The following is a 55531-nucleotide window of genomic DNA, read 5'->3' on the forward strand; positions in this document are numbered from 1 at the left end:
TACGCCACCGCGCCCTTGTTGCAACTGCGCTACCTGCGCCAGGGCTTGGCGGCGCTGGAGGCCCATCCTGAAAAGTCCTTCGCCTTTTCCGTGTGCAGCTTCGCTTTTCCGGTGCAGCGCGCCCTGACCCTGGACGAGCAGGGCGCGTTGACTTCGCTTTATCCGGAGTTTCGCAACACGCGCTCCCAGGACCTGCCGCCGGCCTATCAGGACGCCGGGCAGTTCTATTGGGGGCGCAGCGAGGCCTGGTTGCGCGGCGACCTGGTGTTTTCCCCGCTCAGCCTGCCGGTGATCCTGCCACGCCATCTGGTCCAGGACATCGACACCGAGGAGGACTGGCTGCGTGCGGAGTATCTGTACGCGGCGCTGAAAGCCGGTGGAGAACTGGAGTGAGAGTGCTGATCCGGGCCGACGCCTCGCCGGCCATTGGCAGCGGCCATATCGCCCGCTGCCTGACCCTGGCCAGGGCCTTGCGCGAGCAGGGCGCCACAGTGGCGTTCGCCTGCCGAAGCTTGCCCGGGCAGCCATTGGACCGCCTGGCCGGACTGGGTTTCCAGACGTTCGTCCTGCCGGCGAGTTATCCGGGTGAATGCGCGCAGGACATCGAGGCGCCGCTGCCCTGGCAGGCGGATATCGCCGCCTTGCGGGCAGCGTTGCAGGATCAGCCGCGATTCGATTGGGTGCTGGTCGATCACTATGGCCTCGACCGGCAGTGGCAGCAGGCGGCGCGGCAATGGGCGCCGCGGATTGCCGCCATCGATGACCTGGCCAACCGGCGGCACGGGGTCGATCTGTTGCTCGACCAGAACTTCAGCGGCACGCCCCAGGCCTATGCCGGCCTGATCGACGCCGAGTGCCGGACGCTGCTGGGGCCGCACTTCGCCTTGCTGCGCGAGGAGTTCCGTTGTCCGCCGATCGCCATTCGCGAGCGAGCGAGTAGGGTGCTGGTGAATTTCGGCGGCTTCGATGCGGCCAGCCAGACCCACAAGGCGATGCTGGCCTTGAGTGCGTTCGACGACCTGCAGGTGGATTTTGTCGCCGGGGCCGGTAACCCGGCCTGGGCGCAGATGCAGGAACTGGCGGCTGGTCGTGGGCATTGGCGTTTGCACGCTTATGTCAGCGACTTTTCCCGCTTGATGGCCGAGGCCGACCTGTTTATCGGTGCCGGCGGCGGCACCAGCTGGGAGCGCGCCGCCCTGGGCCTGCCGACCCTGTGCATCAGCGTGGCCGGCAATCAAGAGGCCAATGCCCGGCTGCTGGCCGAGGCGGGCATGCATGTCTATCTAGGGGCCAGCGAGCAGGTGAGTATCGAACAGATCCGCCAGGCGGTCGCGGCGCTCGTTGGCGATTACCCGTTGCGCCAGAGCCTGGCGCAGCGCTCCCGGCAGCTGGTGGACGGGCAGGGTGCATCGCGGGTGGCGGCGGCCCTGTTCGAGATGACCGGCAATCCATTGCGCCGTGCCGGAGATGATCTGGGCACTGATGAATTTACGCGTGAATCGAAGGAAAACCCCAATGACTAGTTTCAAGATCGGCTCGCGCTCGATCGGCGCCGGCTCACCGCCATTCATCATTGCCGAGATGAGCGGCAACCATAACCAGTCGCTGGACGTTGCCCTGCAGATAGTCGAGGCCGCGGCCAAGGCCGGCGCCCATGCCCTGAAGTTGCAGACCTATACCGCCGACACCATGACCCTGGACCTGGAGCATGGCGAGTTCTTCATCAAGGATCCGGCCAGTCTCTGGGCCGGCTCTTCGCTGTATGCCCTGTATGAAAAGGCCCACACCCCCTGGCAGTGGCACGCGCCGATCTTCGCCCGCGCCAGGGAACTGGGGATGCTGGCGTTCTCCACGCCGTTCGATGAGAGCGCGGTGGACTTTCTCGAAAGCCTCGACGTGCCGGCCTACAAGATCGCCAGTTTCGAAAACACTGACCTGCCGCTGATCCGTCGGGTGGCGGCCACCGGCAAGCCGCTGATCATCTCCACCGGCATGGCCAGCATCGCCGAGCTGGACGAAAGCGTGCGCGCCGCCCGGGAGGCCGGCTGCAAGGATCTGGTGCTGCTCAAGTGCACCAGCACCTACCCGGCTTCGCCGGAAAACAGCAATATCCTGACCATTCCCCATCTGCGCGAGCTGTTCGGCTGCGAGGTCGGTTTGTCCGACCACTCCATGGGCGTCGGGGTTTCCGTGGCCGCCGTGGCGCTGGGCGCCACTGTGGTGGAGAAACACTTCACCCTCGACCGCGCCGCCGGCGGGGTGGATGCGAGTTTTTCCCTGGAACCGGCGGAGCTGCACAGCCTGGTGGTGGAAACCGAACGTGCCTGGCAGGCCCTGGGCCAGGTGCGTTACGGCGCGACCGAGGCCGAGCGGCAGTCGGTGTTGTACCGCCGTTCCCTCTATGTCACCCGCGATATGGCGGCGGGGGAGGTGTTCAGCCGCGATAACGTCAGGGCCATTCGTCCGGGCCTGGGGCTGGCCCCCAAGCACATCGACGCGGTCCTCGGGCGTTGCGCGCGCCAGGCCCTCAAGCGCGGGACCGCACTGGATTGGGCATTTGTCGAATAGCCGTTTGTATGGCTGATTCGGCAAAATAGCGTGACCTGCGAGTCATAACGCGCATCTTCACTGTATTGTATTGACCGGGGAGATGGCGCCTGGCCGGTAAACGGCGCAGTGATAGCCTTTTATTCTTCCCGCTGTCGCCTGTCAGGGGCGCCAGGATGTCTGTTTGTCGGCAGCCCCGGTCCGGTGGTCGGGGTATTCAGCTGTTTATTATTGGGAAGCCGTAATGATTGGCATAAAGAGCATTGCGAGCTACGTGCCTGTAGCCGGCGTAGACAATTACGCACAAGGTGCAAAATTCGAGAAGGATGAAGAGTTCATCCTGGGCAAGATCGGTTCGGCCTTCCTGCCGCGCAAAGACGCCACGCAGGAAACCTCGGACCTGTGTGTCGAAGCAGTCAATGCGCTGTTCGCCAACAACCCGCAACTGTCGCGCGAGTCGATCGACGCGCTGATCGTCGTCACCCAGAACGGCGACGAAGAAGGCTTGCCGCACACCGCCGCCATCGTCCAGGACAAGCTGGGCCTGCCGACCCACGTCGCGGCCTTCGATATTTCCCTGGGCTGCTCCGGTTATGTCTATGGCATCTACGCGCTCAAGGGCTTCATGGAAGCCGCGGGCCTGAAGAACGGCCTGCTGGTCACCGCCGACCCTTACTCGAAGATCGTCGATCCGCAAGACCGCAACACCACCATGCTGTTCGGCGATGCGGCGACTGCTACCTGGATGGGCGAAGACGCTCCCTGGCAGCTGGGCAAGGCCAAATTCGGTACCGACGGTTCCGGCGCTCCGCACCTGAAAGTCACCGATGGCGTGTTTTTCATGAATGGCCGCCAGGTGTTCAACTTTGCCCTGCTGAAAGTCCCGGCGCATTTGAATGAGCTGCTGGATGAGTCCGGCCTGAAGGCAGAGCAGATCGATGCGTTCTGTATCCACCAGGGCAGTGCGGCGATCGTCGATGCCGTGGCGCGCCGTTTCGAAGGCGAGCCGGAGAAGTTCATCAAGGACATGGTCGAGACCGGTAATACCGTATCGTCGAGCATTCCGCTGCTGCTGGAAAAGCACGTGCTCGAGTCGAAGTGGCAACGTGTGGCCCTGAGTGGTTTTGGTGTGGGGCTGTCCTGGGGCTCGGCGATTATCTATCGCCCATGAGTTGATCCCGCGGCATCCAAAAATAGCGCCCAGGGTGTACCCTGAGCGCTATTTTTTTTGCATGAAGATAGGCGAGACAGCATGAGCGAAAGCTTCGAGGGCAATGCCCAGGCAATACAGGCTCGCTGGCCGCGACTGCTCGAGCGGTTGCTGGCGGAGGACAGTGCTGCGTTGCAGGCGGATCTGGTCGAAGGCCTGGGTTCGACCTTGAGTATTTCCGGCATTCAGCTCACCAGCCGCCACGATCGCACGGCGGAAGCACGAACCCAGGCGGCGAGCCTGCCGGCCGACAGCCCGGTGATCCATCTGTACGGTACCGGCTTGGGCGACTTGCAGCAGATACTGCTGGAAAACCCGGCATTGCAACGCTTGCAGGTGCACATCCTGAACGGCGCGGTGTTTGCGCTGGTGCTGCAATTGCTCGATCAGCAGGCCTGGTTGAACGATCCTCGAGTGGAACTGAGTTATGCCGGCGATCTGACGGAAATCCAGCTGCCATTCTTCGCCTTGCCCTCCGAGCTGGTGCTGGCGGATGACTACAACGCCAAGATCCGCGATCGCCTGGTCAGTGAGGTGCACCTGGCCTTCAATAACCGCGACTTCGTGGCCGATTCCCCGGAGGTCGCCCAACGCCTGCAAGCGAGTGCCGAGCTGGTGGCCAGCGACAGTGACGTGGCGCAGCTGTTCGGTAGCCAGCCGGGGCGCGAGATCTTTGTGATTGCCACCGGGCCGAGCCTGGAGCGGCATTTCGAACGCTTGCGCGAGATTCGCGCCCAGGCCCGGCGGCCTCTGTTTATCTGTGTCGATACCGCCTACCGGCCGTTGCTCAAACAGGGGATCGAGCCGGATATCGTGGTCAGCATCGATCACCGGATTTCCAGCCTGCACCTGCCACCAGAAAAATCGGCAGCCATCACCCTGGTCTATCTGCCGATGGTCGATCCGCAGATTCTGGCGCTCTGGCAGGGACCGCGTTACGTGGGGTATTCCGCCAGCCCGATTTACACGCGGATGCGCGGGCAATTGCCCAAGGCGCAGTTGTATGTCGGCGGCAGCGTGATCCATCCCGCGGTGGACCTGGCGGTAAAAATGGGCGCCGAGCAGGTCACCTTGTTCGGTGCCGACTTTGCCTTCCCGATGAACAAGACGCATGCCGGCTGGCTCGACGGTGAGCTGGGGCCGCAGCTGGGCGCGGCCCGGCACTGGGTGCTGGACGGGCATGGCCAGCGGGTCAGGACCCAACTCAATTTCCGCAGTTACCTGTGCGAGCTGGAGCGTTTTATCGCCGGTCATCCGCGGGTGCGCTTCTATAACAGCAGTCGGGACGGGGCGATGATTGCCGGGACGACCTACCATCCGGAGTTCAGCCAATGAGCGCGATCGAAGGGCTGATCGTCCGCTTGCAGCAATGCGCCGAGGACTTTCGCCTGGGGCACGATGTCGAGACGGCCGTGACCATGGTCCAGTTGATGGGGGCGATCCAGCCGCTGATCGATACCGCGCCGCCAGAGCAGCGCCAGGACTGGGAGACATTGCTTGGCCTGATGTTCGAATGTCAGCAAGGGCAAAACTGGCTGGCCCTGGCCGACTACCTGCAATACGAATGCGTTGAAGTGCTGCGTTCCTTCTCTGCTGGCTGAAACATTCCCTGCCTGCCCGGGCGATCTCCGCGCCCGGGTCTTTTCCGGCATTTTCCTGGCGCCATTTTTCCACGGTTTGAAAACGCCGAGCCCTTGATTTACGAGGGGTGGCACGCTGATGGCAAATTTTTTTGAAAATCCCCTAAAGCAACTTGCATTGCCGACGATAACTATTACGAAGGTTCTCTAGGCCATACCCGGCGGTTGCCAGGGCCGGAAGCCGCAGTACCCAACCAACGAGGAATTCGTCATGGCTTTAACAGTAAACACTAACGTCACATCGTTGAACGTTCAGAAGAACCTGAACCGCGCTTCCGACGCTCTGTCGACTTCGATGACTCGCCTGTCTTCCGGCCTGAAAATCAACAGTGCAAAAGACGACGCCGCCGGCCTGCAAATCGCTACCCGTATGACTTCGCAGATCCGCGGTCAGACCATGGCGATCAAAAACGCCAACGACGGTATCTCCATCGCTCAGACCGCTGAAGGCGCTCTGCAGGAATCCACCAACATCCTGCAACGTATGCGTGAACTGGCTGTTCAAGCACGAAACGACTCGAACGGCACCGCTGACCGTGTTGCACTGAACAAAGAATTCGCTTCGATGTCGGACGAGCTGACTCGTATCGCCCAGTCGACCAACCTGAACGGCAAGAACCTGATCGATGGTTCCGCTGGCACCATGACCTTCCAGGTCGGTTCCAACACTGGTGCTACCAACCAGATCACCATCGCCCTGGCCACCGGCTTCGACGCTACTACCCTGGCTGTCAACTCCGGCGCCATCGCCATTACCGGTAACAGCAGCGCCACTGCTGAAGCCAGCTCCAAGGCTTCGATCGATGCAATCGACAAGGCTCTGTCGACCATCAACGCCAGCCGTGCTGACCTGGGTGCTGCACAAAACCGTCTGACCAGCACCATCTCCAACCTGCAGAACATCAACGAAAACGCCAGTGCTGCACTGGGTCGCGTACAAGATACCGACTTCGCTGCTGAAACTGCGCAGATGACCAAGCAGCAAACTCTGCAACAAGCTTCCACCGCAGTTCTGGCCCAGGCCAACCAACTGCCGTCCGCTGTACTGAAACTGCTTCAGTAATAGCTGGCTAAGCTTTGGCGGGGGAGTGCGCTGGTCGTGCTCTCTCGCTTTTTACTTTAAGAGGTGATGGACATGGATATGAGCGTGAAGCTGAACTTGTCTTATCCAGCGGCCAAGCCGGCAGCATCTGTTGCTGACAAGCCTGTGGAGAAGCCTCAAGCGGACGTTGTGGCGCTGCCGACTGTCAAGGAAGAGAGTAAGGGCGGGCAAACCGAGCGGGACAAACTGAAAATGGCCATTCAGGAAATTGAAAAGTTTGTGCAATCGGTCAAGCGTAACCTGGAATTCTCGATCGACGAGCCTTCTGGCAAGGTCGTCGTCAAGGTCATTGCCAGTGACTCCGGTGAGGTGATCCGTCAGATCCCCAACGAAGAAGTCCTGAAGTTGGCCAATAGTTTGAATGATGCGAGCAGCCTGTTGTTCAGCGCTAAAGTCTGACAGCTGGCATGAAATTTGTTGCTATGTTCTTTTGGGCGTTGTAATGGTCAAAAGACCGGCGACACACTGAAGGGAGATCTCCATGGCAAGTCCAATTCTACCGGGTACCGGTCTAGGCTCCGGCCTCGATACCGGTGCTATCGTCAAAGCCTTGGTGAATGCTGATAAAGCACCCAAGCAAGGTCAGATCGACCGGGGAACTGCGAACAACACCGCAAGCATCTCCGGCATCGGCACCTTGAAGTCCTTGTTGTCGACCTTTCGGACCACCATTACCGAGCTCAGTAGCAAGACCAATCCGCAATTTCCCGGCTATGCCGCCACTACTTCCGAAAGCAAGTATGTAACGGCGGTTGCTGGCAATACCGCGGTCAATGGCAACTATGTTGTCAATGTCAAGAATCTCGCGACTTCCTCGAAAGTCACCAGTGCTGCCTTCGCTGGCGGTACTACAAGTGCTATTCCGACTGGTACCCTGAAAATCAGTCAAAATGGCACTGACTACAATCTCGATATAAAAGCCGGTGCTACCTTGCAGTCGGTACGTGACTCGATCAACGCCGACGCATCGCTCAAGGGCGCGGGTATCAGCGCGAACATCGTGACCGACTCCTTTGGCTCGCGCCTGGTTGTGGGCTCGACTACTACCGGTGCAGGCTCCGATATTTCTCTCAGTGGCATTGCCGGTCTGGAAATTGACGGCAGCACTGTCGTTGGTGCTTCTGGTTCGCCGATGACCGCGACCTCTGCCGGTTCCATTGGTGCGCTGGCAGTGGATGCTAGCTTCACCGTCGATGGCATGGAGCTGACCAGCAAGAGCAACTCGGTGGACAAGGCGGTTTCCGGGCTGACCTTCAACCTGGTCGCTCCAGGCACCTCGACTATTACCGTCGCGGCCAACACCGATGGCTTGAAGGCTTCGATCCAGAAGTTCGTCGATGCCTACAATGCGGTGGCCAACAGCGTTAGCGCGCTGACCAAGCCATCCCTGGATGACGATGGCAAGCCGACCATTCCGGCCCAGTTGACGGGTGACTCGTTGCCGCGCTCGATCCTGGCGGCCATGCGTGCGCCGCTGTCTGAAGTGGGATCTGGCGACAAGCTGACCGTCCTGGCGCAGTTGGGGATTACCACCAACCAGAAGACCGGTGCCCTGGACTTCGACACCACCAAGTTCACCGCGGCGATGAACGACAAAAAGCTCGGTGGCGAGGTGCAGGCCCTGTTCACCGGCGAAAAGGGCCTGTTGGAGCGCATGGACAATGCCATCAAGCCTTTTGCCCAGACCGGCGGTGTTCTCGATCAGCGTACGACTGAGCTGAACAAGACCAAGGCCAAGCTGACCTTGGATCAGGAGGCCCTGGACCGCCGTATTGAAACCCTGACGGCAGTACTGACCAAGAAGTACAACGACATGGACACCCTGGTGGGCAAGTTGAAAGCCACCGCCAGCAACATTACCTCGATGTTCGAGGCGTTGACTGCGCAACAGAAAGGCTGATTGATACCAGGCGCCAAAAGCCCGGCAACGTTTGTAGCGTTCCGGGCTTTTGGCTTTTGATCTAAAGTTTTTTGACGCCAGGTCGATACGCTGGTTATACGAACCCTTGAGTTTTGATGAGGTAGAACATGAATCCGATGTTAGCCCTTCGGCAATACCAGAAGATTGGTGCCCAGGCGCAGACTTCCGAGGCCAGCCCCCATCGTCTGGTGCAGATGCTGATGGAAGGCGGCCTGGATCGTATCGCCCAGGCCAAGGGGGCGATGGAACGCAAGGATATTCCCAACAAGGGTGTGTTCATCAGCAAGGCCATCGGCATTATCGGCGGCTTGCGTGAAGGGCTCGATCTGGAAAATTCACCCGACACCCTGGGCGATCTGGATGGCTTGTACACCTACATGATGACGCGCCTCACCGAGGCGAACATCAAGACCGATCCAAAGATTCTCGACGAGGTCGCTGATCTGCTGCGCACCGTCAAGGAAGGCTGGGACGCCATCGCTGCGCCGGGTCCGCAGTTCTAAGGAGATCACCATGAGTCTTGTATTGCAGCGCATCGAAGAAACCCGTGAAGCACTGGTCGCCGCCCTGGCCGAGCGTAACTGGGAAGCGATCGGTCAGTTGGATCTGGCCTGCCGTTCCTGCATGGAAGACATCTTGAGTGAAGCTCCGGAAGATGAAGCCGCGTTGCGCGAGAACTTGCAGGAGCTGTTGGGGGTTTATCGGCAGCTTCTTGAAGTGACGACAGGGGAGCGTCAGGCGATAGTCGACGAGATGTCGCAGATCCATCAAGCACAGAACGCGGCAAAGGTTTACCATCTGTTCGGTTAATTAACCCCTAAGTTAATCCGAATCCAGTGCGCCATAAATTTGACTGTGCACGCTTTTTTGACTTAACTAGTGGCTGTTTTCAGATTTCAGACGTCTATCAGGCTCAAAATGCCTACAAGCGTCTAGCTTGCCCTGATTCCGGGCATTGAGTTGACTAGGGAAGTTGCTATTGCATGTGGCGTGAAACCAAAATTCTGCTGATTGATGACGATAGCGTCCGCCGCCGCGACCTGGCGGTGATTTTAAATTTTCTTGGCGAAGAAAATTTACCCTGCGGTAGCCATGACTGGCAGCAGGCTGTCGGCTCATTGTCATCCAGTCGTGAAGTAATCTGTGTCCTCATCGGGACTGTAAATGCTCCTGGTGCGCTTTTGGGCCTGTTAAAGACACTCTCAACCTGGGATGAGTTCCTTCCAGTTTTGTTAATGGGCGATAATTCTTCCATTGACTTGCCGGAAGACCAGCGTCGCCGAGTGCTTTCCACCCTGGAAATGCCACCCAGCTACAGCAAGTTGCTCGATTCCCTGCACCGCGCCCAGGTCTATCGTGAGATGTACGATCAGGCCCGCGAGCGCGGTCGCCATCGCGAACCCAACCTCTTTCGCAGTCTGGTCGGCACCAGCCGGGCGATCCAGCATGTCCGGCAGATGATGCAGCAAGTGGCCGATACCGATGCCAGCGTGCTGATCCTCGGCGAGTCCGGGACTGGCAAGGAAGTGGTGGCGCGTAACCTGCACTATCACTCCAAGCGTCGCGAAGCGCCGTTTGTGCCCGTCAACTGTGGTGCGATTCCGGCCGAGTTGCTGGAGAGCGAACTGTTCGGCCATGAGAAGGGCGCCTTCACCGGAGCCATCACCAGCCGTGCCGGGCGTTTCGAGCTGGCCAACGGCGGCACCCTGTTCCTCGACGAAATCGGCGATATGCCGCTGCCTATGCAGGTCAAGCTGTTGCGCGTGCTGCAGGAGCGTACCTTCGAGCGCGTGGGCAGTAACAAGACCCAGAGTGTCGATGTGCGGATCATCGCCGCGACTCACAAGAACCTTGAGAGCATGATCGAGGTCGGCAGTTTCCGCGAAGACCTGTACTACCGCCTGAACGTGTTCCCGATCGAGATGGCACCGCTGCGTGAGCGGGTGGAAGACATTCCGCTGCTGATGAACGAGCTGATCTCGCGCATGGAGCATGAGAAGCGCGGTTCGATCCGCTTCAACTCCGCGGCGATCATGTCGCTCTGCCGCCATGGCTGGCCGGGCAACGTCCGCGAGCTGGCTAACCTGGTGGAGCGCATGGCGATCATGCATCCCTACGGTGTGATCGGTGTGGTCGAGTTGCCGAAGAAATTCCGCTATGTCGATGACGAAGACGAGCAGTTGGTGGACAGTCTGCGCAGTGATCTGGAAGAGCGGGTGGCGATCAATGGCCATACGCCGGACTTCGCCGCCACCGCCATGCTGCCGCCGGAAGGCCTGGACCTGAAGGACTACCTCGGTGGTCTGGAGCAGGGCCTGATCCAGCAGGCGCTCGACGATGCCAATGGCATTGTCGCGCGGGCTGCGGAGCGTCTGCGTATCCGCCGCACCACGCTGGTGGAAAAAATGCGCAAGTACGGCATGAGCCGTCGCGAGGGTGATGAACAGGCGGATGATTGACGCCTGTTTTTTAACCTGTTGAAAACCGGGCAGTTTTTTTCCGGCACGGGTATTGCTAAGTCTCTCTCAACGTTCCGTTTAACTGACGGTCAGCCACGCGAGAGAGCACGATGCCCCAAGCCGCCCAGATGTCTCCTGTTCCTGAAAGCCAGGGGCAAACGTCGTCCGTAGAGCAGGCAAGCCGGCTTGGCCTTGAGCAGGCGTTCGCCTTGTTCAACCAGATGTCGAGCCAGCTTACCGACTCCTACAGCCTGCTTGAGGCTCGGGTGACCGAGCTCAAGGGCGAACTGGCCGTGGTCAGCGCCCAGCGCATGCAGGAGCTGGCGGAAAAAGAGCGTCTGGCCAACCGTCTGCAAAACCTCCTCGATCTGTTGCCTGGCGGCGTCATCGTCATCGACGCCCAGGGCATTGTCCGCGAAGCCAACCCTGCCGCCTGCGACCTGCTGGGCCTGCCTCTCGAGGGCGAGCTCTGGCGGCATGTCATCGCCCGTTGCTTCGCGCCACGGGAAGACGACGGCCATGAGATTTCGTTGAAGGATGGGCGGCGGCTGTCGATCTCCACCCGTTCGCTGGATGCCGAGCCGGGCCAATTGGTGCTGCTCAACGACCTGACTGAAACCCGTCACCTGCAAGATCAACTGGCCCGCCATGAGCGCCTGTCGTCCCTGGGGCGCATGGTGGCGTCCCTGGCGCATCAGATTCGTACGCCATTGTCCGCCGCGCTGCTGTATGCCAGTCACCTGACCGAGCAGGAACTGCCTGTCGCCACCCAGCAGCGCTTTGCCGGGCGGCTGAAGGAGCGCTTGCATGAGTTGGAACATCAGGTCCGCGACATGCTGGTGTTTGCCCGGGGCGAGTTGCCGCTGACCGATCGCGTGACACCCAAGGCGTTGTTGCAGTCGCTGCAGGCGGCGGCCCTGACCCATGTGCAGGACGTGCCCGTGCGCTGGCAGTGCGACAGCCATGCGGGCGAGTTGCTGTGCAGTCGCGACACGCTGGTGGGGGCGGTGCTCAATCTGATCGAGAACGCCATCCAGGCCAGTGCCGGCCAGGTGCGCCTGAAAGTCCATTTTTATACCCGTGGCAACAGCTTGCGGTTATGCGTCAGCGATAGCGGCAGCGGTATCGACGCCGCAGTGCTGGCGCGTTTGGGTGAGCCGTTTTTCACCACCAAGACCACGGGAACCGGTCTGGGGCTGACAGTCGTCAAGGCGGTGGCGCGTGCCCACCAGGGAGAATTGCTGCTGCGCTCGCGTCCTGGGCGCGGTACATGTGCGCTGGTGGTTCTGCCACTGTTCTGCGGCGCTCAAGGAGTGGAGTGAAGGTAATGGCAATCAAGGTTCTACTGGTTGAAGACGATCGCGCCCTGCGCGAAGCCCTGGCGGATACGCTGCTGTTGGCCGGTCATGACTACAAGGCGGTCGGCAGTGCGGAGGAAGCGCTGGAGGCGGTGTCTGGCGAGTCGTTCAGCCTGGTGGTCAGCGACGTCAACATGCCAGGCATGGACGGTCATCAGTTGCTGGGCCTGCTGCGTGCGCGCCAGCCGCAATTGCCGGTATTGCTGATGACCGCCCATGGCGCGGTCGAGCGTGCGGTCGAGGCCATGCGTCAAGGCGCCGCCGACTACCTGGTCAAGCCCTTCGAGCCCAAGGCCCTGCTGGACCTGGTGGCGCGACATGCCCTGGGTTGCCTTGGGGCTGCCGAGGGCGAAGGGCCGGTGGCATTCGAGCCGGCCAGCGCTCAACTGCTCGAACTGGCGGCGCGGGTCGCTCGCAGCGATTCCACCGTGTTGATCTCGGGCGAGTCCGGCACCGGCAAAGAGGTGTTGGCGCGCTACATTCACCAGCAGTCCCATCGCTCCAGCCAGCCCTTTATCGCCATCAACTGCGCGGCGATTCCGGACAACATGCTCGAAGCCACGCTGTTCGGTCACGAGAAGGGTGCCTTTACCGGCGCCATCGCCGCCCAGCCCGGCAAGTTCGAACAGGCCGATGGCGGCACCCTGCTGCTGGACGAGATTTCCGAAATGCCCCTGGCCCTGCAGGCCAAGCTGCTGCGGGTGCTGCAGGAGCGCGAAGTCGAGCGGGTCGGGGCGCGCAAGCCCATCGCCCTGGATATCCGGGTGGTGGCGACCACCAACCGCGACCTGGCCGGCGAAGTGGCCGCGGGGCGGTTCCGGGAAGACCTTTACTATCGGCTGTCGGTATTCCCGCTGGCGTGGCGCCCGCTGCGCGAGCGTACCGCCGATATCCTGCCGCTGGCCGAGCGCCTGCTGGCCAAGCACGTCAATAAAATGAAACACGCTGCCGCGCGGCTGTCGGCCGAAGCGCAGGCGTGCCTGCTCGGTTATCCATGGCCGGGCAACGTGCGCGAACTGGACAACGCCATCCAGCGCGCACTGATCCTGCAGCAGGGCGGCCTGATCCAGCCGGAAGATTTCTGCCTGGGCGGACCGCTGGCTTGTGCGCCGCTGCCGGCCATGGCACCCGCCGCGGTGACGACGGTGCGCAGTGCGCCGGTGGAGGCCGAGGTGCCGCCAGCCGAGTCGGCAGGGGCCTTGGGCGACGATCTGCGGCGTCGGGAGTTCCAGATGATCATCGACACCTTGCGCACCGAGCGCGGCCGACGCAAGGAGGCGGCTGAGCGCCTGGGTATCAGCCCGCGAACCTTGCGCTACAAGTTGGCGCAAATGCGCGATGCCGGAATGGATGTCGAGGCGTATCTGTTTGCAACATGAGTCGTTTAAGGCATGCAGCCATGCAGGCTTTTGTTCGGTGTCTGCGCGGAGCTGGCACCCTTGTTGCTAACACCTCACTAACCGCTGCGTGAGTGTCAAAAAATTGCGGGTCGTCGGAGAGAGTAGACCATGAGCCAAGGTATTGAATTTAATCGGTTGATGTTGGACATGCGAGCCATGCAAATGGACGCCATGGCCCAGCCAAAATCGGCCGCGGTGCCGCAGGTGAGCGGCAGCAGTTTTTCCGACATGCTTGGGCAGGCGGTGAACAAGGTCAACGACACTCAGCAGGCGTCCAGCCAGCTGGCCAGTGCCTTCGAGATCGGCAAGAGCGGTGTCGACCTGACCGACGTGATGATTTCCTCGCAGAAGGCCAGTGTGTCCTTCCAGGCGTTGACCCAGGTGCGCAACAAGCTGGTTCAGGCGTACCAAGACATCATGCAGATGCCGGTTTAAGGACGAGATTGAGTCATGGCAGAAGCAGTCGCCGATAACGTACCGGCCAAGGCCACTCCGACAGAAGGCAAGCCGCCGCTGTTCGGGTTGTCCTTTCTGGAAAACCTCTCCGAGATGACCATGTTGCGTCAGGTTGGCCTCATGGTCGGTCTGGCTGCCAGCGTGGCGATTGGTTTTGCCGTGGTGTTGTGGTCCCAGCAACCCGATTACCGTCCGCTGTACGGCAGCCTTGCCGGCATGGACGCCAAGCAGGTCATGGACACCCTGGCCTCCGCCGACATTCCCTACACCGTCGAGCCCAACTCCGGTGCCTTGCTGGTCAAGGCCGACGACCTGTCGCGCGCGCGCCTCAAGCTGGCGGCTGCCGGCGTGGCCCCGGGCGACGGCAATATCGGTTTCGAGATTCTCGATAAAGAGCAGGGCCTGGGCACCAGCCAGTTCATGGAGGCGACCCGTTACCGTCGCGGCCTGGAAGGCGAGCTGGCGCGGACCATCTCCAGCCTGAACAACGTCAAGGGCGCGCGCGTGCACCTGGCGATTCCGAAAAGCTCGGTGTTCGTGCGCGACGAGCGCAAGCCCAGCGCTTCGGTACTGGTCGAGCTGTATTCCGGTCGTTCGCTGGAGCCGGGCCAGGTGGTGGCCATCGTCAATCTGGTGGCGACCAGCGTTCCCGAGTTGAGCAAGTCGCAGATCACCGTGGTCGACCAGAAGGGCAACCTGCTCTCCGACCAGGCGGAAAACTCCGAACTGACCATGGCCGGCAAGCAATTCGACTACAGCCGCCGCATGGAAAGCATGCTGACCCAGCGGGTGCACAACATCCTGCAGCCGATCCTCGGCAACGACCGCTACAAGGCTGAAGTGTCCGCCGATGTGGACTTCAGCGCCGTCGAGTCGACCTCCGAACAGTTCAACCCGGACCAGCCGGCCTTGCGCAGCGAGCAGTCGGTCAACGAACAACGCTCCAGCAGCCTGGGCCCGCAAGGCGTTCCTGGCGCCCTGAGCAACCAGCCGCCATCGCCGGCCAGCGCGCCGCAGACCACCGGTGGCGCCACCGCTGCCGCCGGCATGGTGCAGCCAGGCCAGCCGCTGCTGGACGCCAACGGCCAGCAGATCATGGACCCGGCCACCGGCCAGCCGATGCTGGCGCCGTACCCGAACGACAAGCGTCAACAATCCACCAAGAACTTCGAGCTGGATCGCTCCATCAGCCACACCAAGCAACAGCAGGGTCGTCTGAACCGGCTGTCGGTGGCGGTGGTGGTGGACGATCAGGTCAAGGTCAATCCGGCCAACGGCGAAACCAGCCGTGCGCCGTGGAGCGCCGACGAATTGGCGCGCTTCACCCGTCTGGTGCAGGACGCCGTGGGCTTCGACGCCAGCCGTGGCGACAGCGTCAGTGTGATCAACGTGCCGTTCTCGGCCGATCGCGGCGAGGTGATCGCCGACATTCCGTTCTACTCGCAGCCCTGGTTCTGGGACATCGTGAAGCAGGTCCTGGGCGTGCTGTTTATCCTGGTCCTGGTGTTCGGCGTGCTGCGCCCGGTGCTCAACAACATCACCGGTGGCGGCAAGGGCAAGCAACTGGCGGGGCTCGGCAGCGATGTCGAACTCGGCGGCATGGGCGGCCTGGATGGCGAGCTGGCCAACGATCGCGTCAGCCTCGGCGGCCCGCAAAGCATCCTGCTGCCTAGCCCGAGCGAAGGCTATGACGCACAGTTGAACGCAATCAAGAGTCTGGTGGCAGAAGACCCGGGTCGAGTGGCCCAGGTCGTGAAAGAGTGGATTAACGCAGATGAGTGATAACCGAGCCGCTACCGCCAAACTGACCCGGGTCGACAAGGCCGCGATCCTGCTGCTGTCCCTGGGTTCCACCGACGCCGCGCAGGTGCTGCGCCACATGGGCCCCAAAGAGGTCCAGCGCGTGGGCGTGGCCATGGCGCAGATGGGTAACGTGCATCGCGAGCAGGTCGAGCAGGTGATGAGCGAGTTCGTCGACATCGTCGGCGACCAGACCAGCCTTGGCGTGGGCTCCGACGACTATGTGCGCAAGATGCTCACCCAGGCCCTGGGCGAGGACAAGGCCAACGGCCTGATCGACCGCATCCTGCTGGGCGGCAACACCAGCGGCCTGGACAGCCTGAAGTGGATGGAACCGCGCGCCGTGGCGGACGTGATCCGTTACGAGCACCCGCAGATCCAGGCGATCGTGGTGGCGTACCTCGATCCGGACCAGGCGGGCGAAGTGCTTGGCAACTTCGACCACAAGGCGCGCCTGGACATCATCCTGCGGGTTTCCTCGCTCAATACCGTGCAGCCGGCCGCCCTGAAAGAACTCAACCAGATTCTCGAGAAGCAGTTCGCTGGTAACTCCAACGCCTCGCGTACCACCCTGGGTGGTATCAAGCGCGCCGCCGACATCATGAACTTCCTCGACAGCTCGATCGAAGGCCAGTTGATGGACTCGATCCGCGAAGTCGACGAAGACCTGTCCGGCCAGATCGAAGACCTCATGTTCGTGTTCAACAACCTCGCCGATGTCGACGACCGCGGCATCCAGGCGTTGCTGCGCGAAGTGTCTTCCGACGTGCTGGTCCTGGCCCTCAAGGGGTCGGACGAAGGCGTCAAGGAAAAGATCTTCAAGAACATGTCCAAGCGGGCTGCCGAACTGCTGCGCGACGATCTCGAGGCCAAGGGCCCGGTGCGCGTCAGCGATGTGGAAACCGCGCAGAAGGAAATCCTCACCATTGCCCGCCGTATGGCCGAAGCCGGAGAAATCGTTCTCGGCGGGAAGGGCGGCGAAGAAATGATCTAAGGTCGCGTTATGTCGTCCAGCAGTGATGAATCCCACAGCGACCTGATTCGCGCTCGGGACGTCGGTGGTTTCGACGTCTGGGCGCTGCCCAGTTTCGACCCCCATGTCCCCGAGCCCGAGCCGGAACCGGTGGAAGAGCCGCCGGCGCAGATCGAGGAAGTGCCGCTGGAAGAAGTCCAGCCACTGACCCTCGAAGAACTCGAGAGCATTCGCCAGGAAGCCTATAACGAAGGCTTCGCCACGGGCGAAAAGGAAGGTTTCCACAGCACCACGCTGAAGGTCCGCCAGGAAGCCGAAGTGGCCCTGAGCGCCAAGCTGGAGGCGCTGGAAACGCTGATGGGCAATCTGTTCGAGCCCATCGCCGAGCAGGACACACAGATTGAAAAAGCCCTGGTCAACCTGGTGCAGCACATGACGCGCCAGGTGATCCAGCGCGAGCTGGCCATCGACTCCAGCCAGATCGAGCATGTCATGCGCGAAGCCCTCAAGTTGCTGCCGCTGGGTGTGGGCAATGTGCGCCTGTACATCAATCCGCAGGACTTCACCCAGGTCAAAAGCCTGCGCGAGCGCCATGAGGAAAGCTGGCGCATCGTCGAGGACGAAGCCATGTTGCCGGGCGGCTGCCGGGTCGAGACCGAGCACAGCCGGATCGACGCGACCATGGAAACCCGGATCGCCAAGATCATGGACAAGCTGTCCGACCAGCTTCATGAGCAGGCTTTGCATCCCGCCGAACCGGACCTGAGCGTCGAGCTGGGGGCCGCCACTGGCAAGCCCGCCGCGGATGTCGACCCTGTCGACGCCGCGCAGGACCCCGCCGATGCGCCTTGACCGCACCAGCTTCGGCAAGCGCCTGAGCAGCTACGCCGAAGCCACCGAACTGCCGAACCAGCCGATTCTCGAAGGCCGCCTGCTGCGCATGGTCGGCCTGACCCTGGAGGCCGAAGGCCTGCGGGCGGCCATGGGCACGCGCTGCATGGTGATCAACGACGACAGCTATCACCCGGTGCAGGTCGAGGCCGAGGTGATGGGCTTCTCCGGCAGCAAGGTATTCCTGATGCCGGTCGGCAGCGTCGCCGGCATCGCGCCCGGCGCCCGGGTCGTGCCGCTGGCCGACACTGGCCGCCTGCCGATGGGTATGAGCATGCTCGGGCGGGTCCTCGACGGTGCTGGCCGTGCGCTGGACGGCAAGGGCGGGATGAAGGCCGAGGACTGGGTGCCGATGGACGGTCCGACCATCAACCCGCTCAAGCGCGACCCCATCAGCCGGCCGTTGGACGTGGGCATTCGCTGCATCAACGGATTATTGACGGTGGGCCGCGGCCAGCGTCTCGGCCTGTTCGCCGGTACCGGCGTGGGCAAGAGTGTGCTGCTGGGCATGATGACCCGCTTTACCGAGGCCGACATCATCGTGGTCGGGCTGATCGGTGAGCGCGGCCGTGAGGTCAAGGAGTTCATCGAGCACATCCTCGGTGAAGAGGGGCTCAAGCGCTCCGTGGTGGTGGCGTCGCCGGCGGACGATGCGCCGCTGATGCGCCTGCGCGCGGCCATGTACTGCACGCGTATCGCCGAATATTTTCGCGACAAGGGCAAGAACGTCCTGTTGCTGATGGATTCCCTGACCCGTTTCGCCCAGGCCCAGCGGGAAATCGCCCTGGCCATCGGCGAGCCGCCCGCGACCAAGGGCTATCCGCCGTCGGTCTTCGCCAAGCTGCCGAAGCTGGTGGAGCGCGCGGGCAACGCCGAGGCCGGTGGCGGCTCGATCACCGCGTTCTATACCGTGTTGTCCGAAGGCGACGACCAGCAGGACCCGATCGCCGACTCGGCGCGTGGTGTGCTCGACGGGCACATCGTGCTGTCGCGGCGCCTGGCGGAGGAGGGGCATTACCCGGCGATCGATATCGAGGCGTCCATCAGCCGGGTCATGCCGGCGGTGGTGACCCCGGATCACATGACTCGCGCCCAGTATTTCAAGCAGCTGTGGTCGCGTTACCAACAGGCGCGCGACCTGATCAGCGTCGGCGCTTACGTACCGGGCGGCGATCGCGAAACCGACGCCGCCATCTCGCTGCAGCCGTCGATGGTTGCCTACCTGCGCCAGGGGCTCAACGACAGCATCAGCCTGGGTGAAAGCGAAGCCCATCTGGAGATGGTGTTCGCTCCGGCGCCGGGCGGTTAATCCGTCATGGCCAACAGCCGTGCCGCGCGTCTGGCGCCGGTGGTCGACATGGCCGAAAGCGCCGAGCGCACCGCCGCCCAGCGCCTGGGGCATTTCCAGGGCCAGGTGCGCCTGGCGGAAAGCAAGCTGGGGGACCTGGAACGCTTTCGTGCCGAATACCAGCAACAGTGGATCGAGCGGGGCAGTGCTGGGGTTTCCGGCCAGTGGCTGATGAACTACCAGCACTTCCTCAATCAGCTGGAAACCGCCGTGGGCCAGCAGCGGCAAAGCCTGGCCTGGCACCAGAACAACCTCAACCGCGCCCGGGAAACCTGGCAGCAGGCCTATGCCCGGGTCGAGGGTTTGCGCAAGCTGGTGCAACGCTACATCGATGAAGCCCGCCAACTGGAAGACAAGCGCGAGCAGAAGCTGCTCGACGAGCTGTCCCAGCGCCTGCCGCGCCAGGATCCGTACTGAGCGCCACCCCATTCGTCGCCGCCAGGCGCTCGTCAGCGACGCTTCGGCGGTTCGGGTTGCCCAGGCTTGTACGGGGTGCTAAACCTTGTACAGATTGCCAATCACAAGGAAGCGAATCATGTCAGTCGTTACTGAAGTTTCACCGGACGGGCACAAACTGACGATTTCGATCAAGGGGCGTTTCGATTTCGGCCGTCATCAAGAGTTTCGCGAGTCCTACGAGCACCTCAACACAAGGCCCGACTCCATAGTGGTGGACCTGAAAGACGCCACCTACCTCGACAGTTCCGCCCTGGGCATGCTCCTGTTGCTGCGCGATCACGCCGGCGGCGACGATTCCGACGTGCGAGTGATCAACAGCAACTCGGACGTGCGCAAGATTCTCGCCATTTCCAATTTCGACAAGCTGTTCGACATCAGTTGATCGACATGCAGTCGAGTGAGGCACCTCTGTGCGTGCTGATCGCTGAGGACGGCACCAGCGACCGCATGTTGCTGTCGAGCATCGTCCGGCGCCAGGGGCACAAAGTGCTGACGGCGAGTAATGGCGCCGAGGCGGTGGAGCTGTTCATCCAGCAGCGCCCGCACCTGGTGTTGATGGACGCGATGATGCCGGTGATGGACGGTTTCGAGGCGGCCCGGCAGATCAAGCATCTGGCTGGCGAAGCGCTGGTGCCGATCATTTTCCTGACCTCGCTCACCCAGAGCGAGGCGTTGGCGCGCTGCCTGGAAGCCGGTGGCGACGATTTTCTGGCAAAACCCTACAGCCCGGTGATCCTGGCCGCCAAGATCAAGGCCATGGATCGCTTGCGGCGCCTGCAGGAAACCGTGCTGCAGCAGCGCGACCAGATCACCCAGCACCATGACTACCTGCTCAACGAGCAGCGGGTGGCCAAGGCGGTGTTCGACAAGGTGGCGCATTCCGGATGCCTGAATGCGCCGAATATCCGCTACCTGCAGTCGCCGTACGCGCTGTTCAACGGCGATTTGCTGCTGGCTGCCTTTACCCCGACGGGCGACATGCATGTGCTGTTGGGGGATTTCACTGGCCACGGCTTGCCGGCGGCGGTGGGCGCGATGCCCCTGGCCGAGGTGTTTTACGGCATGACGGCCAAGGGTTACGGGCTGCCCGAAACCCTGCGCGAGATGAATGCCAAGCTCAAGCGCATCCTGCCGGTCGGCATGTTCTGTTGTGCGACGCTGCTGTGCCTGAGCTTCCAGCGGCGGGCGGTGGAGGTGTGGAACGGCGGCATGCCGGATGGCTACCTGCATCGCCTGGCAAGCGGGGAGCGGGTGCCGCTGGTGGCGCACCATTTGCCGCTGGGGGTGCTGGGCGCCGAGGCATTCGACGACCGCACCGAAGTCTTTCCCATGGCCCTGGGCGACCGGGTTTTCCTGTTGTCCGATGGGGTGATCGACACCTGCGACGCCAACGAGCAACTGTTCGGTGTCGAGCGCCTGCAGCGGGTGTTTGCCGCCAACCGCGAGCCGGACCTGTTGTTCGAGGAGATCCAGCGGGCCCTGAGCGAGTTTGGCGGGGATGCGCGGGACGATGTGAGCATGGTCGAGGTCAGCCTGCTTGAGGCGCGGAAGCTGACGCCGCCGGCGTTGGTGTACTCCGACAGCGGTCAGTCCTGCCCGCTGGACTGGTCGGTGAGTTTCGAGTATCGCGCCGCGACCCTCAAACGTTTCAACCCTTTGCCTTACCTGTTGCAGCTGCTGCTGGAAGTACATGGCCTGCGGGCGCAGAGTGGGGCGCTCTACAGTGTGCTGGCCGAGTTGTATTCCAATGCCCTGGAGCATGGCGTATTGGGCCTGGACTCGAGCCTCAAGCGCGATGCCCAGGGGTTTTCCCGCTATTACCGGGAGCGCGCGGTACGCCTCGAAGCCTTGCAGGAGGGGTTTGTGCGGGTGCACCTGCAAGTGGAGCCTCAAGGGGCTGGCGGTCGTTTGCTGATCCGGGTCGAGGACAGTGGCAGCGGTTTCGATGTCGGGCGGGTGATGGCGCGGCCCATCGATGGCGACCGCCTTTCCGGGCGCGGTGTCAGCCTGATCCGTCAGCTCAGCCGGCGTGCCAGCTGGTCTGACGATGGTCGTAGTGCCTGCGTGGAGTTTTCTTGGGAGCCTCTGGCATAATTCGCCGATTCTTGATCAAGGAGTGAGCAAGTGTCTGAGATTCATCTGGATCACGAGGTGCTGAACGCATTGCAGGAAGTCATGGAGGATGAGTATCCGTTGTTGCTCGACACCTTCCTCTGTGACTCCGAAGAGCGTTTGCGCCAGTTGCACAAAGTCGACGACCCCCGTCAACTTGTCGCCACTGCCCATAGCTTCAAGGGCAGCAGCAGCAATATGGGGGCGATTCGCCTGGCCGAGCTTTGTCATCAGTTGGAGCAGCGTGCCCAGGGCTCGTCGTTGCGCGGTATCGAGCAGCTGGTCGGCGAGATCGATGGCGAATTCGCCATTGTCCGCCAGCTGTGCGAGCAGGAACGCCAGCGTTTTCACTGCTGAAAAACCGCTGCAATCCAGGCTTTTCCCCGTGAGCCAGCAAAGCTGGCTCGACCTTTGCAATCAAGTTTCCCAACTGTACCTACGATCCCAGTGCAGCGGAGACCGTTTTCATGCCCCTTACCCCGAACATGCTTCTTCAGGCCGCCTCCCAGGCCAAGACTCAAGCGGCTTCCGCCACCCCCCAGGCCAGCGCCGCCGAGCCCGGGGACAAAGGCGCAAGCTTTGCCCGGGTGTTCGCCAAGGAGGCACTCGGCAAGCCGGTAGCGGCTGCCGACGGCCCGAGCAAGCCGGCTCGCGACAAGGGGGGCGAAACCGCTGCCAAGGTGGATCCGGGCAAGGGCAAGGCTGCCGCCGCCGAGCCTGCGGTTGCCGATAGCGGCAAAACCTTGCCTGCCGACAAGGCTGTTGCCAGTGACGAAAAAGTCGCCAATGACCAGGCCGCGAGCAGCGATCAGCCGCTGGCCGAGAGCACACCGGTCGACCCGACCCTCGATCCGGCGCTGATGCAGGCGACCCAGCCGGTGCCGTTGCCGGCGCCCGAGCCGGAAGTGGCGGCCGCGCCGGTTCCGGCACAGCCGCCAGTGCAGCCGCAAACGCAGCCGGCTATAGCGGTGGTGGCCAGCACCGCGACGCCAGTGCCGGTCGATCCGGAATTCGACCCTGAAGCCGATCCGCTGGATGCGCTGCCGGTGGTACGCCTGGCCATGGAGCAGAGCGGCCATGTCTCGGCTTCCAGCCAGGCGCAGAGCAAGGCGGCGCCGACCGTGGTGGCTGATGATGGGCCGACTTCGGCGCAGACCTTCGCCAGCGGCATGGCCACTATGCTGGACCTGCAGGTGGACAAGGACAGCACCGAGCAGGGCGGCGAAAAGGCCTTCAGCGGCCTGCTCGATGACGGTCTCAAGGACCTCAAGAGCGCTGCCAGCGACACCCGCGTCGACGATTTCGCCAACCGCCTGGCGGCCCTGACCCAGGCGGCCACGCCCAAGACCGCCAATGCCGTCCCGGTGAACCAGCCGCTGGCCATGCATCAGAGCGGCTGGACCGAAGAAGTGGTCAACCGGGTCATGTACCTGTCCAGCGTCAATCTGAAGTCGGCCGAGATCCAGTTGCAGCCGGCCGAACTGGGGCGCCTGGACATTCGCGTGAACATGGTGCCGGACCAGCAGACCCAGGTGACCTTCATGAGTGCCCATGTCGGCGTGCGCGAGGCCCTCGAAGGGCAGATGCATCGCCTGCGCGACATGTTCCACCAGCAAGGCATGGGGCAGGTGGACGTCAACGTCTCCGACCAGTCGCGCAACTGGCAGGGTGGCCAGGAGCAGGCCCAGCAGGGGCAGCATCGCAGCAACGGCACCAGCGCCAGCGGTGGGCGCCTGGATGGCGTGGATGAAGAGTTGCCGCCGAGCGTCGCCGAAGTCGCCGCCAACACCAGCACGGTCATCGGCACCAGCGCCGTCGACTATTACGCCTGACCCGCTTCGGGCGTCATTGAACAGAAGATCGCCAGCCGTGTGACTCCGCGGCTGGCGATCTTTTGCTTTGTGCTTCCCCTATCCCTTCAGTTCACCCTGGTTCAGACAAATCTGGCATAACACTTGCTCTTGCCTTGCCGTGCGACTGTGAAAACTCGATTAGTGACGGATTATTGGCATGGCGAAGAGCGAAGCAGCAGAGAAAACCCCCGCCGGGAAAGGCAAACTCAAGCTTATCCTCTTGATTGTTCTGGCCTTGTTGCTGGCGATCGGTTTGTCCGTCGGGGCGACCTGGTACTTCATGCACAGCAGTGCCCAGAGCAAGCCTGCCGAGACGACCGAGGCGGCCAACAGCGTCAAGCCGGCGGCCATCTATGAGCCCATGGCGCCAGCCTTCGTGGCCAACTACACGCAGAACGGCCGCCAGCGCTACATGCAGGTGAGCATCACCCTGCTGGCGCGCAACCAGGCCGATCTGGACGCGCTGAAAGTGCATATGCCGGTGATCCGCAACAACCTGGTCATGCTCTTCTCCGGCCAGAGCTTCGACACCCTGGCGACTCCGGTCGGTCAGGAAATGCTGCGTCAGAAGGCCACCGCCAGCGTGCAGGAAGTGGCCCAGAAAGAGGTCGGCAAAGTGGTGGTCGAGCAGTTGCTCTTTACTAACTTCGTACTGCAGTAGGAACACGACATGGCCGTGCAGGACCTGCTGTCCCAGGATGAGATCGACGCGCTGCTGCATGGCGTCGATGACGGTCTGGTACAGACCGAACACGCCGCCGAGCCCGGCAGCGTCAAAAGCTACGACCTGACCAGCCAGGATCGCATCGTCCGCGGACGCATGCCGACCCTGGAGATGATCAACGAGCGTTTTGCCCGCTACACCCGTATCAGCATGTTCAACATGCTGCGCCGTTCGGCGGACGTGGCGGTGGGCGGCGTGCAGGTGATGAAGTTCGGCGAATACGTGCACTCGCTGTACGTGCCGACCAGCCTCAACCTAGTGAAGATCAAGCCGCTGCGCGGTACCGCGCTGTTCATCCTCGACGCCAAGCTGGTGTTCAAGCTGGTGGACAACTTCTTCGGCGGCGACGGTCGTCACGCCAAGATCGAAGGCCGTGAATTCACCCCGACCGAATTGCGCGTGGTGCGCATGGTGCTGGAGCAGGCTTTCGTCGACCTGAAGGAAGCCTGGCAGGCGATCATGGAAGTCAACTTCGAGTACATCAACTCCGAAGTGAACCCGGCCATGGCCAACATCGTCGGCCCGAGCGAAGCGATCGTGGTCTCGACCTTCCACATCGAGCTCGACGGCGGTGGCGGCGACCTGCACGTGACCATGCCGTACTCGATGATCGAGCCGGTGCGGGAAATGCTCGACGCCGGTTTCCAGTCGGACCTGGACGACCAGGACGAGCGCTGGAGCAAGGCCCTGCGCGAAGACGTGCTGGACGTGGATGTGCCTTTGAGCGCCACGGTGGCCCGCCGGCAGTTGCGCCTGCGCGACATCCTGCACATGCAGCCAGGGGATGTGATCCCGGTGGAGCTGCCTGAAGACATGATCATGCGCGCCAACGGCGTACCGGCGTTCAAGGTCAAGCTCGGTTCGCACAAGGGCAACCTGGCCCTGCAAGTGATCGAGCCGATCGAGCGCCGTTGAGCGGCGTTGTTATGAATTCGCTTTGTTAATGATTTTTTGCCCGCCGAGGACAACATGGCTGACGAACACGAAATGACTTCCGCAGAAGACCAGGCCCTGGCTGATGAGTGGGCGGCTGCCCTGCAGGAAACCGGCGACGCCGGGCAAGACGATATCGATGCCTTGCTGGCGGCCGATGCGGCCAGCGCGCCGGCGTCCAATCGCCTGCCGATGGAAGAGTTCGGCAGCGTGCCGAAGAACAACGAGCCGGTGACCCTCGACGGTCCGAACCTGGACGTGATCCTGGATATCCCGGTATCGATCTCCATGGAGGTCGGCAGCACCGACATCAACATCCGCAACCTGCTGCAGCTCAACCAGGGGTCGGTGATCGAACTCGATCGCCTGGCCGGCGAGCCGCTGGACGTGCTGGTCAACGGTACGCTGATCGCCCATGGCGAAGTGGTGGTGGTCAACGAGAAGTTCGGCATCCGCCTGACCGACGTGATCAGCCCGAGCGAACGCATCAAGAAGCTGCGCTAAGTGAGAAAGGCACTCGCGCTGTTCCTGGCCTGGCCGCTCTGGGCCCTGGCCGCCGAGCCGGTGGCCGGTACCGCCGCGCCAGCGGTTGGCAGCAGCGGCGTGGCCGGGCAGCTGACCCAGCTGGTGCTGGGCCTGTTGCTGGTGGTGGGGCTGATCTTCTTCCTTGCCTGGCTGTTGCGCCGGGTGCAGCAGGCCGGACCGGCCGGTAAGGGCCAGGTCATCGAGCTGATCGGCTCGCGGGCGCTTGGCCCGCGGGACCGGCTGGTGCTGGTGCAGGTCGGCAACGAACAGATTCTGCTCGGCCTGACGCCGGGCGCCATCACAGCGTTGCATGTGCTCAAGGAGCCGGTGCAGGTGCCGAGCACCGAGCAGGCGACTCCGGAGTTTGCCCAGCGCCTGATGGAGCTGCTGGGCAAGGATCAGAAGGATAAGAAGTAATGCCGTTGCGCCTCATCTTGATGTTGGCCCTGATGCTGGCGGCGCCGCTGGCGCTGGCGGCCGACCCGTTGTCGATCCCGGCGATCACCCTCGGCACCAATGCCGACGGCCAGCAGGAATACTCGGTCAGCCTGCAGATCCTGTTGATCATGACCGCGCTGAGCTTCATTCCGGCGTTCGTCATGCTGATGACCAGCTTTACCCGGATCATCATCGTGTTCTCGATCCTGCGTCAGGCCCTGGGCCTGCAGCAGACGCCGTCGAACCAGATCCTCACCGGCATGGCGCTGTTCCTGACGATGTTCATCATGGCTCCGGTGTTCGACCGGGTGAACCAGGATGCCCTGCAGCCGTACCTGGCGGAGAAGCTCAGCGCCCAGGACGCGGTGGCCAAGGCCCAGGTGCCGATCAAGGATTTCATGCTGGCCCAAACCCGCAGCAGCGACCTGGAGCTGTTCATGCGCCTGTCCAAGCGCACTGATATCGCGACGCCGGACCAGGCGCCGCTGACGATCCTGGTGCCGGCCTTCGTCACCTCGGAGCTGAAGACCGCGTTCCAGATCGGCTTCATGATCTTCATTCCGTTCCTGATCATCGACCTGGTGGTCGCCAGTGTGCTGATGGCCATGGGCATGATGATGCTGTCGCCACTGATCATTTCCCTGCCGTTCAAGATCATGCTGTTCGTGCTGGTGGATGGCTGGGCCCTGATCATCGGCACCCTGGCGGGCAGTTTCGGTGGTGTTTAGAACCTTGTTGGCGGGTGACGCGTTATGACGCCTGAAGTCGCGGTAGACCTGTTTCGCGAAGCGCTCTGGCTGACCACCATGATGGTCGCCATCCTGGTGATCCCCAGCCTGCTGGTGGGCTTGCTGGTGGCGATGTTCCAGGCCGCCACCCAGATCAACGAACAGACCCTGAGCTTCCTGCCGCGCCTGCTGGTGATGCTGGTGACGCTGATCGTCGCCGGTCCCTGGCTGGTGCAGACCTTCATGGAATACATCCTGCAGTTGTACGGCAGTATTCCGCAGTTGATCGGCTAAGCCATGTCTCTGCTGGCGCTTACCGATACGCAGATCAGCACCTGGGTCGCCAGCTTCATGCTGCCGCTGTTTCGTATCGGCGCCGTGCTGATGACCATGCCGGTCTTCGGCACGACCCTGGTGCCGACCCGTATCCGCCTGTATTTCACCCTGGCCATCACGGTCGTGGTGGTGCCGGGCCTGCCGCCCATGCCGGCGGTCAATGCACTGGATCTCGGCGGGCTGCTGCTGATTGCCGAGCAGATCATCATCGGTGCCTTGTTCGGTTTCTCCCTGCAGTTGTTCTTCCAGGCTTTCGTGATCGCCGGGCAGATCATTTCGACGCAGATGGGCATGGGCTTCGCGTCCATGGTCGACCCCACCAACGGTGTTTCGGCGGCGGTGATCGGGCAGTTCCTGACCATGCTGGTGACCTTGCTGTTCCTCGGCATGAACGGGCATCTGGTGGTCTTCGAGGTGCTGACCGAGAGCTTCACCACCTTGCCGGTGGGCAGCGCGCTGCTGGTCAACCATTTCTGGGAAATCGCCGGCAAGCTGGGTTGGGTGCTGGGCGCCGCGCTGTTGCTGGTATTGCCGGCGATCACCGCGCTGCTGGTGGTGAACATCGCCTTTGGCGTGATGACCCGCGCGGCGCCGCAGTTGAACATTTTCTCCATCGGCTTTCCGCTGACCCTGGTGCTGGGCCTGGTGATTTTCTGGGTCAGCCTGGGCGACATTCTCAACCAGTACCAACCGCTGGCCGTCGAAGCCCTGCAGTTGCTGCGCAACCTGGCACAGGCGCGTTGAACCATGGCTGAGAGCGAGAGCGGTCAGGACAAGACAGAAGACCCCACGGAGAAACGCAAGAAGGACTCCCGGGAAAAGGGCGAGATTGCCCGCTCCAAGGAGCTCAATACCCTGGCGATCACCATGATCGGCGCCGCCGGCCTGCTGATCTACGGCGCGGGAGTGGCCCAGGACCTGCTGGAAATCATGCGCCTGAATTTCTCCCTGCCGCGCGAGGTGCTGCTCAGCCCCGGCGCCATGGGCCTGTACCTGCTGCATTCGGGAAAGATCGCGATTATCGCCGCGATGCCGATCCTGCTGCCCCTGGTGCTGGCGGCGCTGATCGGTCCTATCTCCTTGGGCGGCTGGCTGTTTTCCACCAAGAGCCTGGCGCCCAAGTTCAGCCGCATGAACCCGCTCAGCGGCATGAAGCGCATGGTGTCCCCGACCTCGCTGATCGAGTTGCTCAAGGCCTTTGCCAAGTTCGTGGTGATCCTGATCGTCGCCTTGTCGGTGCTATCTTCGGATATCGACGACCTGCTGCGGATCGCCCATGAGCCGCTGGAGCAGGCGATTATCCACAGTGTGCAAGTGGTGGCCTGGAGCACCTTGTGGATGGCCTGCGGGCTGATCCTGATCGCCGCGGTGGACGTGCCGGTGCAGCTGTACCAGAGCTACAAGAAGCTGCTGATGACCAAGCAGGAAGTGCGTGACGAGCACAAGGACCAGGAAGGGCGTCCGGAGGTCAAGCAGCGGATTCGCCAGGTCCAGCGCGAGATGTCGCAGCGGCGGATGATGGCGGCGATTCCCGAGGCGGATGTGGTCATCACCAACCCGACCCACTACGCCGTGGCGCTCAAGTACGACGCCGAGAAGGGCGGGGCGCCGGTGTTGCTGGCCAAGGGCAGCGATTTCCTGGCGCTGAAGATCCGCGAGATCGCCGTGGCCAACGAGGTGTTGTTGCTGGAGTCGCCGGCGCTGGCGCGTTCGATCTATTACTCCACCGAGCTGGAGCAGGAAATCCCCGCCGGGCTTTATCTGGCGGTGGCTCAGGTGCTGGCGTATGTCTATCAGATTCGCCAGCACCGGGCCGGCAAGGGCAAGCGCCCCGATCCGCTCAAGGACCTGCCGATTCCGCCGGATTTGCGTCGCGATTCCTGAGGTCGGCGTTGGCTGTGCCGACGTTATCGCGAGCAGGCTCGCTCCTGCAGAGTCCACGCCCGGCCTGTAGGCGCGAGCGTGCTCGCGATGGCGCGAAAGCGCCTTGTGTGACGACTGATGGCGCAACGCCATAAATCAGTTTGTGTTCCAGGCCAAAGTTGGAAGGCTTCTTGCAATACCCGCCCTGCGCCGCCTCCAGGCGTCAAAAGTTTGCTTCAAGGGAACGGGGAATACCGGTGGATCGCTCTCAGTTAATCAGTACGGCTCGCACTAACCTGGCCGACCTCAGTCGGGGGAACCTGGGGGTGCCGCTGTTGCTGCTGGTCATGCTGGCCATGATGATGCTGCCGGTGCCGCCGTTCCTGCTGGACGTGTTCTTCACCTTCAACATCGCCCTGTCGATCGTCGTGCTGCTGGTCTGTGTGTATGCCCTGCGGCCGCTGGATTTCGCGGTATTCCCGACCATCCTGCTGGTGGCGACTCTGTTGCGTCTGGCGCTGAACGTGGCCTCCACGCGGGTGGTGATGCTCCACGGCCAGGATGGTCACGCCGCCGCCGGTAAAGTGATCCAGGCCTTCGGCGAGGTGGTGATCGGCGGTAACTACGTGGTCGGTATCGTGGTGTTCGCGATCCTGATGATCATCAACTTCGTGGTGGTGACCAAGGGGGCCGGGCGGATTTCCGAGGTGAGCGCACGTTTCACCCTCGATGCGATGCCGGGCAAGCAGATGGCCATCGACGCCGACCTCAACGCCGGCCTGATCGATCAGGCCCAGGCCAAGGCCCGCCGCTCGGAAGTGGCCCAGGAGGCCGAGTTCTACGGTTCCATGGACGGTGCCAGCAAGTTCGTCCGCGGTGACGCCATCGCCGGCCTGCTGATCCTGTTCATCAACCTGATTGGTGGCATGGCGGTCGGTATCTTCCAGCACCACATGTCCTTCGGCGATGCCGGCCGGGTCTACGCCTTGCTGACCATCGGTGACGGTTTGGTGGCGCAATTGCCATCGCTGCTGCTGTCCACCGCGGCCGCGATCATGGTGACCCGTGCTTCCGGTTCCGAAGACATGGGCAAGCAGATCAACCGGCAGATGTTCGCCTCGCCCCGGGCCCTGGCTGTCGCCGCTGGCCTGATGGCGGTGATGGGCCTGGTGCCGGGCATGCCGCACTTTTCCTTCCTGAGCATGGCGGCCCTGGCGGCCGGCGGCGCGTACCTGTTCTGGAAACGCCAGAACGTGGTCAAGGTCAAGGCGCTGGAAGAGGTCAAGCGCCAGCAGGAACTGCTGCCATCGCCGGCCCGCGCCCAGGAAACCAAGGAGCTGGGCTGGGACGATGTGACCCAGATCGACATGATCGGCCTGGAAGTCGGCTACCGCCTGATTCCCCTGGTGGACCGCAACCAGGGGGGGCAATTGCTGGCGCGGATCAAGGGCGTGCGCAAGAAGCTGTCCCAGGACCTGGGCTTCCTCATGCCCACCGTGCATATTCGCGACAACCTCGACCTGGCGCCCAGCGCTTACCGGCTGACGCTGATGGGGGTGATCCTGGCCGAGGCCGAGATTTACCCGGATCGCGAGCTGGCGATCAACCCGGGGCAGGTCTATGGCACGCTCAACGGCATCAACGCCAAAGATCCGGCCTTCGGCCTGGAGGCGGTGTGGATCGAAATCAGCCAGCGCGCCCAGGCGCAGTCGCTGGGCTACACCGTGGTCGACGCCAGCACCGTGGTCGCCACCCACCTCAACCAGATTCTGTACAAGCACTCCAGCGAGCTGATCGGCCACGAAGAAGTCCAGCAGCTCCTGCAATTGCTGGCCAAGGGTTCGCCGAAGCTGGCGGAAGAGCTGGTGCCGGGCGTGCTTTCGTTGTCCCAGCTGCTCAAGGTGCTGCAGGCGCTGCTGGCCGAACAGGTGCCAGTGCGCGATATCCGCAGCATTGCCGAAGCCATCGCGAACAATGCCGCCAAGAGTCAAGATACTGCCGCTTTGGTGGCCGCGGTGCGTGTCGGATTGTCGCGCGCCATCGTGCAAAGCATTGTAGGCACTGAGTCCGAGCTGCCTGTGATCACCTTGGAACCCAGGTTGGAACAGATTTTGCTCAATAGTCTGCAGAAGGCAGGACAAGGCTCGGAAGAGGGTGTCCTGTTGGAGCCAAGCATGGCTGAGAAGCTGCAGCGTTCGTTGATCGAAGCCGCGCAGCGCCAGGAAATGCAAGGTCAACCGGTGATTCTGCTGGTAGCCGGTCCGGTCCGCGCGATGCTCTCGCGGTTCGGGCGCCTGGCGGTCCCGGGCTTGCACGTGTTGGCGTACCAGGAAATCCCTGACAACAAGCAAGTGACCATCGTTGCGACAGTAGGGCCCAACGGCTGAGGTAGTGGGTTATGCAAGTTAAGCGTTTTTTCGCCGCCGATATGCGTCAGGCCATGAAGCTGGTTCGTGATGAGCTGGGCGCCGACGCCGCCATCATTGGCAATCGCCGCATCGCCGGCGGTGTCGAGCTGACGGCTGCCCTGGATTACAAGCTGTCGGCGCTGGCGCCACGGGTGCCGAACATGGAACTCGAGGACGAACTGCGCAAGACTCAGTCGCGCATCGTCACCGCCCAGGCCGAACTGAGCCTGCGTGGCGATGGCGATGCCAGCACCAATCGCCAGCTGTTCGCCGGCTTGCCGCTGACCGCCGCCGAGCCGCTGATCGAACCTACGTTCAACGAGCCGCAGCGCCCGGCCCCGGTAGTCGCCGCGCCGGCTGTCGATCAGCGGGCACTGGACTCGATGCGTTTTGAACTCAACGGCCTGCGCGAGCTGCTGGAAGTCCAGCTCGGCTCCCTGGCCTGGAGCCAGCTGCAAGGCAGTCGGCCCGAGCAGGCCAACCTGTGGCGGCGCCTGCAGCGTATCGGCTTGTCCGGTCCGCTGGCCCGCGACCTGCTGGCGCTGATCACTGAAATCGACGAACCCCGCCAGGCCTGGCGCATGCTCCTGGCCCACCTGGCGCGGATGATCGCGACCCCGGAAGTCGAGCCTCTGGAGGAGGGCGGTGTGATCGCCATGGTCGGCCCCGCCGGCATGGGCAAGACCACCACCCTGGCCAAGCTGGCCGCGCGTTATGTACTCAAGTACGGCGCGCAGAACATTGCGCTGGTGAGCATGGACAGCTACCGCATCGGCGCCCAGGAACAGCTCAAGACCCTGGGCCGGATCCTCAACGTCTCGGTGACCCATGTCGACCCGGGCCAGTCCCTGGCGCAAGCCCTCGATCCGCTGCTGCGCAAGCGCGTGGTGCTGATCGACACCGCCGGCCTGCAAGCCAGCGACCCGGCCCTGCGCATGCAGCTGGAAAGCCTGGCCGGACGCGGGATCCGGGCAAAAAATTATCTGGTCTTGGCAACCACCAGCCAGAAACAGGTTCTAACCGCCGCATACCACAGCTACAAGCGTTGCGGGCTGGCCGGCTGCATCCTGACTAAACTGGATGAAACCGCCAGCCTTGGTGAGGTGCTGAGCCTGGCGATCAGTCACGAACTCCCCGTTGCCTATCTGACCGATGGCCCGCGGATTCCGGACGATCTGCACTTGCCGCGCCGTCACCAGCTGGTCAGTCGTGCGGTGAGCGTGCAGATGCAGGAAGAACCCAGCGAAGAAGCCATGGCTGACATGTTCGCTGACCTCTACCACAACCCGACCAAGCGGGTTGGCTGAGGGAATCATGAAAAGATTGCAATGTACCTACATCGATGGTCTGCCAGGCATTGTTCCGTTGGTGAACGCGCAGCCAGTTATGTGGCCCCGTCTAAGTAAGACAAGGTAAAGAAAGAACATGGGCAGCATGCATCCCGTACAGGTGATCGCGGTGACCGGCGGCAAAGGTGGCGTCGGCAAGACTAACGTGTCAGTGAACTTGTCCCTGGCCCTAGCGGAGCTCGGCCGGCGCGTCATGCTGCTGGACGCCGACCTGGGCCTGGCCAACGTCGACGTGCTATTGGGGCTGACCCCCAAACGGACCCTCGCCGACGTGATCGAAGGCCGCTGCGAGCTGCGCGATGTGCTGCTGCAGGGGCCGGGTGGAATCCGTATCGTGCCGGCGGCGTCCGGCACCCAGAGCATGGTTCATCTGAGCCCGGCGCAGCATGCCGGCCTGATCCAGGCCTTCAGCGACATCGGCGACAACCTCGATGTGCTGGTGATCGACACCGCCGCCGGCATCGGCGACTCGGTGGTCAGCTTCGTCCGCGCAGCCCAGGAAGTATTGCTGGTGGTTTGCGACGAGCCGACCTCGATCACCGACGCCTACGCGCTGATCAAGCTGCTCAACCGCGACTACGGCATGAACCGCTTCCGCGTGCTCGCCAACATGGCGCAGAGCCCGCAGGAAGGGCGCAACCTGTTCGCCAAGTTGACCAAGGTCACGGATCGCTTCCTGGACGTGGCCCTACAATATGTCGGCGCCGTGCCTTACGACGAATGCGTGCGCAAGGCCGTGCAAAAGCAGCGTGCGGTCTATGAGGCGTTTCCGCGTTCGAAATGCGCGCTGGCGTTCAAGGCCATCGCGCAGAAGGTCGATACCTGGCCGTTGCCGGCCAACCCACGCGGACATCTGGAATTTTTCGTCGAGCGGCTCGTGCATCAGACAGCGGGACCGGTGCTATGAGCGCCAGCGGCTACAACCTTTACAAAAAGTCGGCACGTGACAGCCAGTACGAATTGATCGAGCGCTATGCGCCTCTGGTCAAGCGTATTGCCTATCACTTGCTGGCACGCCTGCCGGCCAGTGTCCAGGTCGAAGACCTGATCCAGGCCGGGATGATCGGTCTGCTCGAAGTGTCGACCAAGTACGACGCGAGCAAGGGCGCGAGTTTCGAGACCTACGCGGGTATCCGTATCCGCGGCGCGATGCTCGATGAGGTCCGTAAAGGTGACTGGGCGCCGCGTTCGGTACATCGCAATACCCGGATGGTGAGCGATGCCATTCGCGCAATTGAAGCTAAAACCGGTCGTGACGCTAAAGATCATGAAGTTGCGGCCGAACTTCAATTGAGTCTCGACGATTATTACGGGATTTTGAACGACACCTTGGGCAGTCGCCTGTTCAGCTTCGACGACCTGTTGCAGGACGGCGAGCATGAAGGGCTGCATGAGGATGGCGCGAGTGCTCATCTCGAGCCGTCGCGCGACCTGGAGGACGAACGTTTCCAGGCCGCACTGGCGGACGCGATTGCCAATTTGCCGGAGCGTGAGCGACTGGTCTTGGCGCTGTACTACGACGAAGAGCTGAACCTCAAGGAAATCGGTGAGGTCCTGGGGGTCAGCGAATCGCGGGTCAGCCAGTTACACAGCCAGTGCGCGGCCCGTTTGCGGGGGCGTTTGGGAGAGTGGCGAGCGCGCTGACAGGCAGTGTGGGGGACACTGCGGACGAGACTGGCACGACGTGGCCGGGCTTGCGGTGTGTATTCCATGCAGTCGTTGAGTGCTCTGCCTGATTGATTGAATGGCGCGTTCAGGTGCTGGACGCGTTTAAGACTGCTTGGAGGTCGAATTGGACAAGAACATGAAAATCCTCATCGTTGATGACTTCTCAACGATGCGGCGGATCATAAAAAACCTGTTGCGTGACCTGGGGTTCACCAACACGGTCGAGGCTGACGATGGCACCACCGCCATTCCGGTCCTCAACAGTGGGAGCATCGACTTTCTGGTAACGGACTGGAACATGCCCGGCATGACCGGTATCGATCTGCTGCGCCATGTGCGCGCCGATGAAAAACTCAAGCACCTGCCGGTACTCATGGTGACCGCTGAAGCCAAGCGCGAACAGATCATCGAAGCTGCCCAGGCCGGCGTAAACGGTTATGTGGTCAAGCCCTTCACGGCCCAGGCGTTGAAAGAGAAGATCGAGAAGATCTTCGAACGCATCGGTTGAGAGTGGAATCATTCCGCCACGGGGGAGCTATGGAGCACAACGAATCTTCATTGGGCGATTTCGAATCGACCCTGAAAAAACACGCACTCGAACTGGTCGACAGCCTTGAAAAAGGCAAGTTCGGCGAAGCCGTGCAACTGATCCATGAGCTCAACCAGACCCGTGACCGCGGCCTGTACCAGGAGGTCGGCAAGCTCACCCGCGAGCTGCATAGCGCCATCGTCAATTTCCAGATTGACCCGCATATGCCGCAAGCCGAGGAAGTTTCACAGATCACGGATGCCACCGAGCGCCTGTCCTATGTGGTCAGGCTGACCGAGGCCGCGGCCAACCGCACCATGGATCTGGTCGAGAGCGCCACCCCGCTGGTCAATGGCCTGAGCAGCGAAGCCCAGGCCCTGAGCGCCGATTGGGGGCGTTTCATGCGCCGCGAACTGGGCGCCGAGGAATTCCGCGACCTGGCCCGCCGGGTGGACGGTTTCCTGACCCGCAGCGAGCAAGAGACGCGCGCGGTATCGAGCAACCTCAACGACATTCTGCTGGCGCAGGACTACCAGGACCTGACCGGTCAGGTGATCAAGCGCGTGACCCAGTTGGTCACCGAAGTCGAGAGCAACCTGCTCAAACTGGTCCTGATGGCCAGCCAGGTCGATCGTTTTGCCGGCATCGAACATGACCGTGAATCGATCCTCGCTGAAAAAGATCCGCAAAAACATCTGGCCAAGGGTGAAGGTCCGCAGATTCATGCCGATAAACGTGAAGACGTTGTATCCGGTCAGGATGATGTCGACGATTTGCTTTCCAGCCTTGGATTCTAGGAGCACCCATACATGAGCTTCGGCGCCGATGAAGAAATCCTTCAGGATTTTCTGGTTGAGGCCGGCGAGATTCTAGAGCAACTGTCCGAACAACTGGTCGAGCTGGAAAGCCGACCGGACGATGCGGATCTGCTCAACGCAATTTTTCGCGGTTTTCACACTGTAAAAGGGGGCGCCGGCTTCCTCCAGCTCAACGAGCTGGTGGAGTGCTGCCACATCGCCGAGAACGTGTTCGACATCCTGCGCAAGGGTGAGCGTCGCGTCGACGCGGAACTGATGGACGTGGTGCTCGAAGCGCTGGACGCGGTGAACGGCATGTTCGGCCAGGTGCGCGAGCGTACCGAGATCACCGCCGCCACTCCGGAGCTGCTGGCTGCCCTGGCCCGCCTGGCCGAGCCTGCGGGGGCCGAGGAGGTCGCCGCGCCGGTGGCCGAGGTTGAGACAGTTGTTGAAGCCGTTGCCGAGCCGGTCGCCGAATCGACCGAAAGCGAGTCCGGCGATATCACCGACAGCGAGTTCGAGCAGCTGCTCGATTCGCTCAATGCCGCCAAGGCCGAGGCCGAAGCCCCGGCTGCTGTTGCTCCCGCGGCGCCCGCCGTCGGCAGCGAAGCGGCCAGCGACGAAATCACCGATGCCGAGTTCGAGTCGCTGCTCGATCAATTGCATGGCAAGGGCCAGTTCGCACCGGATGCGGTGGCCCCCTCGGCCACGGCGCCCGCTGCGGAAAAAGCCGCGGCCAGCGACGAAATCACCGATGACGAATTCGAAGCCCTGCTGGACCAGCTGCATGGCAAAGGTAACTTTGCGGTCGATGCGCTGGACTCCGCGGTAGCAGCGGCGGTGCCGCCGGCAGCACCAAGCGCGGCCGCCGCCGGTAGCGATCTGATCACCGACCAGGAATTCGAATCCCTGCTCGACGAGCTGCATGGCAAGGGCAAGTTCTCTGAAGTGCCCGCTGCCGCGGCGACCGTGGGTAGCGCAACGGCCGTCACGGCTCCGGCGCCTGCCGCCGTCGCCAAGCCAGCGGTGAAGAAGCCTGAAGCCAAGGCCGAAACGCCAAAGCCGGCTCCAGCCGCTGCTGCGGCGCCCGCTCGTGCTCCGGCTGCCGCCTCGGCGGAAAAGCCGGTCAGCGAAGCCGAAACCACCGTGCGGGTCGATACCGCGCGGCTGGACGAAATCATGAACATGGTCGGCGAACTGGTGCTGGTGCGTAACCGCCTGGTGCGCCTGGGGCTCAACAGCGGCGACGAAGCCATGTCCAAGGCCGTGTCGAACCTCGACGTGGTCACGGCCGACTTGCAGACCGCGGTGATGAAGACCCGGATGCAGCCGATCAAGAAGGTCTTCGGGCGCTTCCCGCGCCTGGTTCGCGACCTGGCTCGCCAGCTCAAGAAAGAGATCAACCTGGAGCTGGTCGGCGAAGAGACCGACCTCGACAAGAACCTCGTCGAGGCCCTGGCCGACCCGCTGGTGCACTTGGTGCGCAACGCCGTCGACCACGGTATCGAGTCGCCGGAAGAGCGCGAGGCCTCGGGCAAGTCCCGTGGCGGCAAGGTGGTGCTGGCGGCCGAGCAGGAAGGCGACCATATCCTGCTGTCGATCTCCGACGACGGCAAAGGCATGGACCCGAACGTCCTGCGCGCCATTGCGGTCAAGCGTGGGGTGATGGACAAGGATGCCGCCGATCGCCTGAGCGACACCGAGTGCTACAACCTGATCTTCGCCCCGGGCTTCTCGACCAAGACCGAGATCTCCGACGTGTCCGGCCGCGGCGTGGGCATGGACGTGGTGAAGACCAAGATTTCCCAGCTCAACGGTTCGATCAACATCTACTCGACCAAGGGCCAGGGTTCGAAGATCGTCATCAAGGTGCCGCTGACCCTGGCGATCATGCCGACCCTGATGGTGATGCTGGGCAACCAGGCGTTCGCCTTCCCGCTGGTCAACGTCAACGAAATCTTCCACCTGGACCTGTCGCGCACCAACGTGGTCGACGGCCAGGAGGTGGTGATCGTCCGCGACAAGGCGCTGCCACTGTTCTACCTCAAGCGCTGGCTGGTCAGCTCCGCCGCTCACGAAGAGCAGCGCGAAGGCCATGTGGTGATCCTTTCGGTCGGCACCCAGCGGATCGGCTTCGTCGTCGATCAACTGGTCGGCCAGGAAGAAGTCGTCATCAAGCCATTGGGCAAGATGCTCCAGGGGACTCCAGGCATGTCCGGCGCCACCATTACCGGTGACGGCCGCATCGCCCTGATTCTCGATGTTCCGAGCATGCTCAAGCGTTACGCCGCACGGCGTATTTGAATACCGGAGGGGCGGGGCCATTTGCCTTGCCCCGCCTAACGGAGTGTTTATGGCAGTCAAGGTCCTGGTGGTGGATGATTCGGGTTTTTTCCGCCGCCGCGTCTCGGAAATTCTTTCAGCGGATATCAATATCCAGGTCGTCGGTACCGCGACCAACGGCAAAGAGGCGATCGATCAGGCGCTGGCACTCAAGCCGGACGTGATCACCATGGACTACGAGATGCCGATGATGGATGGCATCACGGCCGTGCGGCACATCATGCAGCGCTGCCCGACGCCGGTATTGATGTTCTCCTCGCTGACCCATGAAGGCGCCCGGGTAACCCTGGATGCGCTGGATGCCGGCGCGGTGGATTTCCTGCCGAAGAACTTCGAAGACATCTCGCGCAATCCCGAGAAGGTCAAGCAACTGCTGTGCGAGAAGGTCCATAGCATCTCGCGCAGTAACCGTCGTTTCAGCAGCTACAGTGCGCCGGCGCCACAACCGGCGGCGGCACCGAAGCCCGCGCCAACGAGCACCAGCAGCTTCGGCGGCACGGCCCCGGCGCGCCCGGCGCCGATTCCCGCCCGCACGCCGGCCGCTGGCGCGTCGTCGCCGGCGCCCAAGCGCAAGGCCTACAAACTGGTGGCCATCGGTACCTCCACCGGTGGTCCGGTGGCGCTGCAGCGAGTGCTGACCCAGTTGCCGGCCAACTTCCCGGCGCCGATCGTGCTGATCCAGCACATGCCGGCGGCCTTCACCAAGGCGTTCGCCGAGCGCCTGGACAAGCTTTGCCGGATCAGCGTCAAGGAAGCCGAGGATGGCGACATCCTGCGTCCGGGCCTGGCGCTGCTGGCACCGGGTGGCAAGCAGATGATGGTCGACGGCCGTGGCGCGGTGAAAATCCTCCCGGGCGACGAGCGCCTGAACTACAAGCCGTGCGTGGACATCACCTTCGGTTCGGCGGCCAAGTCCTACGGCGACAAAGTTCTGGCGGTGGTCCTCACCGGCATGGGCGCCGACGGTCGCGAAGGCGCGCGCCTGCTCAAGCAGGGTGGCAGCGCGGTCTGGGCCCAGGATGAGGCGAGCTGTGTGATCTACGGGATGCCGATGGCGATCGTCAAGGCGGAGCTGGCGGATGCGGTGTACGGCCTGGACGACATTGGCAAGCACCTGGTCGAGGCCTGTCTCTGATGGATGTTCTAAGCCTCATTGGGATCATCATGGCGTTCGTCGCCATCATCGGTGGCAACTACCTGGAAGGCGGTCATCTGTCGGCCCTGGCCAATGGTCCGGCGGCGCTGATCGTGCTGGGCGGGACCATCGGCGCGGCGTTGCTGCAATCGCCGCTGAGCGCCTTCAAGCGGGCCATGCAGATCCTCGGCTGGATCCTGTTTCCGCCGCGGGTCGACCTGCCCGGGGGCATCGACCGTGTCGTCAACTGGAGCCTGACCGCCCGCAAGGAAGGCCTGCTGGGCCTGGAAGGCGTGGCCGATGCCGAGCCCGACACCTATTCGCGCAAGGGCTTGCAACTGCTGGTGGACGGCGCCGAGCCGGAGTCCATCCGCAGCATCCTGGAAGTGGATTTCTACACCCAGGAAAGCCGCGACATCGAAGCGGCAAAAGTCTTTGAAAGCATGGGCGGCTACGCGCCGACCATCGGCATCATCGGTGCGGTCATGGGCCTGATCCATGTGATGGGCAACCTGGCCGACCCTTCGCAGCTGGGCAGCGGTATCGCCGTGGCCTTCGTCGCGACCATCTACGGCGTGGCCAGCGCCAACCTGGTATTGCTGCCGATCGCCGCCAAGCTCAAGTCCATAGCCTTGCGCCAGTCGCGTTATCGCGAAATGTTGCTTGAAGGAATCCTGTCGATTGCCGAAGGTGAAAACCCTCGTTCCATTGAGTTGAAGCTGCAAGGCTTCATGGATTGATGGGGGTAATGGACTATGTCCCGTCGTCGTCGGCATGAAGAACACGTCAACCATGAGCGTTGGCTGGTGTCCTACGCGGACTTCATCACCTTGCTGTTCGCCTTTTTCGTGGTCATGTACTCGATCTCCTCGATCAACGAGGGCAAGTACAAGGTCATTTCCGAAGCGCTGATCGGCGTGTTCACCGATTCGGACCGCGCCCTCAAACCGATTCCCATCGGTGAGGAGCGGCCCCAGACCGTGACCCCGGCCAAGCCGCTGGTCAAGGACAGCGAGCAGACCGACGCCGGTATCGCCGGTGCCAGCGATCCGCTGAAAAGCATCGCCGACGATATCAGCGCGGCCTTTGGCGACCTGATCAGTTCCAACCAGATGACCGTGCGCGGCAACGAGCTGTGGGTCGAGATCGAACTCAACTCCAGCCTGTTGTTCGGCAGCGGCGATGCCATGCCCAGCGACCTGGCGTTCAACATCATCGACAAGGTGGCGGCGATCCTCAAACCCTTCGACAACCCGATTCACGTCGAGGGCTTTACCGACAACCAACCGATCCAGACCGCGCAGTACCCGACCAACTGGGAGCTGTCGTCGGCCCGCTCGGCGAGCATCGTGCGGATGCTGGCGATGCAGGGGGTCAATCCGCAGCGCCTGGCGTCGGTCGGCTACGGCGAGTTCCAGCCGGTAGCCAATAACGCGACGGCCGATGGCCGTGCCCGCAACCGTCGGGTGGTGCTGGTGGTGTCGCGCAATCTCGACGTACGCCGCAGCCTGACGGGCACCGGCACGGCCCATGCGACACCAGATGCGGCATTGAAGCGGGCTGGCACACAAACTGCACCTACGTCAGTCAAGACGCCGGGACGTGAGAGTGCCGTCAATTCTCCGTCACCGGCTTTATAACTGGGTGCTATTTCTCGGCTGGCCCGTGCCTGCCGGGAGGAACAATCTGAATGAGAGTCTGGGCAGTTGCCAATCAAAAGGGTGGCGTCGGTAAGACCACCAGTTCCATCGCTTTAGCCGGGTTGCTGGCCGAGGCGGGCAAGCGCGTGGTCGTGGTCGATCTCGACCCCCACGGCTCCATGACCAGCTACTTCGGCTATGACCCCGACAGCCTGGAACACAGTAACTACGACCTGTTCCTGCACAAGGGCAGCGTCCCTGAGGGCTTGCCCGGGCAGTTGCTGCTGTCGACCAGCGACGAACGTATTTCCCTGCTGCCCTCGAGTACCGCGCTGGCCACCCTGGAGCGCCAGTCGCCGGGGCAGAGCGGCCTGGGCCTGGTGATCGCCAAGAGCCTGGCGCAGCTGTGGCAGGATTTCGACTATGCGGTGATCGACAGCCCGCCGTTGCTTGGCGTGCTGATGGTCAATGCCTTGGCGGCGAGCCAGCAACTGGTGATCCCGGTGCAGACCGAGCACCTGGCGGTCAAGGGCCTGGAGCGCATGGTCAATACCTTGGCGATGATCAACCGCTCGCGCAAACAGGCGCTGCCGTTCAGCATCGTGCCGACCCTGTTCGACCGCCGCACCCAGGCGTCCCTGGGCACCTTGCGGGTGCTGCGCGACAAGTTTCCGGATGAGATCTGGCAGGGCTACATCCCCGTCGACACGCGCCTGCGCGATGCCAGCCGGGCCGGATTGACGCCTTCGCAGTTCGACGGCAAGAGCCGCGGCGTACTGGCCTATCGCGCCTTGCTCAAGCACCTGCTGGCCCAGCAACTTGTCCCGCAGGTGGCCTGACGTGGCGGAGCATTCAAGTCTGCTGCCGGTCTGGCCGATAAACCCTACAGGTCACTGTGCTGGGCTTTATCCGTGGGCATCCTTATGAACCGTCCTGTCGACGTCACGTCCCGGCCGCAGCTGGCGCTGCAGTCCTACCTGGACGCGTTGCTGCAGGACGCCACCGAAGAAGAATTCGCGGTTCCCGAGGCGCTGCCGCAGGTTCAGACAGCGGTAGAAGAGGTGGCGGTATCGAGCGAGGTCCTGGATGAGTTCCAGGCCGCGGTGCTCGAAGAACAGGCTCGCGATGCCCAGGTCCAGCGTGCTCCGGCTGCGGTTGTCGAGCCGGTAGTGCGGGTCGAGGAACCGATGGTCGCCCCCGTGATGGAGGCGCCCGCGCCATTGCCGGCCACCTTGTCGACCGTTGCGCCCTTGCTGCAAGGCCTGGTCGAACCGGTGGTCGAGGTGCATCGGCCGCCAAGCAGCACGCCACCCCCGGTGGCGGCTGATGACCGGCCGAGCTGGGCGGCGGAACCCTTCGAGTGCCTGCTGTTCGATGTCGCCGGGTTGACCCTGGCGGTGCCGCTGGTCTGCCTGGGGTCGATCTACTCCCTGGCGGGGCATGAACTGACGCCGCTGTTCGGCCAGCCGGAGTGGTTCCTCGGGATCCTGCCGAGCCAGGCGGGCAACCTGAAGGTGCTGGATACCGCGCGCTGGGTGATGCCGGATCGCTACCGCGACGACTTCCGCCAGGGCCTGCAATACGTGATCTCGGTCCAGGGCTACGAGTGGGGGCTGGCGGTGCATCAGGTCAGCCGCTCGTTGCGCCTGGACCCGAACGAAATCAAATGGCGCAGCCACCGTGGCCAGCGGCCATGGCTGGCGGGCACGGTCATCGAGCATATGTGCGCGCTGCTGGACGTTTCCGAGCTGGCCGAGCTGATCGCCAGCGGCGGCGCGAAACACTTGGCTATCAGCAAACCGGCGCCGAAGCCGATATAGACCAACAACAGGCTGCGCCGACGGTGCGGCCACACAGAACACACACCGTTTCCAACGGTTTTTTGAGGGGTCAGGGGTATGAATAAGTCGTCGTCCGCACAGAGTTCCGAAGATCCGATCCTGCAATGGGTAACCTTCAAGCTGGATAACGAGTCCTACGGCATCAACGTGATGCGCGTGCAGGAAGTCCTGCGCTACACCGAGATCGCACCGGTACCGGGTGCCCCGAGCTACGTGCTGGGCATCATCAACCTGCGCGGCAACGTGGTGACCGTGATCGACACCCGCCAGCGTTTCGGCCTGGTGCCGACCGAGGTCAACGACAACACCCGTATCGTGATCATCGAAGCCGACAAGCAAGTGGTCGGGATCATGGTCGACAGCGTGGCGGAAGTGGTTTACCTGCGTCAGTCGGAAGTCGAGACCGCTCCGAACGTCGGTAACGAAGAGTCGGCCAAGTTCATCCAGGGCGTGTGCAACAAGAACGGCGAGCTGCTGATTCTGGTTGAGCTGGACAAGATGATGAGCGAAGAAGAGTGGTCGGAACTGGAGAGTATCTGATTGATTCTCGAGGTTGCGGTTATTGTCCTGTTCCTCTTTTGGGCAGGCACCCTGGCGATGTTCCTGGCCTATATTCGTGCTCAGCGGCAGATCGCCGCCCAGCAGGCCCAGGGCGATGCGCTGCGCGATCAGCGCATCAAGGACCTGGCCAAGCGCGTCGACGATTACCAGAACGGTACGGTGCGCATGGGCGAAGACCTGCATGAGCTGCGCGCGGTGGTCGGCCCGTTGCCGGACAAGCTGGCCCAGCTGGAACAGCGCGATCCGTCGAGCCTGTCCTTCGCCCAGGCCGCGCGCCTGGTGGGCATGGGCGCCAGCGTCGACGAACTGACTCAGTCCTGCGGCTTGACCCAGGCCGAGGCCGAGTTGATGAGCAAGCTGCACAAGAGCTGAAATCCCTCTGTAGCCGCTGCCGCAGGCTGCGCCAAGGCCGAAGGCCTTCAGCGATCCTGAGGTCTTGCGGCCGTTGCGGCCGATCGCAGCCCGCGGCAACGGCTACGGATCAGTAATCCTCCCCGCTTTCCGTCACATCCTTCTCCAGCGCCGCTTCCTGCGGCTCATGCCCGGCCGGGAACTTGCCCTTGAGGTTCCAGGCGAAGGCAATGATTTCGGCGATGGTCCGGTACAACTCCTCGGGAATGCTGTCGCCCAGTTCCATGCGCGCCAGCAGTTTCACCAGTTCGGCGTTCTCATAGATCGGCACATCACAGTCGCGGGCGATTTTCAGGATGGCTTCGGCCAGTTCGTCGTCGCCCTTGGCGGTCAGCGTGGGCGCGTGCTGGCCGTCGTACTTGAGGGCGATGGCCTGGCGTGGCGGGTTGGGATTATTCATGCGGTTTCATCGACCCAGCGTTGTTCCAGTCGGGTTTTCGGGCCCTGCGGTGGCGTGCCGAGATGGCAGTCCAGATCGCCGACATCCAGGCCGGACGCGAGCAGCCGTTCACGCAGGCTGCCCAGATGGCTTTCTATCAGGCTCGCGGTAAATGGCCGCTGCGCCCAGAGCTGGCTGGACAGGCGGCCCTTGAGCAGTTGCGCCTGCACCTGCAGCGGGCCCAAGGGTTCGAGGTCGAACGCCAGTTCGACGCGCCACAACTGCTGTTTCGGTTCGCGTTCCTGGCGTTTTTCCTCGGGCGGTTTTTCCGCCGGGTCTTCGCGCTGGAACTTGACTTGCAAGGGCACGACGTCCTGCATTGTGCGCATCGGGATCTCCAGTTGCCAGGTGGTCAGCAGCCGCCCGTCATCGGTCAGGCCGCTCTGTTCCAGGCTCGCCAGCTGATGGCTCTGCAAGCGCGAAACAGCGGCCGCGGCCAGGCGCAGCAGGTGTTCCAGGTCGCCTTCCTCTTCGAGGCTTTGCAGCAGCCGCGAGGGCAGGGGGAAGCCACCCGGCTGGGGCCTGGCGCTGACCTGGCCGAGGGTGCCCAGGGCGCTGCGCACAAAGCTGGGCAGCACCTGGGCCAGGGTGTTGGCGGCAATGATCGCGTTGAAATTGGTGCTGGCCGGCAGGCCTGGCGTCATCTGGGCGATCAGGCGCAGCAGGTTGCCTTTCAGGTCAGCCGCCAGGGCCGGATTGTCGCCCGCCAGCAGCCGTGACTCGAGAAAGGCACCGCTGTTGCCCAGGGCCTGGGCCAGCGCCTTGGGATTGCTCAGTTGCTGCAGGTCGGGCAGGCCGGCGAGCAGCTTGTCCACCGCAGCGCGCAGCTCGCTGGAGGTGTCGTCGGAGGGCGGCAGGTTCTGCAACGCATTGATCAGGCCTGTCAGCGAGGCTTGGCGGCTTTGCTGGGCGGCCAGTTGCTGGGCGATCGCCAGTTGCTCCTGGCGCCCGCTCAGCGGCACGAAGCTCAAGCTCTGCGAGCCTTGCACCAGGGCGCTCAGCAGGCTGCCGATGCGCAAGGGTTGCGGGCTGTCGATGCTCAGGGTGCTGCCGCTCAGAGCGGTGTTGAGCAGGCTCACCAGCGAGCGGTAGACCGCCGGTTGTCCGGCTGCCTGGGGTTGTAGCTGGGTGGTCAGCACCTTGCCTTGCAGCAGGGTGCCCACGGGAAGCTGTGCGGTGTCCAGGCGGGTCAGGGTGGCGACGCTGGCGGCAATCGCCTGCTGCACGGTGATGGCCAGGTTGCCCGCCGAGGGCTGGGTCACCGCCAGGCTGGTGCCCAGGGGCAGTGGCTGGTTGCTGGTGGCCTGGACGGTGGTCTGCCGGCCGCTGTCGAGGGTCAGCTTGAGCAACAGTTGGAACGTCTGGTCCGCCTGCTTGAGCGACAGTACTTCGGCCTTGGCCGATTGGCCGGCGGCGATCAGGCCTTCCAGGGGCTGCAGCAACTTGAGCAATTCACCACTGATCGGCAGCGCGCGCACGGTTCCCGGCGTCAGTTGGGGCAGCGGAGGAAGGGTGATTTCGCCTGTCATCTGGACACAACCTGTGGAGAAATAAGCCCTCTTGAGAGTAGGGCATCGCATGTATAATGCCGCCCGTCTTCGGGGAGCGTGGCGAAAACATCGCAAAAGTTTGACGCAGCTCTCTGGAACAGGCCGCCGATGCGTTTATTCTGCATCTCTTTAACGGCTGCTCCACCGCCGACTTGAACCGTAAAGGCCCGCGATCATTTGACCAGTCCTCTTCTAGAAGCCGTAGCGCTTGCCTGTGAGCGCGACCTGCGGCTGCTCTTCGAAAAGCTCGAACTGCGTCTGGCCAGCGGCGACATGTTGCAGATCAGCGGTCCCAACGGCAGCGGCAAGACCAGCCTGTTGCGCCTGCTGGCAGGGCTGATGCAGCCGACCAGCGGCCAGGTGCTGCTCAACGGCCAGCCGCTCAATGCCCAGCGCGCGGAGCTGGCGCGCAATCTGTTGTGGATCGGCCATGCGGCGGGGATCAAGGACCTGTTGAGCCCCGAGGAAAACCTCAGCTGGCTCTGCGCCCTGCATCAGCCCGCCGATCGCGAGGCGATCTGGCAGGCCCTGGCGGCGGTCGGCCTGCGCGGTTTCGAGGATGTGCCCTGTCACACCCTGTCCGCCGGCCAGCAGCGCCGGGTGGCTCTGGCCCGGCTGTACCTGGACAGCCCGCCGCTGTGGATTCTCGACGAACCCTTCACCGCCCTGGACAAACAGGGCGTGGCGCAACTGGAAGAGCATCTGGCCGGCCACTGCGAACGCGGCGGCATGGTGATCCTCACCACCCACCACACACTGAGCCGCCTGCCGGCCGGCTATCGCGACATCGATCTGGGGCATTGGGCCGTATGAGTGTTTTCGGACTGCTGGTTGCCCGCGAATCCCGGCTGCTGTTCCGCCGTCCCGCCGAACTGGCCAACCCGCTGGTGTTTTTCGCCATCGTTGTCGCACTGTTCCCGTTGGCGGTGGGACCTGAGACACAATTGTTGCAAACCTTGTCTCCAGGGCTAGTCTGGGTAGCGGCCCTGTTATCGGTTTTGCTCTCGCTGGACGGGCTTTTTCGCAGTGATTTCGAGGACGGATCCCTGGAGCAGTGGGTCCTTTCGCCGCACCCCCTGCCTCTTCTGGTTCTGGCCAAGGTGCTGGCACACTGGGCCTTTTCCGGCCTGGCACTGGTATTGCTAGCGCCCCTGTTGGCACTGATGCTCGGCCTGCCCACAGCCTGTCTGCCGGTGCTGTTGCTGTCCCTGTTGCTGGGCACTCCGGTGCTCAGCCTGCTGGGCGCGGTGGGCGCGGCGTTGACGGTAGGGCTCAAGCGTGGCGGCCTGTTACTGGCGCTGCTGATCCTGCCCCTGTACATCCCGGTATTGATTCTCGGCAGCGGCGCCTTGCAGGCGGCCTTGCAGGGCATGCCGGCGACCGGTTACCTGCTGTGGCTTGGGAGCCTGACCGCCCTGGCAGTAACGCTGACACCTTTTGCAATAGCGGCTGGCCTGAAGATCAGCGTCGGCGAATAATGAGGTCTGATCAAATTTTGATCAGTAAAGACCCTGGCTGTGCGTGACAACGCGCGGCACCCGTGATGGAAACAGTATGAACTGGACCTGGTTTCATAAGCTCGGCTCGCCCAAGTGGTTTTACGGCATCAGCAGCAAGCTGTTGCCCTGGCTGAGCATCGCAGCCTTGCTGCTGATCACCGTCGGCGTCGTTTGGGGCCTGGCCTTCGCGCCGCCGGACTATCAGCAAGGCAACAGCTTTCGCATCATCTACATCCACGTTCCCGCGGCCATGCTGGCCCAGTCCATCTACGTGATGCTGGCGGTGTGCGGGGTGGTGGGCCTGGTGTGGAAGATGAAACTGGCCGATGTCGCCCTGCAATGCGCGGCGCCCATCGGGGCCTGGATGACCGCCGTGGCGCTGGTCACCGGGGCCATCTGGGGCAAGCCGACCTGGGGCTCGTGGTGGGTCTGGGACGCGCGCCTGACTTCCATGCTGATCCTGCTGTTCCTGTACTTCGGCCTGATCGCCCTGGGCAACGCCATCAGCAATCGCGACAGCGCGGCCAAGGCCTGCGCGGTGCTGGCCATCGTCGGGGTGATCAACATCCCGATCATCAAATACTCGGTGGAGTGGTGGAACACCCTGCACCAGGGCGCGACCTTCACCCTCACCGAAAAGCCGGCGATGCCCGTCGAGATGTGGCTGCCGCTGTTGCTGACGGTGCTGGGCTTCTATTGTTTCTTCGGCGCCGTGCTGTTGCTGCGCATGCGTCTCGAAGTGCTCAAGCGCGAAGCCCGCGCCAGCTGGGTCAGGGCCGAAGTGCAGAACAGCCTGGAGGCGGCATCATGAGTTTTTCTTCCTTCGCCGACTTTCTCGCCATGGGCCATCATGGCCTGTATGTCTGGTCAGCCTACGGCATCTGCCTGGTGGTGCTGATCCTCAACGTGGCGGTGCCGTTGCTGGCCCGCAAGCGCTACCTGCAACAAGAGGCGCGTCGTCTGCGCCGGGAGAACAATCAGTGAATCCGCTGCGTAAAAAGCGTCTGTTGATCATCCTCGGTGTGCTGGGCGGCGTGGGCGTTGCCGTCGGCCTGGCGCTGAGCGCCCTGCAACAGAACATCAATCTGTTCTACACCCCGACCCAGATCGCCAACGGCGAAGCCCCCCATGACACGCGGATCCGCGCCGGCGGTATGGTGCAGATGGGCTCGCTGCAACGCTCGGCGGATTCGCTGGACGTGCGCTTCGTGGTCACCGACTTCAACAAGGCCGTGACCATCACCTACCGCGGCATTCTCCCGGACCTGTTCCGCGAAGGGCAGGGCATCGTCGCCCTGGGCAAGCTCAACGCCGACGGCGTGGTGGTGGCCGACGAAGTGCTGGCCAAGCACGACGAAAAGTACATGCCGCCGGAAGTGACCAAGGCCCTCAAAGACAGTGGGCAAATGGCGCCGGCTCCGGCCAAGGAGGGCTGAACGATGACATCCGCACTCTTCATTCCCGAGCTCGGTCATCTGGCGATGATCCTGGCCCTGTGTTTTGCCCTGGTCCAGGCCGTGGTGCCGCTGCTTGGCGCCTGGCGCGGCGACCGTCTGTGGATGGGCCTGGCGCAGCCCGCGGCCTGGGGGCAGTTCGCCTTTCTGACTTTCGCCTTCGGCTGCCTGACCTACGCCTTCATGGTCGACGATTTCTCGGTGGCCTATGTCGCCAGCAACTCCAACAGCGCCTTGCCCTGGTACTACAAGTTCAGCGCGGTGTGGGGCGCCCATGAGGGCTCGTTGCTGCTCTGGGCGCTGATCCTCGGGGGCTGGACCTTCGCCGTGTCGGTGTTCTCCCGGCAGTTGCCGCAAGTGATGCTGGCGCGGGTGCTGGCGGTGATGGGCATGATCAGCACCGGCTTCCTGCTGTTCCTGATCGTCACCTCCAACCCCTTCGCGCGGATTCTGCCGCAGGTGCCCGGCGACGGCCGCGACCTCAACCCGCTGCTGCAGGATATCGGCCTGATCGTGCACCCGCCGATGCTCTACATGGGCTATGTCGGTTTCTCCGTGGCCTTCGCCTTCGCCATCGCCGCCTTGCTCGGCGGTCGTCTGGACGCGGCCTGGGCGCGCTGGTCGCGGCCCTGGACCATAGTCGCCTGGGCATTCCTCGGCATCGGTATCACCCTCGGCTCCTGGTGGGCCTACTACGAACTCGGCTGGGGTGGCTGGTGGTTCTGGGATCCGGTGGAAAACGCCTCGTTCATGCCCTGGCTGGTGGGCACCGCGTTGATCCACTCGCTGGCGGTCACCGAAAAGCGCGGCGTGTTCAAGAGCTGGACCGTGCTGCTGGCCATCGCCGCGTTCTCCCTGAGCCTGCTGGGGACCTTCCTGGTACGTTCCGGGGTGCTGACCTCGGTCCACGCCTTCGCCTCGGACCCCGAGCGCGGCGTGTTCATCCTGATCTTCCTGCTGTTCGTGGTCGGCGGTTCGTTGACCCTGTTCGCCCTGCGCGCGCCGGTGGTCAAGAGCCAGGTCGGCTTCAACCTGTGGTCGCGGGAAACCCTGCTGCTGGGCAACAACCTGGTGCTGGTGGTGGCGGCCTCGATGATCCTGCTGGGCACTCTGTACCCGCTGGTGCTGGACGCCCTGACCGGGGCCAAGCTGTCGGTCGGCCCGCCGTACTTCAACGCGCTGTTCATTCCACTGATGGCGCTGCTGATGGTGGTGATGGCGATCGGCGTGGTGGTGCGCTGGAAAGACACCCCGGTGAAATGGCTGGTGAGCATGCTGACTCCGGTACTGCTGGGCAGCGCCGCGCTGGCGGTGGTGGCCGGTATTGTCTACGGCGACTTCAACTGGGCAGTGCTGGCGACCTTCATGCTGGCGGCCTGGGTGTTGCTCGCCGGGGTCCGCGATATTTTCGACAAGACCCGCCACAAAGGCCTGGTCAAGGGCCTGCCGGGCCTGACCCGCAGCTACTGGGGCATGCAACTGGCGCACCTGGGCATCGCGGTCTGCGCCCTGGGCGTGGTGCTGTCGAGCCAGAATAGCGCCGAGCGCGACCTGCGCCTGGAGCCGGGCGAGTCCATGGACCTGGCCGGTTATCACTTTGTCTTCGAGGGCGCCAAGCATTTCGAAGGCCCCAACTTCACCTCCGACAAGGGCACGGTGCGGGTGGTCCGCGATGGCAAGGAAATCGCCGTGCTGCACCCGGAAAAACGCCTCTACACGGTACAGAACTCGGTGATGACCGAGGCCGGCATCGACGCCGGTTTCACCCGTGATCTCTACGTCGCCCTCGGCGAGCCGCTGGGCGATGGCGCCTGGGCCGTGCGGGTGCACGTCAAGCCGTTCGTGCGCTGGATCTGGTTCGGCGGCCTGCTCACCGGTTTCGGTGGCCTGCTGGCGGCCCTCGACCGGCGTTACCGGGTCAAGGTGAAGACCCGGGTGCGCGAAGCCCTGGGCATGACAGGAGCCACTGCATGAGACGCTGGATAATGTTGTTGCCGCTGGCGCTGTTCCTGCTGGTGGCGGTGTTCCTGTACCGCGGGTTGTACCTGGACCCGGCCGAGCTGCCATCGGCGATGATCGGCAAGCCGTTCCCGGAGTTCTCCCTGCCGTCGGTGCAGGGCGACAAGACCCTGACCCGTGCCGACCTGCTGGGCAAGCCGGCGCTGGTCAACGTCTGGGGCACCTGGTGCATTTCCTGCCGGGTCGAGCACCCGGTGCTGAACAAGCTGGCGCAGCAGGGTGTGACCATCTACGGCGTCAACTACAAGGACGTCAACGCCGACGCCCTGAAGTGGCTGGTCGAGTTCCACAATCCCTATCAGCTGGATATCCGCGACGAGGAGGGCACCCTGGGCCTGAACCTCGGGGTGTACGGCGCGCCGGAAACCTTCTTCATCGACGCCAAGGGCATCATCCGCGACAAGTACGTCGGGGTGATCGACGAAACGGTGTGGCGCGAGAAACTGGCCGCCAAATATCAGGCCCTGGCCGATGAGGCCAAGCCATGAAGCGCTGGCTGGCCGCGGCCGTCCTGGGCCTTTGCATCGCTGGCGTGGCCCACGCCGCGATCGATACCTACGAATTCGCCAACGACGCCGAGCGCGAGCGCTTTCGCGAGTTGACCAAAGAACTGCGGTGCCCCAAGTGCCAGAACCAGGACATCGCCGACTCCAATGCGCCGATCGCCGCGGACTTGCGCAAGGAGATCTTCCGCATGCTCGGCGAAGGCAAGGACAACCAGCAGATCATCGATTTCATGGTCGACCGCTATGGCGACTTCGTGCGCTACAAGCCGGCCCTGACCGGCAAGACCGCCTTGCTCTGGTTCGGCCCCGCCGGCCTGCTGTTGGGGGGCGTGGTGATCATCGCCGTGATCGTCCGGCGTCGGCGCGTGCAGCGCAGCGACAGCCCGAGCACACTTTCCGCCGAGGAGCGTCAGCGCCTCGACCAACTGTTGGATAAAGACCGCGAATGATTGATTTCTGGCTCGCCGCAGGCCTGCTGCTCCTGGTAGCCCTGAGTTTTCTGCTGATCCCGGTTCTACGCGGCCGTCGCGCCCAGCGTGAAGAGGATCGTACCGCGCTGAACGTGGCGCTTTATCAAGAACGCGTGGCCGAGCTGCAAGGCCAGCAGGCCGAAGGCGTGCTCAGCGCCGAGCAGATGGACAGCGGCCGCGCCGAAGCCGCGCGCGAATTGCTGGCCGACACTGAGGGCGCGGAACCGGCTGGGGTGTCGCGCCTGGGCAAGCCGCTGCCATTGCTGGCGGCGCTGCTGGTGCCGCTATTGGGTTTGGGCCTGTACCTGCATTTCGGCGCCAGCGACAAGGTCGAGCTGACCCGTGAATTCGCCCAGGCCCCGCAATCCATGGAAGAGATGACCCGCCGCCTCGAGCGCGCGGTCGCCGCCCAGCCGGATTCCGCCGAGGGCCTGTACTTCCTCGGCCGTACCTACATGGCCCAGGACCGCCCGGCGGACGCGGCGAAGATCTTCGAGCGCACCGTGGCCCTGGCCGGGCGCCAGCCGGAACTGCTCGGCCAGTGGGCGCAGGCGCAGTATTTCGCCGATGGCAAGCGGTGGTCGGACAAGGTCCAGGCCCTGACCGACGAAGCGCTGAAGGCCGATCCGAAGGAGGTCACCAGCCTCGGCCTGTTGGGCATCGCCGCCTTCGAAGGCGAGCGTTATCAGGAGGCGATCGATTACTGGAACCGCCTGCTGGCGCAATTGCCGGCGGACGACAACTCGCGCGCCGCGCTGCAGGGCGGTATCGATCGGGCCACCGAGAAGCTGCTGGCCAGCGGCGGCAAAGTGGCCCAGGCGCCTGCGCCCAAGGCCGCCGCGCTGCTCAAGGTGCGTGTCGAGCTGGCCGCCGATCTGAAAGCCAAGGTGCAGCCGGGCGACAGCGTGTTCATCTTTGCCCGCGCCACTTCCGGGCCGCCGGCGCCGCTGGCGGCCAAGCGCCTGACCGTGGCCGACCTGCCGGTGACGGTGGAACTGGGAGATGCCGACGCGATGATGCCGCAGTTGAAACTGTCGAACTTCCCGGAAGTCCAACTGGTTGCACGCATTTCCCGCGCCGGCCAACCGACTGCCGGTGAGTGGATCGGTCGCAGCAAGCCCCTGGCCAGCAGCACCACCGCGCCGCAACAACTGACCATCGACAGCCCGGATAAATAAGAGAAGCCGCCATGACCGCCATTGCCCGCATCACCCTGTTAACACTGGTCCTGGGGTTGAGCGCCTGTGCGGTCCAGCAGCCGACGCCGCCCGAGACGCTGCCACCGATTCCGCCCGCGCAGCCCAGCACCAAGCCGGCGCCGCCCAGTACCCCGAGCAAACCCGCCACGCCGATCAAGCCGGCCAAGCCGCTGCCGCGCACTTCCGCGAGCTTCGCGCCGCCGCCGGGTGGCAACAGCCACTGGGACCCGCGCCTGGGCGTCTATGTGCTGGATAACCAGACCAACACTTTCTACCGCCAGCGCACCTACTACCGCTGGAATAACGGTTGGAGCCGTTCCATCAGCCCCGACGGGCCATGGGAAGAGACCGATATCCACGGCGTGCCATCGGGCCTGGGGCGCCAGTTCCAGTAAGCGGCTCCCAGTAAGCGGCGACCACTGAGCGGACCGCGGGCGAGTCCGGTTCAAGCGGTCGGTTGGATGGCCGATACCCCGGGGTGTTCCTGAGTATCGCCATCCGAGCGCCCGATGAAGAAAAGCCTGAACAAACCCTATTTCGCGCCTATGGCCTTCTGCCTCTGTCTTTTCGTTGTCCTGCTTTCCCTGCATGGCTTCGACAATGTCGAGGTCCCGCAACTGATCTACCTGTCCCTGACGCCTGCGTGCCTGCTGGTGTTCCTTCTCTTCCTGTACAACTTTTTCTGCTGGAGCTTCATCTCGGTCTTTCCCCTGGGCGAGATCGGCTGGAAGCGCGTGGACTACGGCTGGCTGCTGCTGGCTTCGCTGGCCCTGATCAGCGAGACGCAGAACGTCAGGACCGAATGGTTTCAGAGCGACTATCGACTAGCCGAATTCCATGAAGCCTCGACCCAGAGGCGCCTCAAGGCCGAGATCGACGATCTGCTGGGCCCGGATCATTGCCGTGCCGCCGCGACTCTCTATAGCGCCGCCGATGCCGCGCAGGTGAACGAGCTCTGTCAGCGTTTTGCCACGTTAGAGAGAACGGCGCAGGGGCGGCTGACGGCGCTCTCGGTGGGGACGGTGATCCAGGCACTGGATGAGCTTCGCGCCCGGTATTCGGCGCCGCCTGTATTGGCGTGGCTCGGCCGCCTCGATGAAACCCTGGGCGACCAGCGCAAGGCCCGGGGCGAGGTTTCCAGGCTGTATGAGCTGACCCGCGCCACCAACGCCGAGACCGTTTATCGCTACTTCGTTCCGGTATTGCTGGTGTTCGCCCTGGCCCTGCGTGCCTCGAAGGTCACCGGTGAGGTGCTGCTCAAGGCCCCGCGCAAACGCAAGGTATGGATGATCATCAACCGGCGCATGGTGATCGATGGCCTGGGGTTTGTCCGCGGCGCCCGCAGCCGCTTCGACGAAGCGCTGCACAACTGGCGCGTGGCGAAGTGGGACGTGGTGCACCTGGCCTGTCCGTTCCTGCCTGAAGTCAGTGCCGTCGATGCCCTGGTTGCCGTGGTGCCCGGCTTTTACGAAAACGAGTTCCAGCTGGCGGCTATCGACACCTTCGAGCAGTGCGGGTTTGTCGAGTGGGCGGCTGCCCAATCGATCGAAACCTTGTATCTGGTGGGCGAAACCGACCCTGCGCTGATCGAGCGGGTCCAACGCTGGGGCGAGGCGGCCAAGGTCGAAGTGCTGGTACGTGGGCGAATCTGACGTCGCTCAACCTTGAGTGGCATCCGCGCGGGTCAGCAGCTGCTGGACAAACTCGACGAAGGCCCGGGCCTTGGCGCTGGTCAGCCGTCCGGTAGGGAACACCGCCCACAGCTCCTGGCGGGGCAGCGTCCAGTCCGACATCACTTCGCGCACCGCGCCACTGGTCAGCTCGGGGGCGAACATCCATTGTGAGGCCAGGGTCAGCCCCTGGTGGGCCAGCACCGACTCGCGCAACCCCTCCGCGGCGCTGACGCGAATCCGCCCGCGGACTGTCACCGAATGCTGTTCGTCACCCCGTTCGAAGCGCCAGTGGGCACCACCGCCGAGGCTGTAGACGATCGCCTGGTGCTGGCCCAGGTCGGCGGGGCAGGCGGGTTCGCCGTGGCGGGCGAAGTAGTCCGGGGTGGCCAATACCACGCGCCGGCATTCGCCGATCCGCCGCGCGGTCAGCCCGGAGTCGCTCAACGGGCCCATGCGCAGGGCGACGTCGATGCCGGCCTCCACCAGATTGATATTGCGGTCATCCAGCACCACGTCGATGTCGAGCTCGGGGTGGCGTTCGAGAAAGCTCCCCAGGTGCGGCACGATGTGCAGGCGGGCGAAGGTCACCGCGGCGCAGATCCGCAGCGTACCGCGCAGCCCCGTACCGGCCCCGCGCGCCGCGAGATCGGCTTCGTCGGCCTCTTCGAGGGCCCGCCTGGCGCGCTCGAAAAACGCCATGCCGGCCTCGGTGGGCGTCAGGCCGCGGGTCGAGCGCAGCAACAGCCGCACCGCCAGCCGCGCCTCCAGCTGGGCGATGGTTTTCGACACGGCCGGCTGGCCGATATCCAGAAGCCGGGCGGCGGCGGAAAAGGACCCGCTTTCCACCACATGAACGAAGGTTTGCATGGCTGCCAGCCGGTCCATTGGGACTCCTTGTGCTTGAACGATCGAGTGTTGTGTGGAACGCCGCCGAGCCGCGGCGCCGCTTATGGGTGCCAGCCAA

Annotated in this window: 60 protein-coding genes and 1 pseudogene (2 of these 61 cut by a window edge); 57 read left to right on the forward strand and 4 right to left on the reverse strand. The window is 63.2% G+C overall.

Features of this window, described 5'->3' with window-relative positions; translation table 11 throughout:
- The 46 genes and pseudogenes from pseF to BMY68_RS00755 all read left to right on the forward strand — a co-directional run.
- On the forward strand, positions 1-393 hold the 3' portion of the coding sequence (gene pseF, locus BMY68_RS00530; RefSeq protein ID WP_085530148.1) for a pseudaminic acid cytidylyltransferase. 315 nt of this gene lie to the left of the window's left edge; only the last 393 of its 708 coding nucleotides appear in the window; the start codon falls outside the window, past its left edge; its stop codon occupies positions 391-393.
- Positions 390-1430 (forward strand): annotated as a pseudogene (gene pseG, locus BMY68_RS00535) (UDP-2,4-diacetamido-2,4,6-trideoxy-beta-L-altropyranose hydrolase); the annotation flags it as partial. The gene pseF and the pseudogene pseG, both read left to right, overlap by 4 nt.
- 85 nt (positions 1431-1515) lie before the next feature.
- A complete protein-coding gene (gene pseI, locus BMY68_RS00540; RefSeq protein WP_085530150.1) occupies positions 1516-2568 on the forward strand; it encodes a pseudaminic acid synthase in 1053 nt (350 codons plus the stop codon).
- Between the two features lie 223 nt (positions 2569-2791).
- Complete coding sequence (locus tag BMY68_RS00545) at positions 2792-3718, forward strand: ketoacyl-ACP synthase III (RefSeq protein ID WP_009042726.1); 927 nt, start codon at positions 2792-2794, stop codon at positions 3716-3718.
- 81 nt (positions 3719-3799) lie between these two features.
- Positions 3800-5092: a motility associated factor glycosyltransferase family protein gene (locus BMY68_RS00550; RefSeq protein WP_085530151.1), complete on the forward strand. Its 1293-nt coding sequence runs from the start codon at positions 3800-3802 to the stop codon at positions 5090-5092.
- Entirely contained in the window at positions 5089-5358 is a 270-nt protein-coding gene (locus BMY68_RS00555; protein ID WP_085530152.1) for a hypothetical protein, read from the forward strand. The genes BMY68_RS00550 and BMY68_RS00555 overlap by 4 nt, the downstream gene beginning before the upstream one ends.
- Positions 5359-5608: 250 nt before the next feature.
- Complete coding sequence (locus BMY68_RS00560) at positions 5609-6460, forward strand: flagellin domain-containing protein (protein WP_009042729.1); 852 nt, start codon at positions 5609-5611, stop codon at positions 6458-6460.
- Positions 6461-6532: 72 nt separating this feature from the next.
- Positions 6533-6898 carry a flagellar protein FlaG gene (locus BMY68_RS00565; protein ID WP_009042730.1) on the forward strand — a complete coding sequence of 122 codons (366 nt, stop codon included), beginning with the start codon at positions 6533-6535 and terminating at the stop codon, positions 6896-6898.
- An 82-nt stretch (positions 6899-6980) separates the two neighbouring features.
- Positions 6981-8399: a flagellar filament capping protein FliD gene (fliD, locus tag BMY68_RS00570; RefSeq protein WP_085530153.1), complete on the forward strand. Its 1419-nt coding sequence runs from the start codon at positions 6981-6983 to the stop codon at positions 8397-8399.
- Positions 8400-8527: 128 nt separating this feature from the next.
- Positions 8528-8923 carry a flagellar export chaperone FliS gene (gene fliS, locus BMY68_RS00575; RefSeq protein ID WP_023968307.1) on the forward strand — a complete coding sequence of 132 codons (396 nt, stop codon included), beginning with the start codon at positions 8528-8530 and terminating at the stop codon, positions 8921-8923.
- Positions 8924-8933: 10 nt separating this feature from the next.
- Positions 8934-9230, forward strand: coding sequence for a flagellar protein FliT (gene fliT / locus BMY68_RS00580; protein ID WP_007922640.1), 297 nt, complete (start codon positions 8934-8936; stop codon positions 9228-9230).
- 173 nt (positions 9231-9403) lie between these two features.
- Positions 9404-10879: a sigma-54 dependent transcriptional regulator gene (locus tag BMY68_RS00585; protein WP_007922638.1), complete on the forward strand. Its 1476-nt coding sequence runs from the start codon at positions 9404-9406 to the stop codon at positions 10877-10879.
- 128 nt (positions 10880-11007) lie between these two features.
- A complete protein-coding gene (locus tag BMY68_RS00590; protein WP_175534820.1) occupies positions 11008-12201 on the forward strand; it encodes a sensor histidine kinase in 1194 nt (397 codons plus the stop codon).
- 5 nt (positions 12202-12206) lie between these two features.
- On the forward strand, positions 12207-13616 hold the full coding sequence (gene fleR, locus BMY68_RS00595) for a sigma-54-dependent response regulator transcription factor FleR (RefSeq protein ID WP_085530155.1): 1410 nt from the start codon (positions 12207-12209) through the stop codon (positions 13614-13616).
- A 129-nt stretch (positions 13617-13745) separates the two neighbouring features.
- Positions 13746-14072, forward strand: coding sequence for a flagellar hook-basal body complex protein FliE (gene fliE / locus BMY68_RS00600; RefSeq protein WP_007922633.1), 327 nt, complete (start codon positions 13746-13748; stop codon positions 14070-14072).
- A 15-nt stretch (positions 14073-14087) separates the two neighbouring features.
- The gene (gene fliF, locus BMY68_RS00605) at positions 14088-15875 is read left to right on the forward strand and encodes a flagellar basal-body MS-ring/collar protein FliF (protein WP_007922632.1); all 1788 of its coding nucleotides are present in this window, start codon (positions 14088-14090) and stop codon (positions 15873-15875) included.
- Positions 15868-16887 (forward strand): flagellar motor switch protein FliG, encoded by a 1020-nt coding sequence (gene fliG / locus BMY68_RS00610; protein WP_007922630.1) that lies wholly within the window; start codon positions 15868-15870, stop codon positions 16885-16887. The genes fliF and fliG overlap by 8 nt, the downstream gene beginning before the upstream one ends.
- A gap of 9 nt (positions 16888-16896) precedes the next feature.
- Positions 16897-17718: a flagellar assembly protein FliH gene (gene fliH, locus BMY68_RS00615; protein ID WP_085530156.1), complete on the forward strand. Its 822-nt coding sequence runs from the start codon at positions 16897-16899 to the stop codon at positions 17716-17718.
- Positions 17708-19066 carry a flagellar protein export ATPase FliI gene (fliI, locus tag BMY68_RS00620; RefSeq protein WP_009042736.1) on the forward strand — a complete coding sequence of 453 codons (1359 nt, stop codon included), beginning with the start codon at positions 17708-17710 and terminating at the stop codon, positions 19064-19066. The genes fliH and fliI overlap by 11 nt, the downstream gene beginning before the upstream one ends.
- Positions 19067-19072: 6 nt before the next feature.
- Positions 19073-19522 carry a flagellar export protein FliJ gene (gene fliJ, locus BMY68_RS00625; protein WP_007922624.1) on the forward strand — a complete coding sequence of 150 codons (450 nt, stop codon included), beginning with the start codon at positions 19073-19075 and terminating at the stop codon, positions 19520-19522.
- 118 nt (positions 19523-19640) lie between these two features.
- Positions 19641-19946 (forward strand): STAS domain-containing protein, encoded by a 306-nt coding sequence (locus BMY68_RS00630; protein WP_009042737.1) that lies wholly within the window; start codon positions 19641-19643, stop codon positions 19944-19946.
- Between the two features lie 5 nt (positions 19947-19951).
- Positions 19952-21658, forward strand: a complete 1707-nt coding sequence (locus BMY68_RS00635; protein WP_085530503.1) for an ATP-binding SpoIIE family protein phosphatase — start codon at positions 19952-19954, stop codon at positions 21656-21658.
- 30 nt (positions 21659-21688) lie between these two features.
- The gene (locus BMY68_RS00640; RefSeq protein WP_007922619.1) at positions 21689-22033 is read left to right on the forward strand and encodes an Hpt domain-containing protein; all 345 of its coding nucleotides are present in this window, start codon (positions 21689-21691) and stop codon (positions 22031-22033) included.
- A gap of 110 nt (positions 22034-22143) precedes the next feature.
- The gene (locus tag BMY68_RS00645) at positions 22144-23508 is read left to right on the forward strand and encodes a flagellar hook-length control protein FliK (RefSeq protein WP_085530157.1); all 1365 of its coding nucleotides are present in this window, start codon (positions 22144-22146) and stop codon (positions 23506-23508) included.
- A 178-nt stretch (positions 23509-23686) separates the two neighbouring features.
- On the forward strand, positions 23687-24190 hold the full coding sequence (fliL, locus tag BMY68_RS00650) for a flagellar basal body-associated protein FliL (protein ID WP_085530158.1): 504 nt from the start codon (positions 23687-23689) through the stop codon (positions 24188-24190).
- Between the two features lie 9 nt (positions 24191-24199).
- The gene (fliM, locus tag BMY68_RS00655; RefSeq protein WP_009042741.1) at positions 24200-25168 is read left to right on the forward strand and encodes a flagellar motor switch protein FliM; all 969 of its coding nucleotides are present in this window, start codon (positions 24200-24202) and stop codon (positions 25166-25168) included.
- Between the two features lie 54 nt (positions 25169-25222).
- On the forward strand, positions 25223-25690 hold the full coding sequence (gene fliN / locus BMY68_RS00660) for a flagellar motor switch protein FliN (RefSeq protein WP_009042742.1): 468 nt from the start codon (positions 25223-25225) through the stop codon (positions 25688-25690).
- The gene (gene fliO / locus BMY68_RS00665; protein WP_085530159.1) at positions 25691-26128 is read left to right on the forward strand and encodes a flagellar biosynthetic protein FliO; all 438 of its coding nucleotides are present in this window, start codon (positions 25691-25693) and stop codon (positions 26126-26128) included.
- The gene (fliP, locus tag BMY68_RS00670; protein WP_085530160.1) at positions 26128-26877 is read left to right on the forward strand and encodes a flagellar type III secretion system pore protein FliP; all 750 of its coding nucleotides are present in this window, start codon (positions 26128-26130) and stop codon (positions 26875-26877) included. Before fliO ends, fliP begins: the two co-directional genes overlap by 1 nt.
- 24 nt (positions 26878-26901) lie before the next feature.
- On the forward strand, positions 26902-27171 hold the full coding sequence (fliQ, locus tag BMY68_RS00675; RefSeq protein ID WP_003184009.1) for a flagellar biosynthesis protein FliQ: 270 nt from the start codon (positions 26902-26904) through the stop codon (positions 27169-27171).
- A 3-nt stretch (positions 27172-27174) separates the two neighbouring features.
- Positions 27175-27957, forward strand: a complete 783-nt coding sequence (fliR, locus tag BMY68_RS00680) for a flagellar biosynthetic protein FliR (protein WP_085530161.1) — start codon at positions 27175-27177, stop codon at positions 27955-27957.
- A gap of 3 nt (positions 27958-27960) precedes the next feature.
- Positions 27961-29097: a flagellar biosynthesis protein FlhB gene (flhB, locus tag BMY68_RS00685; RefSeq protein WP_009042746.1), complete on the forward strand. Its 1137-nt coding sequence runs from the start codon at positions 27961-27963 to the stop codon at positions 29095-29097.
- 236 nt (positions 29098-29333) lie between these two features.
- Complete coding sequence (gene flhA, locus BMY68_RS00690) at positions 29334-31463, forward strand: flagellar biosynthesis protein FlhA (RefSeq protein ID WP_009042747.1); 2130 nt, start codon at positions 29334-29336, stop codon at positions 31461-31463.
- A gap of 11 nt (positions 31464-31474) precedes the next feature.
- The gene (flhF, locus tag BMY68_RS00695; RefSeq protein ID WP_009042748.1) at positions 31475-32791 is read left to right on the forward strand and encodes a flagellar biosynthesis GTPase FlhF; all 1317 of its coding nucleotides are present in this window, start codon (positions 31475-31477) and stop codon (positions 32789-32791) included.
- A 118-nt stretch (positions 32792-32909) separates the two neighbouring features.
- Complete coding sequence (gene fleN / locus BMY68_RS00700; RefSeq protein ID WP_007922506.1) at positions 32910-33740, forward strand: flagellar synthesis regulator FleN; 831 nt, start codon at positions 32910-32912, stop codon at positions 33738-33740.
- Positions 33737-34477, forward strand: coding sequence for an RNA polymerase sigma factor FliA (fliA, locus tag BMY68_RS00705; RefSeq protein WP_007922505.1), 741 nt, complete (start codon positions 33737-33739; stop codon positions 34475-34477). Before fleN ends, fliA begins: the two co-directional genes overlap by 4 nt.
- 160 nt (positions 34478-34637) lie before the next feature.
- Positions 34638-35009, forward strand: a complete 372-nt coding sequence (locus BMY68_RS00710; protein ID WP_003183998.1) for a chemotaxis response regulator CheY — start codon at positions 34638-34640, stop codon at positions 35007-35009.
- 29 nt (positions 35010-35038) lie between these two features.
- Positions 35039-35827: a protein phosphatase CheZ gene (locus BMY68_RS00715; protein WP_009042749.1), complete on the forward strand. Its 789-nt coding sequence runs from the start codon at positions 35039-35041 to the stop codon at positions 35825-35827.
- 12 nt (positions 35828-35839) lie between these two features.
- On the forward strand, positions 35840-38131 hold the full coding sequence (locus tag BMY68_RS00720) for a chemotaxis protein CheA (RefSeq protein WP_085530162.1): 2292 nt from the start codon (positions 35840-35842) through the stop codon (positions 38129-38131).
- Between the two features lie 49 nt (positions 38132-38180).
- Entirely contained in the window at positions 38181-39305 is a 1125-nt protein-coding gene (locus tag BMY68_RS00725; RefSeq protein ID WP_085530163.1) for a protein-glutamate methylesterase/protein-glutamine glutaminase, read from the forward strand.
- Positions 39305-40045: a flagellar motor protein gene (locus BMY68_RS00730; protein ID WP_007922500.1), complete on the forward strand. Its 741-nt coding sequence runs from the start codon at positions 39305-39307 to the stop codon at positions 40043-40045. Before BMY68_RS00725 ends, BMY68_RS00730 begins: the two co-directional genes overlap by 1 nt.
- Before the next feature lie 15 nt (positions 40046-40060).
- Positions 40061-40945, forward strand: coding sequence for a flagellar motor protein MotD (gene motD / locus BMY68_RS00735; protein WP_007922499.1), 885 nt, complete (start codon positions 40061-40063; stop codon positions 40943-40945).
- A gap of 50 nt (positions 40946-40995) precedes the next feature.
- On the forward strand, positions 40996-41784 hold the full coding sequence (locus BMY68_RS00740; RefSeq protein WP_007922498.1) for a ParA family protein: 789 nt from the start codon (positions 40996-40998) through the stop codon (positions 41782-41784).
- Positions 41785-41868: 84 nt separating this feature from the next.
- Positions 41869-42765 carry a CheW domain-containing protein gene (locus BMY68_RS00745; RefSeq protein ID WP_085530164.1) on the forward strand — a complete coding sequence of 299 codons (897 nt, stop codon included), beginning with the start codon at positions 41869-41871 and terminating at the stop codon, positions 42763-42765.
- 78 nt (positions 42766-42843) lie between these two features.
- Positions 42844-43326, forward strand: coding sequence for a chemotaxis protein CheW (locus tag BMY68_RS00750; RefSeq protein WP_007922496.1), 483 nt, complete (start codon positions 42844-42846; stop codon positions 43324-43326).
- Positions 43327-43719, forward strand: a complete 393-nt coding sequence (locus BMY68_RS00755; RefSeq protein ID WP_037033950.1) for a DUF2802 domain-containing protein — start codon at positions 43327-43329, stop codon at positions 43717-43719. It begins immediately after the preceding gene.
- A gap of 109 nt (positions 43720-43828) precedes the next feature.
- On the opposite strand, the gene BMY68_RS00760 is transcribed toward BMY68_RS00755, so the two are convergent.
- Positions 43829-44158 carry an EscU/YscU/HrcU family type III secretion system export apparatus switch protein gene (locus tag BMY68_RS00760; RefSeq protein WP_085530165.1) on the reverse strand — a complete coding sequence of 110 codons (330 nt, stop codon included), beginning with the start codon at positions 44156-44158 and terminating at the stop codon, positions 43829-43831.
- Complete coding sequence (locus BMY68_RS00765) at positions 44155-45726, reverse strand: flagellar hook-length control protein FliK (protein ID WP_085530166.1); 1572 nt, start codon at positions 45724-45726, stop codon at positions 44155-44157. The genes BMY68_RS00760 and BMY68_RS00765 overlap by 4 nt, the downstream gene beginning before the upstream one ends.
- A 198-nt stretch (positions 45727-45924) precedes the next feature.
- On the opposite strand from BMY68_RS00765, the gene ccmA reads away from it, so the two are divergent.
- From ccmA to BMY68_RS00820, 11 genes are all read left to right on the forward strand, one after another.
- The gene (gene ccmA, locus BMY68_RS00770; protein WP_085530167.1) at positions 45925-46560 is read left to right on the forward strand and encodes a cytochrome c biogenesis heme-transporting ATPase CcmA; all 636 of its coding nucleotides are present in this window, start codon (positions 45925-45927) and stop codon (positions 46558-46560) included.
- Positions 46557-47225 (forward strand): heme exporter protein CcmB, encoded by a 669-nt coding sequence (gene ccmB, locus BMY68_RS00775; protein WP_009042757.1) that lies wholly within the window; start codon positions 46557-46559, stop codon positions 47223-47225. Before ccmA ends, ccmB begins: the two co-directional genes overlap by 4 nt.
- 76 nt (positions 47226-47301) lie before the next feature.
- On the forward strand, positions 47302-48057 hold the full coding sequence (locus BMY68_RS00780; protein ID WP_007922035.1) for a heme ABC transporter permease: 756 nt from the start codon (positions 47302-47304) through the stop codon (positions 48055-48057).
- A complete protein-coding gene (ccmD, locus tag BMY68_RS00785) occupies positions 48054-48230 on the forward strand; it encodes a heme exporter protein CcmD (RefSeq protein WP_007922041.1) in 177 nt (58 codons plus the stop codon). Before BMY68_RS00780 ends, ccmD begins: the two co-directional genes overlap by 4 nt.
- Positions 48227-48682 (forward strand): cytochrome c maturation protein CcmE, encoded by a 456-nt coding sequence (gene ccmE, locus BMY68_RS00790; protein WP_009047728.1) that lies wholly within the window; start codon positions 48227-48229, stop codon positions 48680-48682. The genes ccmD and ccmE overlap by 4 nt, the downstream gene beginning before the upstream one ends.
- A 3-nt stretch (positions 48683-48685) precedes the next feature.
- Positions 48686-50674, forward strand: a complete 1989-nt coding sequence (locus tag BMY68_RS00795; protein WP_085530168.1) for a heme lyase CcmF/NrfE family subunit — start codon at positions 48686-48688, stop codon at positions 50672-50674.
- A complete protein-coding gene (locus BMY68_RS00800) occupies positions 50671-51207 on the forward strand; it encodes a DsbE family thiol:disulfide interchange protein (protein ID WP_007922047.1) in 537 nt (178 codons plus the stop codon). Before BMY68_RS00795 ends, BMY68_RS00800 begins: the two co-directional genes overlap by 4 nt.
- The gene (locus BMY68_RS00805) at positions 51204-51674 is read left to right on the forward strand and encodes a cytochrome c-type biogenesis protein (RefSeq protein ID WP_009042761.1); all 471 of its coding nucleotides are present in this window, start codon (positions 51204-51206) and stop codon (positions 51672-51674) included. Before BMY68_RS00800 ends, BMY68_RS00805 begins: the two co-directional genes overlap by 4 nt.
- On the forward strand, positions 51671-52873 hold the full coding sequence (ccmI, locus tag BMY68_RS00810; protein ID WP_085530169.1) for a c-type cytochrome biogenesis protein CcmI: 1203 nt from the start codon (positions 51671-51673) through the stop codon (positions 52871-52873). Before BMY68_RS00805 ends, ccmI begins: the two co-directional genes overlap by 4 nt.
- Positions 52874-52884: 11 nt before the next feature.
- On the forward strand, positions 52885-53289 hold the full coding sequence (locus BMY68_RS00815) for a hypothetical protein (protein ID WP_085530170.1): 405 nt from the start codon (positions 52885-52887) through the stop codon (positions 53287-53289).
- Positions 53290-53403: 114 nt separating this feature from the next.
- Positions 53404-54546: a hypothetical protein gene (locus BMY68_RS00820; RefSeq protein WP_085530171.1), complete on the forward strand. Its 1143-nt coding sequence runs from the start codon at positions 53404-53406 to the stop codon at positions 54544-54546.
- Between the two features lie 6 nt (positions 54547-54552).
- Here the strand turns inward: BMY68_RS00820 and BMY68_RS00825 are convergent, their stop codons facing one another.
- Entirely contained in the window at positions 54553-55452 is a 900-nt protein-coding gene (locus BMY68_RS00825; RefSeq protein WP_062823233.1) for a LysR family transcriptional regulator, read from the reverse strand.
- Positions 55453-55514: 62 nt separating this feature from the next.
- Positions 55515-55531, reverse strand: the 3' portion of a protein-coding gene (locus tag BMY68_RS00830; RefSeq protein WP_085530172.1) for a LysR family transcriptional regulator. It continues 901 nt past the right edge of the window; the window shows 17 of its 918 coding nt (coding positions 902-918); the start codon falls outside the window, past its right edge; it ends in the stop codon at positions 55515-55517.

Source organism: Pseudomonas sp. NFACC41-3, from assembly GCF_900109505.1.
Taxonomy (GTDB): Bacteria; Pseudomonadota; Gammaproteobacteria; order Pseudomonadales; family Pseudomonadaceae; genus Aquipseudomonas; species Aquipseudomonas chlororaphis.

Excerpts from the sequence above, each read along its gene's own strand:
- fleN (WP_007922506.1), top strand. The coding sequence starts at position 32,910 with ATGGGCAGCATGCATCCCGTACAGGTGATCGCGGTGACCGGCGGCAAA.
- flhB (WP_009042746.1), top strand. The coding sequence starts at position 27,961 with ATGGCTGAGAGCGAGAGCGGTCAGGACAAGACAGAAGACCCCACGGAG.
- BMY68_RS00725 (WP_085530163.1), top strand. The coding sequence starts at position 38,181 with ATGGCAGTCAAGGTCCTGGTGGTGGATGATTCGGGTTTTTTCCGCCGC.
- BMY68_RS00585 (WP_007922638.1), top strand. The coding sequence starts at position 9,404 with ATGTGGCGTGAAACCAAAATTCTGCTGATTGATGACGATAGCGTCCGC.
- fliM (WP_009042741.1), top strand. The coding sequence starts at position 24,200 with ATGGCCGTGCAGGACCTGCTGTCCCAGGATGAGATCGACGCGCTGCTG.
- BMY68_RS00820 (WP_085530171.1), top strand. The coding sequence starts at position 53,404 with ATGAAGAAAAGCCTGAACAAACCCTATTTCGCGCCTATGGCCTTCTGC.
- BMY68_RS00805 (WP_009042761.1), top strand. The coding sequence starts at position 51,204 with ATGAAGCGCTGGCTGGCCGCGGCCGTCCTGGGCCTTTGCATCGCTGGC.
- BMY68_RS00745 (WP_085530164.1), top strand. The coding sequence starts at position 41,869 with ATGAACCGTCCTGTCGACGTCACGTCCCGGCCGCAGCTGGCGCTGCAG.
- BMY68_RS00560 (WP_009042729.1), top strand. The coding sequence starts at position 5,609 with ATGGCTTTAACAGTAAACACTAACGTCACATCGTTGAACGTTCAGAAG.
- fliN (WP_009042742.1), top strand. The coding sequence starts at position 25,223 with ATGGCTGACGAACACGAAATGACTTCCGCAGAAGACCAGGCCCTGGCT.
- fliE (WP_007922633.1), top strand. The coding sequence starts at position 13,746 with ATGAGCCAAGGTATTGAATTTAATCGGTTGATGTTGGACATGCGAGCC.
- BMY68_RS00590 (WP_175534820.1), top strand. The coding sequence starts at position 11,008 with ATGTCTCCTGTTCCTGAAAGCCAGGGGCAAACGTCGTCCGTAGAGCAG.
- BMY68_RS00740 (WP_007922498.1), top strand. The coding sequence starts at position 40,996 with ATGAGAGTCTGGGCAGTTGCCAATCAAAAGGGTGGCGTCGGTAAGACC.
- BMY68_RS00645 (WP_085530157.1), top strand. The coding sequence starts at position 22,144 with ATGCCCCTTACCCCGAACATGCTTCTTCAGGCCGCCTCCCAGGCCAAG.
- BMY68_RS00815 (WP_085530170.1), top strand. The coding sequence starts at position 52,885 with ATGACCGCCATTGCCCGCATCACCCTGTTAACACTGGTCCTGGGGTTG.
- ccmD (WP_007922041.1), top strand. The coding sequence starts at position 48,054 with ATGAGTTTTTCTTCCTTCGCCGACTTTCTCGCCATGGGCCATCATGGC.
- fliD (WP_085530153.1), top strand. The coding sequence starts at position 6,981 with ATGGCAAGTCCAATTCTACCGGGTACCGGTCTAGGCTCCGGCCTCGAT.
- fliL (WP_085530158.1), top strand. The coding sequence starts at position 23,687 with ATGGCGAAGAGCGAAGCAGCAGAGAAAACCCCCGCCGGGAAAGGCAAA.
- BMY68_RS00750 (WP_007922496.1), top strand. The coding sequence starts at position 42,844 with ATGAATAAGTCGTCGTCCGCACAGAGTTCCGAAGATCCGATCCTGCAA.
- BMY68_RS00760 (WP_085530165.1), bottom strand. The coding sequence starts at position 44,158 with ATGAATAATCCCAACCCGCCACGCCAGGCCATCGCCCTCAAGTACGAC.
- BMY68_RS00635 (WP_085530503.1), top strand. The coding sequence starts at position 19,952 with ATGCAGTCGAGTGAGGCACCTCTGTGCGTGCTGATCGCTGAGGACGGC.
- fliF (WP_007922632.1), top strand. The coding sequence starts at position 14,088 with ATGGCAGAAGCAGTCGCCGATAACGTACCGGCCAAGGCCACTCCGACA.
- BMY68_RS00720 (WP_085530162.1), top strand. The coding sequence starts at position 35,840 with ATGAGCTTCGGCGCCGATGAAGAAATCCTTCAGGATTTTCTGGTTGAG.
- BMY68_RS00565 (WP_009042730.1), top strand. The coding sequence starts at position 6,533 with ATGGATATGAGCGTGAAGCTGAACTTGTCTTATCCAGCGGCCAAGCCG.
- BMY68_RS00825 (WP_062823233.1), bottom strand. The coding sequence starts at position 55,452 with ATGGACCGGCTGGCAGCCATGCAAACCTTCGTTCATGTGGTGGAAAGC.
- BMY68_RS00550 (WP_085530151.1), top strand. The coding sequence starts at position 3,800 with ATGAGCGAAAGCTTCGAGGGCAATGCCCAGGCAATACAGGCTCGCTGG.
- fliA (WP_007922505.1), top strand. The coding sequence starts at position 33,737 with ATGAGCGCCAGCGGCTACAACCTTTACAAAAAGTCGGCACGTGACAGC.
- motD (WP_007922499.1), top strand. The coding sequence starts at position 40,061 with ATGTCCCGTCGTCGTCGGCATGAAGAACACGTCAACCATGAGCGTTGG.
- BMY68_RS00545 (WP_009042726.1), top strand. The coding sequence starts at position 2,792 with ATGATTGGCATAAAGAGCATTGCGAGCTACGTGCCTGTAGCCGGCGTA.
- fliJ (WP_007922624.1), top strand. The coding sequence starts at position 19,073 with ATGGCCAACAGCCGTGCCGCGCGTCTGGCGCCGGTGGTCGACATGGCC.
- fliI (WP_009042736.1), top strand. The coding sequence starts at position 17,708 with ATGCGCCTTGACCGCACCAGCTTCGGCAAGCGCCTGAGCAGCTACGCC.
- BMY68_RS00710 (WP_003183998.1), top strand. The coding sequence starts at position 34,638 with ATGAAAATCCTCATCGTTGATGACTTCTCAACGATGCGGCGGATCATA.
- BMY68_RS00795 (WP_085530168.1), top strand. The coding sequence starts at position 48,686 with ATGACATCCGCACTCTTCATTCCCGAGCTCGGTCATCTGGCGATGATC.
- ccmB (WP_009042757.1), top strand. The coding sequence starts at position 46,557 with ATGAGTGTTTTCGGACTGCTGGTTGCCCGCGAATCCCGGCTGCTGTTC.
- BMY68_RS00555 (WP_085530152.1), top strand. The coding sequence starts at position 5,089 with ATGAGCGCGATCGAAGGGCTGATCGTCCGCTTGCAGCAATGCGCCGAG.
- BMY68_RS00800 (WP_007922047.1), top strand. The coding sequence starts at position 50,671 with ATGAGACGCTGGATAATGTTGTTGCCGCTGGCGCTGTTCCTGCTGGTG.
- BMY68_RS00765 (WP_085530166.1), bottom strand. The coding sequence starts at position 45,726 with ATGACAGGCGAAATCACCCTTCCTCCGCTGCCCCAACTGACGCCGGGA.
- BMY68_RS00780 (WP_007922035.1), top strand. The coding sequence starts at position 47,302 with ATGAACTGGACCTGGTTTCATAAGCTCGGCTCGCCCAAGTGGTTTTAC.
- fliS (WP_023968307.1), top strand. The coding sequence starts at position 8,528 with ATGAATCCGATGTTAGCCCTTCGGCAATACCAGAAGATTGGTGCCCAG.
- BMY68_RS00630 (WP_009042737.1), top strand. The coding sequence starts at position 19,641 with ATGTCAGTCGTTACTGAAGTTTCACCGGACGGGCACAAACTGACGATT.
- fliT (WP_007922640.1), top strand. The coding sequence starts at position 8,934 with ATGAGTCTTGTATTGCAGCGCATCGAAGAAACCCGTGAAGCACTGGTC.
- BMY68_RS00715 (WP_009042749.1), top strand. The coding sequence starts at position 35,039 with ATGGAGCACAACGAATCTTCATTGGGCGATTTCGAATCGACCCTGAAA.
- fliQ (WP_003184009.1), top strand. The coding sequence starts at position 26,902 with ATGACGCCTGAAGTCGCGGTAGACCTGTTTCGCGAAGCGCTCTGGCTG.
- flhF (WP_009042748.1), top strand. The coding sequence starts at position 31,475 with ATGCAAGTTAAGCGTTTTTTCGCCGCCGATATGCGTCAGGCCATGAAG.
- pseI (WP_085530150.1), top strand. The coding sequence starts at position 1,516 with ATGACTAGTTTCAAGATCGGCTCGCGCTCGATCGGCGCCGGCTCACCG.
- fliP (WP_085530160.1), top strand. The coding sequence starts at position 26,128 with ATGCCGTTGCGCCTCATCTTGATGTTGGCCCTGATGCTGGCGGCGCCG.
- fliG (WP_007922630.1), top strand. The coding sequence starts at position 15,868 with ATGAGTGATAACCGAGCCGCTACCGCCAAACTGACCCGGGTCGACAAG.
- fliH (WP_085530156.1), top strand. The coding sequence starts at position 16,897 with ATGTCGTCCAGCAGTGATGAATCCCACAGCGACCTGATTCGCGCTCGG.
- ccmI (WP_085530169.1), top strand. The coding sequence starts at position 51,671 with ATGATTGATTTCTGGCTCGCCGCAGGCCTGCTGCTCCTGGTAGCCCTG.
- fleR (WP_085530155.1), top strand. The coding sequence starts at position 12,207 with ATGGCAATCAAGGTTCTACTGGTTGAAGACGATCGCGCCCTGCGCGAA.
- BMY68_RS00730 (WP_007922500.1), top strand. The coding sequence starts at position 39,305 with ATGGATGTTCTAAGCCTCATTGGGATCATCATGGCGTTCGTCGCCATC.
- fliR (WP_085530161.1), top strand. The coding sequence starts at position 27,175 with ATGTCTCTGCTGGCGCTTACCGATACGCAGATCAGCACCTGGGTCGCC.